The organism is Methylophilus sp. (assembly GCF_035460085.1).
Classification (GTDB): domain Bacteria; phylum Pseudomonadota; class Gammaproteobacteria; order Burkholderiales; family Methylophilaceae; genus Methylophilus.
Genome location: NZ_DATHWZ010000082.1, coordinates 1 through 57671, shown reverse-complemented (window position 1 = coordinate 57671; position 57671 = coordinate 1). Strand labels below are relative to the sequence as shown.

62 protein-coding genes (1 of these 62 running past the window's edge) are annotated in these 57671 nt (G+C 49.6%); 19 read left to right on the top strand and 43 right to left on the bottom strand.

Annotated features, from left to right (window positions below; all coding sequences use genetic code 11):
* Positions 1-292, bottom strand: partial view of a ParA family protein gene (locus VK958_RS11655; RefSeq protein WP_325241509.1) — the start only. It extends 329 nt beyond the left edge of the window; only the first 292 of its 621 coding nucleotides appear in the window; the start codon lies at positions 290-292; its stop codon lies beyond the left edge, outside the window.
* A 145-nt stretch (positions 293-437) separates the two neighbouring features.
* On the opposite strand from VK958_RS11655, the gene VK958_RS11650 reads away from it, so the two are divergent.
* Positions 438-935, top strand: coding sequence for a hypothetical protein (locus tag VK958_RS11650; protein ID WP_325241507.1), 498 nt, complete (start codon positions 438-440; stop codon positions 933-935).
* 162 nt (positions 936-1097) lie between these two features.
* Here VK958_RS11650 and VK958_RS11645 read toward each other — a convergent pair whose 3' ends face one another.
* From VK958_RS11645 to rpoE, 20 genes are all read right to left on the bottom strand, one after another.
* Positions 1098-1562, bottom strand: coding sequence for a SixA phosphatase family protein (locus tag VK958_RS11645; protein WP_325241505.1), 465 nt, complete (start codon positions 1560-1562; stop codon positions 1098-1100).
* Positions 1563-1572: 10 nt separating this feature from the next.
* Positions 1573-3615 carry a polyphosphate kinase 1 gene (ppk1, locus tag VK958_RS11640; RefSeq protein WP_325241503.1) on the bottom strand — a complete coding sequence of 681 codons (2043 nt, stop codon included), beginning with the start codon at positions 3613-3615 and terminating at the stop codon, positions 1573-1575.
* A 76-nt stretch (positions 3616-3691) separates the two neighbouring features.
* Positions 3692-5230 (bottom strand): cryptochrome/photolyase family protein, encoded by a 1539-nt coding sequence (locus VK958_RS11635; RefSeq protein ID WP_325241501.1) that lies wholly within the window; start codon positions 5228-5230, stop codon positions 3692-3694.
* Positions 5227-5319 carry a DUF2256 domain-containing protein gene (locus tag VK958_RS11630; protein WP_325241499.1) on the bottom strand — a complete coding sequence of 31 codons (93 nt, stop codon included), beginning with the start codon at positions 5317-5319 and terminating at the stop codon, positions 5227-5229. Before VK958_RS11630 ends, VK958_RS11635 begins: the two co-directional genes overlap by 4 nt.
* A gap of 65 nt (positions 5320-5384) precedes the next feature.
* Entirely contained in the window at positions 5385-6215 is an 831-nt protein-coding gene (gene tpiA / locus VK958_RS11625; protein WP_325241497.1) for a triose-phosphate isomerase, read from the bottom strand.
* A gap of 146 nt (positions 6216-6361) precedes the next feature.
* Positions 6362-7396, bottom strand: a complete 1035-nt coding sequence (gene fba, locus VK958_RS11620; RefSeq protein ID WP_055827484.1) for a class II fructose-bisphosphate aldolase — start codon at positions 7394-7396, stop codon at positions 6362-6364.
* A gap of 11 nt (positions 7397-7407) precedes the next feature.
* Positions 7408-8385, bottom strand: coding sequence for a class 1 fructose-bisphosphatase (locus tag VK958_RS11615; RefSeq protein ID WP_325241494.1), 978 nt, complete (start codon positions 8383-8385; stop codon positions 7408-7410).
* A gap of 266 nt (positions 8386-8651) precedes the next feature.
* Entirely contained in the window at positions 8652-9446 is a 795-nt protein-coding gene (locus VK958_RS11610; protein ID WP_325241492.1) for a tRNA threonylcarbamoyladenosine dehydratase, read from the bottom strand.
* Complete coding sequence (acpS, locus tag VK958_RS11605) at positions 9443-9832, bottom strand: holo-ACP synthase (RefSeq protein ID WP_325241490.1); 390 nt, start codon at positions 9830-9832, stop codon at positions 9443-9445. Before acpS ends, VK958_RS11610 begins: the two co-directional genes overlap by 4 nt.
* A 110-nt stretch (positions 9833-9942) precedes the next feature.
* Entirely contained in the window at positions 9943-10671 is a 729-nt protein-coding gene (pdxJ, locus tag VK958_RS11600; RefSeq protein WP_325241488.1) for a pyridoxine 5'-phosphate synthase, read from the bottom strand.
* Positions 10672-10786: 115 nt separating this feature from the next.
* Positions 10787-11539 carry a DNA repair protein RecO gene (recO, locus tag VK958_RS11595; RefSeq protein ID WP_325241486.1) on the bottom strand — a complete coding sequence of 251 codons (753 nt, stop codon included), beginning with the start codon at positions 11537-11539 and terminating at the stop codon, positions 10787-10789.
* 22 nt (positions 11540-11561) lie between these two features.
* A complete protein-coding gene (era, locus tag VK958_RS11590; protein ID WP_325241484.1) occupies positions 11562-12467 on the bottom strand; it encodes a GTPase Era in 906 nt (301 codons plus the stop codon).
* Positions 12464-13135: a ribonuclease III gene (gene rnc, locus VK958_RS11585; RefSeq protein WP_325241482.1), complete on the bottom strand. Its 672-nt coding sequence runs from the start codon at positions 13133-13135 to the stop codon at positions 12464-12466. Before rnc ends, era begins: the two co-directional genes overlap by 4 nt.
* 5 nt (positions 13136-13140) lie before the next feature.
* Positions 13141-13518: a DUF4845 domain-containing protein gene (locus VK958_RS11580; RefSeq protein ID WP_325241480.1), complete on the bottom strand. Its 378-nt coding sequence runs from the start codon at positions 13516-13518 to the stop codon at positions 13141-13143.
* A gap of 49 nt (positions 13519-13567) precedes the next feature.
* Positions 13568-14383, bottom strand: coding sequence for a signal peptidase I (lepB, locus tag VK958_RS11575; RefSeq protein ID WP_325241478.1), 816 nt, complete (start codon positions 14381-14383; stop codon positions 13568-13570).
* Between the two features lie 32 nt (positions 14384-14415).
* The gene (lepA, locus tag VK958_RS11570; protein ID WP_325241476.1) at positions 14416-16209 is read right to left on the bottom strand and encodes a translation elongation factor 4; all 1794 of its coding nucleotides are present in this window, start codon (positions 16207-16209) and stop codon (positions 14416-14418) included.
* Between the two features lie 138 nt (positions 16210-16347).
* Positions 16348-17772: a DegQ family serine endoprotease gene (locus tag VK958_RS11565; RefSeq protein ID WP_325241474.1), complete on the bottom strand. Its 1425-nt coding sequence runs from the start codon at positions 17770-17772 to the stop codon at positions 16348-16350.
* A gap of 284 nt (positions 17773-18056) precedes the next feature.
* The gene (locus VK958_RS11560) at positions 18057-19010 is read right to left on the bottom strand and encodes a MucB/RseB C-terminal domain-containing protein (protein WP_325241472.1); all 954 of its coding nucleotides are present in this window, start codon (positions 19008-19010) and stop codon (positions 18057-18059) included.
* 19 nt (positions 19011-19029) lie between these two features.
* Positions 19030-19485, bottom strand: a complete 456-nt coding sequence (locus tag VK958_RS11555) for a sigma-E factor negative regulatory protein (RefSeq protein ID WP_325241470.1) — start codon at positions 19483-19485, stop codon at positions 19030-19032.
* A gap of 114 nt (positions 19486-19599) precedes the next feature.
* Entirely contained in the window at positions 19600-20229 is a 630-nt protein-coding gene (gene rpoE / locus VK958_RS11550; protein WP_325241527.1) for an RNA polymerase sigma factor RpoE, read from the bottom strand.
* A 209-nt stretch (positions 20230-20438) separates the two neighbouring features.
* Here rpoE and nadB point away from each other — a divergent pair, with 209 nt between their 5' ends.
* The 3 genes from nadB (at position 20439) to VK958_RS11535 (ending at position 23066) form a co-directional block, all read left to right on the top strand.
* Positions 20439-22049, top strand: coding sequence for an L-aspartate oxidase (nadB, locus tag VK958_RS11545; protein WP_325241468.1), 1611 nt, complete (start codon positions 20439-20441; stop codon positions 22047-22049).
* Between the two features lies 1 nt (position 22050).
* Entirely contained in the window at positions 22051-22524 is a 474-nt protein-coding gene (locus tag VK958_RS11540; protein WP_325241466.1) for a thermonuclease family protein, read from the top strand.
* 62 nt (positions 22525-22586) lie between these two features.
* A complete protein-coding gene (locus VK958_RS11535) occupies positions 22587-23066 on the top strand; it encodes an FKBP-type peptidyl-prolyl cis-trans isomerase (protein WP_325241464.1) in 480 nt (159 codons plus the stop codon).
* A gap of 11 nt (positions 23067-23077) precedes the next feature.
* Here VK958_RS11535 and VK958_RS11530 read toward each other — a convergent pair whose 3' ends face one another.
* The 7 genes from VK958_RS11530 to ybeY form a co-directional block, all read right to left on the bottom strand.
* On the bottom strand, positions 23078-23740 hold the full coding sequence (locus tag VK958_RS11530) for an ATP-binding cassette domain-containing protein (RefSeq protein ID WP_325241462.1): 663 nt from the start codon (positions 23738-23740) through the stop codon (positions 23078-23080).
* Positions 23740-24429 carry a molybdate ABC transporter permease subunit gene (gene modB / locus VK958_RS11525; RefSeq protein ID WP_325241460.1) on the bottom strand — a complete coding sequence of 230 codons (690 nt, stop codon included), beginning with the start codon at positions 24427-24429 and terminating at the stop codon, positions 23740-23742. The genes VK958_RS11530 and modB overlap by 1 nt, the downstream gene beginning before the upstream one ends.
* A gap of 21 nt (positions 24430-24450) precedes the next feature.
* A complete protein-coding gene (gene modA, locus VK958_RS11520; protein ID WP_325241458.1) occupies positions 24451-25245 on the bottom strand; it encodes a molybdate ABC transporter substrate-binding protein in 795 nt (264 codons plus the stop codon).
* 113 nt (positions 25246-25358) lie between these two features.
* A complete protein-coding gene (locus VK958_RS11515) occupies positions 25359-25706 on the bottom strand; it encodes a winged helix-turn-helix domain-containing protein (RefSeq protein WP_325241456.1) in 348 nt (115 codons plus the stop codon).
* A 6-nt stretch (positions 25707-25712) separates the two neighbouring features.
* Positions 25713-26261 (bottom strand): SMC-Scp complex subunit ScpB, encoded by a 549-nt coding sequence (gene scpB, locus VK958_RS11510; RefSeq protein WP_325241454.1) that lies wholly within the window; start codon positions 26259-26261, stop codon positions 25713-25715.
* A gap of 11 nt (positions 26262-26272) precedes the next feature.
* Positions 26273-27058, bottom strand: coding sequence for a segregation and condensation protein A (locus tag VK958_RS11505; RefSeq protein ID WP_325241452.1), 786 nt, complete (start codon positions 27056-27058; stop codon positions 26273-26275).
* Between the two features lie 37 nt (positions 27059-27095).
* Complete coding sequence (gene ybeY / locus VK958_RS11500) at positions 27096-27530, bottom strand: rRNA maturation RNase YbeY (RefSeq protein ID WP_325241450.1); 435 nt, start codon at positions 27528-27530, stop codon at positions 27096-27098.
* Between the two features lie 64 nt (positions 27531-27594).
* On the opposite strand from ybeY, the gene tpiA (VK958_RS11495) reads away from it, so the two are divergent.
* Positions 27595-28377, top strand: coding sequence for a triose-phosphate isomerase (tpiA, locus tag VK958_RS11495; RefSeq protein WP_325241448.1), 783 nt, complete (start codon positions 27595-27597; stop codon positions 28375-28377).
* Between the two features lie 100 nt (positions 28378-28477).
* Here the strand turns inward: tpiA (VK958_RS11495) and VK958_RS11490 are convergent, their stop codons facing one another.
* The 5 genes from VK958_RS11490 to VK958_RS11470 form a co-directional block, all read right to left on the bottom strand.
* On the bottom strand, positions 28478-28693 hold the full coding sequence (locus tag VK958_RS11490) for a hypothetical protein (RefSeq protein WP_325241446.1): 216 nt from the start codon (positions 28691-28693) through the stop codon (positions 28478-28480).
* Between the two features lie 210 nt (positions 28694-28903).
* Positions 28904-30058 carry a cupin domain-containing protein gene (locus VK958_RS11485; protein ID WP_325241444.1) on the bottom strand — a complete coding sequence of 385 codons (1155 nt, stop codon included), beginning with the start codon at positions 30056-30058 and terminating at the stop codon, positions 28904-28906.
* 14 nt (positions 30059-30072) lie between these two features.
* On the bottom strand, positions 30073-30813 hold the full coding sequence (locus tag VK958_RS11480) for a hypothetical protein (RefSeq protein ID WP_325241442.1): 741 nt from the start codon (positions 30811-30813) through the stop codon (positions 30073-30075).
* Positions 30810-32108 (bottom strand): phosphate regulon sensor histidine kinase PhoR, encoded by a 1299-nt coding sequence (gene phoR, locus VK958_RS11475; protein WP_325241441.1) that lies wholly within the window; start codon positions 32106-32108, stop codon positions 30810-30812. Before phoR ends, VK958_RS11480 begins: the two co-directional genes overlap by 4 nt.
* A gap of 92 nt (positions 32109-32200) precedes the next feature.
* A complete protein-coding gene (locus VK958_RS11470) occupies positions 32201-33286 on the bottom strand; it encodes a TIGR03790 family protein (protein WP_325241439.1) in 1086 nt (361 codons plus the stop codon).
* Between the two features lie 105 nt (positions 33287-33391).
* Between VK958_RS11470 and VK958_RS11465 the strand changes: the two genes are divergently transcribed.
* The gene (locus VK958_RS11465; RefSeq protein WP_325241437.1) at positions 33392-34087 is read left to right on the top strand and encodes an SDR family oxidoreductase; all 696 of its coding nucleotides are present in this window, start codon (positions 33392-33394) and stop codon (positions 34085-34087) included.
* 28 nt (positions 34088-34115) lie between these two features.
* On the opposite strand, the gene VK958_RS11460 is transcribed toward VK958_RS11465, so the two are convergent.
* Together VK958_RS11460 and VK958_RS11455 are read right to left on the bottom strand one after the other, a co-directional pair.
* On the bottom strand, positions 34116-35276 hold the full coding sequence (locus VK958_RS11460) for a GNAT family N-acetyltransferase (RefSeq protein WP_325241435.1): 1161 nt from the start codon (positions 35274-35276) through the stop codon (positions 34116-34118).
* A 77-nt stretch (positions 35277-35353) separates the two neighbouring features.
* Positions 35354-35920, bottom strand: a complete 567-nt coding sequence (locus tag VK958_RS11455) for an EF-hand domain-containing protein (protein WP_325241433.1) — start codon at positions 35918-35920, stop codon at positions 35354-35356.
* A gap of 467 nt (positions 35921-36387) precedes the next feature.
* Here VK958_RS11455 and ompR point away from each other — a divergent pair, with 467 nt between their 5' ends.
* On the top strand, positions 36388-37113 hold the full coding sequence (gene ompR / locus VK958_RS11450) for an osmolarity response regulator transcription factor OmpR (RefSeq protein ID WP_325241431.1): 726 nt from the start codon (positions 36388-36390) through the stop codon (positions 37111-37113).
* A 27-nt stretch (positions 37114-37140) separates the two neighbouring features.
* Positions 37141-38454, top strand: coding sequence for an ATP-binding protein (locus VK958_RS11445; protein ID WP_325241422.1), 1314 nt, complete (start codon positions 37141-37143; stop codon positions 38452-38454).
* Between the two features lie 89 nt (positions 38455-38543).
* Here VK958_RS11445 and cysG read toward each other — a convergent pair whose 3' ends face one another.
* Positions 38544-39935, bottom strand: coding sequence for a siroheme synthase CysG (gene cysG / locus VK958_RS11440; RefSeq protein ID WP_325241420.1), 1392 nt, complete (start codon positions 39933-39935; stop codon positions 38544-38546).
* Between the two features lie 120 nt (positions 39936-40055).
* On the opposite strand from cysG, the gene miaB reads away from it, so the two are divergent.
* Both miaB and VK958_RS11430 read left to right on the top strand, forming a co-directional pair.
* Complete coding sequence (gene miaB / locus VK958_RS11435) at positions 40056-41393, top strand: tRNA (N6-isopentenyl adenosine(37)-C2)-methylthiotransferase MiaB (RefSeq protein WP_325241418.1); 1338 nt, start codon at positions 40056-40058, stop codon at positions 41391-41393.
* A 2-nt stretch (positions 41394-41395) separates the two neighbouring features.
* The gene (locus tag VK958_RS11430; protein ID WP_325241416.1) at positions 41396-42346 is read left to right on the top strand and encodes a PhoH family protein; all 951 of its coding nucleotides are present in this window, start codon (positions 41396-41398) and stop codon (positions 42344-42346) included.
* A gap of 858 nt (positions 42347-43204) precedes the next feature.
* On the opposite strand, the gene VK958_RS11425 is transcribed toward VK958_RS11430, so the two are convergent.
* Together VK958_RS11425 and VK958_RS11420 are read right to left on the bottom strand one after the other, a co-directional pair.
* The gene (locus tag VK958_RS11425; RefSeq protein WP_325241414.1) at positions 43205-43819 is read right to left on the bottom strand and encodes a glutathione S-transferase; all 615 of its coding nucleotides are present in this window, start codon (positions 43817-43819) and stop codon (positions 43205-43207) included.
* A complete protein-coding gene (locus VK958_RS11420; RefSeq protein ID WP_325241412.1) occupies positions 43819-44835 on the bottom strand; it encodes a quinone-dependent dihydroorotate dehydrogenase in 1017 nt (338 codons plus the stop codon). Before VK958_RS11420 ends, VK958_RS11425 begins: the two co-directional genes overlap by 1 nt.
* Before the next feature lie 154 nt (positions 44836-44989).
* Between VK958_RS11420 and VK958_RS11415 the strand changes: the two genes are divergently transcribed.
* Positions 44990-45112, top strand: a complete 123-nt coding sequence (locus VK958_RS11415; RefSeq protein WP_325241410.1) for a DUF3149 domain-containing protein — start codon at positions 44990-44992, stop codon at positions 45110-45112.
* Between the two features lie 106 nt (positions 45113-45218).
* Here VK958_RS11415 and VK958_RS11410 read toward each other — a convergent pair whose 3' ends face one another.
* Positions 45219-49088 (bottom strand): DUF3683 domain-containing protein, encoded by a 3870-nt coding sequence (locus VK958_RS11410; protein ID WP_325241408.1) that lies wholly within the window; start codon positions 49086-49088, stop codon positions 45219-45221.
* 92 nt (positions 49089-49180) lie between these two features.
* Here VK958_RS11410 and VK958_RS11405 point away from each other — a divergent pair, with 92 nt between their 5' ends.
* The 3 genes from VK958_RS11405 to VK958_RS11395 are packed head-to-tail and all read left to right on the top strand — an operon-like array spanning position 49181 to position 50848.
* Positions 49181-49687, top strand: coding sequence for a TlpA disulfide reductase family protein (locus VK958_RS11405; protein ID WP_325241406.1), 507 nt, complete (start codon positions 49181-49183; stop codon positions 49685-49687).
* 3 nt (positions 49688-49690) lie between these two features.
* Entirely contained in the window at positions 49691-50101 is a 411-nt protein-coding gene (locus VK958_RS11400) for a CopD family protein (RefSeq protein ID WP_325241404.1), read from the top strand.
* 3 nt (positions 50102-50104) lie between these two features.
* Positions 50105-50848 (top strand): hypothetical protein, encoded by a 744-nt coding sequence (locus VK958_RS11395; protein WP_325241402.1) that lies wholly within the window; start codon positions 50105-50107, stop codon positions 50846-50848.
* Positions 50849-50943: 95 nt separating this feature from the next.
* Here VK958_RS11395 and VK958_RS11390 read toward each other — a convergent pair whose 3' ends face one another.
* Positions 50944-51444 carry an SRPBCC family protein gene (locus tag VK958_RS11390; RefSeq protein WP_325241400.1) on the bottom strand — a complete coding sequence of 167 codons (501 nt, stop codon included), beginning with the start codon at positions 51442-51444 and terminating at the stop codon, positions 50944-50946.
* A gap of 146 nt (positions 51445-51590) precedes the next feature.
* On the opposite strand from VK958_RS11390, the gene VK958_RS11385 reads away from it, so the two are divergent.
* The 5 genes from VK958_RS11385 (at position 51591) to VK958_RS11365 (ending at position 55506) form a co-directional block, all read left to right on the top strand.
* Positions 51591-52157, top strand: a complete 567-nt coding sequence (locus VK958_RS11385; protein ID WP_325241398.1) for a TetR/AcrR family transcriptional regulator — start codon at positions 51591-51593, stop codon at positions 52155-52157.
* Between the two features lie 124 nt (positions 52158-52281).
* Complete coding sequence (locus tag VK958_RS11380; protein WP_325241396.1) at positions 52282-53253, top strand: carbohydrate kinase family protein; 972 nt, start codon at positions 52282-52284, stop codon at positions 53251-53253.
* Between the two features lie 28 nt (positions 53254-53281).
* Entirely contained in the window at positions 53282-53740 is a 459-nt protein-coding gene (locus VK958_RS11375; RefSeq protein WP_325241394.1) for an outer membrane lipoprotein, read from the top strand.
* Positions 53741-53891: 151 nt separating this feature from the next.
* A complete protein-coding gene (locus tag VK958_RS11370; protein WP_325241392.1) occupies positions 53892-54695 on the top strand; it encodes a GNAT family N-acetyltransferase in 804 nt (267 codons plus the stop codon).
* 1 nt (position 54696) lies between these two features.
* A complete protein-coding gene (locus VK958_RS11365; RefSeq protein WP_325241390.1) occupies positions 54697-55506 on the top strand; it encodes a lysophospholipid acyltransferase family protein in 810 nt (269 codons plus the stop codon).
* On the opposite strand, the gene VK958_RS11360 is transcribed toward VK958_RS11365, so the two are convergent.
* The 3 genes from VK958_RS11360 to VK958_RS11350 form a co-directional block, all read right to left on the bottom strand.
* Complete coding sequence (locus tag VK958_RS11360; RefSeq protein WP_325241388.1) at positions 55507-56271, bottom strand: sulfite exporter TauE/SafE family protein; 765 nt, start codon at positions 56269-56271, stop codon at positions 55507-55509.
* Between the two features lie 27 nt (positions 56272-56298).
* Positions 56299-57135, bottom strand: a complete 837-nt coding sequence (locus VK958_RS11355; protein ID WP_325241386.1) for a symmetrical bis(5'-nucleosyl)-tetraphosphatase — start codon at positions 57133-57135, stop codon at positions 56299-56301.
* A 128-nt stretch (positions 57136-57263) separates the two neighbouring features.
* A partial coding sequence (locus VK958_RS11350) for a c-type cytochrome (protein ID WP_325241384.1) occupies positions 57264-57671 on the bottom strand: 408 nt, incomplete at its 5' end.

The following is a 57671-nucleotide window of genomic DNA, read 5'->3' as shown; positions in this document are numbered from 1 at the left end:
TTAAATCGGTCTCGGTCACCGCATCAGAAATTTTCTTGTCGCGCAAACCACCGGGAGAATCGGTAATCACCCAGCCTGCTTTTTGCAAAGCGGATTTGCCGAGGTCTTCGGCATTGAAAACAGTCGCTACATGCTTTGGACGGCGTGCCAGCCAGGAAGCTGACGATTGCTGGCGATCAATATCTTCCAGCACAACCTTGTGCCCCAATTGCGCCAGATATCCAGCAAGATTGGTGGCGAGCGTTGTTTTACCACTGCCGCCTTTGGTATTTGCCACCAATACCCTGCGCATCTCAATGCTCCCCGTTTGAAGGTGTTGAATTTTGTCATGAAATACAGACTCTATGACACCACAACAATATGAAATTTTTATGACAATTGACGCAAAATGAAAACGGTATAAACTGTTTTTACGCAAAAATAAACAGGAGATCAACATGGCCACTAAACCGGCAGCCAAACCTACGGCGACAAGCAAGCCAGTCGCAGCGAAAACCCCTGCATCAGGCAACACGATCAAACCAGCAATTGCCAAATCTGCAACGGCTGTTTCTGCAGCTAAACCAGCTTCCAAACCGACCGCTAAAGTGGCTACAAAACCGGCAGCAACAGCTCCTAAAAAAGCAGCGCCAGCCGCTCAAAAACCACTGGCAAAAGTGGCAAGCAACCCAGCATCAGCGGGCAGTAAAACTGTAGCAGCTGAGAAACCTAAAGCGCCTAAAGTCAAAATGGAACGCGATAGCTTTACCATGCCTAAAGACGAATATGCTCAAATTGCGGCATTGAAGAAACGTCTGGAAGGCGCTGGCAAAGCAGTGAAGAAAAGTGAGCTATTACGCGCTGGTCTGAAACTGCTGTCTGGCCTTGATGACACAAAACTGAAAGCAGCATTGGCGACAGTTCCTACCATTAAAACTGGCAGGCCAAAGAAATAACTTCTTAATGATTTGATTTTTAAAAATCGAATCAAGTTTGGATTGAAGAGGTAGCTCAACAGATATATTGAGCTACCTCTTTCAGTTTTACGTTTACGAAAAAACAATCACCTTGAGCCAAGTCGACGTGCACCAACCATAAACCTGGTAGACAACGACTGGTTATTCCACCAAGTCTGGCGACTGCACACTGTAGAGTTTGTAAGGCGGGCCGGACTTCGGCAACCGTAACCACCAGATAGCGCCTTTTTTAATACTCAGTTGTGTATCTTCCATACCCAGACATTGGGCGGCTAACTCACCTATCCAAGGCTGATGCCCGACCAGCATGATATGCTCAAACGGGCTCTGCTCAAGCAATTGCACAATAGGCTGCAAAGGCCGCTCAGGAGCGAGGCGGTTTTCCTCTTGCCAACCCTCACCCCAATAAGCGACGGTTTCCTGTGTCCGCAATGCCGGACTGACCAAGGCATAGGTTTGTTTAGGCAGGTATTTCTTCAGCCAAGCCGCCATTTGTTTTGCCTGCTTGTGGCCTTTTTTTGTCAGGGCACGCTCAAGGTCAGAATGACCATGGAGCAAGTCTTCCGCTTCTGCATGACGCCATAAAATCAGGTTACGTACCGCCATCTCGCAGATCCTATAATGAATGATATTGTTTTAACAATATCTGCTGGCAGGACTGCAATGGCACATCGCCTGCTGATTCGCGCACGGCTTTATACACACCCTGCTCAGTCAACTCCCAAGCATCGAGATTGTCATCGAGGTATAACTGCAACCCTTCCTGCATAATGCGCAGCTGCATTTTAGGGTCAGTGATAGGCCACGCCAGCTCGACACGGCGTATCATATTGCGGCTCATCCAATCGGCGCTAGAAAGCCACATGTGCACCTGCCCGTCCAGGTTGAAATAAAACACACGGGAATGCTCCAGCAGGCGCCCGACGATAGACCTGACACGGATGCGGCCTTTGATCGCTGGCAAATCTACCGGCAGTATGCAGGCGCCACGGATAATCAGGTCAATTTCCACACCAGCAGCAGCGGCTTTGATCAGGGCTTCGGTCAATGGAATATCGGTCAGCGCATTCATTTTGGCGATGACGCGTGCCGGCTTGCCTTGCTTTGCCAGGCGTTGCGCTTTACCCAATTGTTTGATCATGCCTGAGTGCAAAGTAAATGGCGCCACCAGCAAATGTCGCATGCGAGGTAATGGCAACTCGCTAGTCAAATGACGGAACAGGGCTTCCATTTCTTTGGTCAAGTCAGGGTTTGCGGTCAGCATGCTCCAGTCGGTATACAAACGTGTGGTTTTGGGATTGTAGTTTCCGGTCGACAAATGCCCGTAGCGATGGATGCTTTTCCCTTCGCGACGCATGATCAATAACATCTTGGCATGGGTTTTAAGGCCGACCACGCCATACACCACCTGCGCGCCTACGGCTTCCAGCGCTTCTGCCCAGTTGATATTGGCTTCTTCATCGAAACGGGCTTTGAGCTCAACCACTACCAGCACTTCTTTACCGCGACGTACCGCTTCCTGCAACAATGACAGCATGCGGGGATCCGCGCCGGTGCGGTAAATAGTCATGCGGATAGCCAGCACATGCTCATCTTTGACCGCTTCTTCCAGCAGCTGGATCACTACATCAAAACTTTCGTAAGGCTGGTGTATCAGTAAATCGCGCTCGCGCATTTGCGCCAGCAATAAAATATTCTTATTGATGTGTTTAGGCCATTGCGGCTGGAAAGAAGTGAATTTGAGATGGTCGCCTTTTGCCATGTCCGGCAACTGTATCAGGCGGCCCAAATTGACCGGCCCATTCACGCGATAGAGCGCAAGTGCCGGCAAGTTAAACTGTTTGAGCAGGAACTCAGCCAGCGCATCGTCACACTCATGCGTGACTTCCAGGCGCACTGCTTTACCGTATTGGCGATGTGCAAGCTCTTCACGCAAAGCCATGCGCAAATTGCTAACATCATCCTCATCGACTTCAAGGTCACTGTTGCGGGTGACACGGAACTGCGAGAAGTGCAGGATTTTTGCCCCGGCAAACAGCACATGCAAGTTCGAGCGAATAATACTGGTCAGCGACACAAAACACTGCTGGCCTTTACTAATGTTATTAGGCAGTTGCAGCAGGCGCGGCACTACGCGGGGCACGCGCACGATGGCAATTTTTTCTTCTTTATCTATCTCAATGCGGACAATGAAATTAAGTGATTTATTAGCGACCTGGGGGAAAGGATGCGACGGATCGAGAGACACCGGCATCAGGAATGGCAACACTTCACGTTTGAAGTAATTGGTCACCCAACTCATTTGCTCGGGGGTGCGCACGTTGCCGGAAACCAGGTGTATCGCTTGCTCAGCCAGCGCTGGCATCAATGCATCGTTAAATAACTCATATTGTTTTGCTACCAGCGCATGTGCCATGCTGGCAATTTGTTCGCAACCACTGGCGGTGACCGGGCCATGCGTCACGCCTTGCTGGTGCGCTTCCATTTGCAAAGGCATGCGCACTTCAAAAAATTCATCCAGGTTATTGGAGACGATGCATAAAAAGCGTAGTCGTTCCAACAGGGGGTAATCTTCGCGTTGCGCCAGGGATAGTACGCGCGCATTAAAACTGAGGATACTGAGGTCTCGGTCTAGTAGAACAGAGGGGTTATTTTTCATGTCGACTATTGTAGCGCTTGGCGGTCAGCCATTTATGACAGTTTTATGAAATCATATGAATCGAAAAAAGAGGCAGTTACAACTGCTCTGTCTGCTTCAACCGTTGCCCGGCAAATGCCTTGATTGCAGATTGTTCGCTGGCCGTCATTTTTCCTAGATGTTGCACCATCAGGCGGGTGCGTTGATTACCGGCCAGCAATGTTTCATGCTTGATTAAAAATGCCCAATACAAAGTAGTGAACGGGCACGCAGCCTCACCGGTTTTCAGTTTCGGATCATAGCGGCAGTTTTGGCAATAATTGCTCATGCGCTGGATATACGCGCCACTGGCGACATAAGGCTTGCTGGTGAATCTGCCACCGTTGGCATACAACGCCATGCCCGCCACATTCGGCAGCTCCACCCACTCCACAGCATCTACATAGACAGCCAAAAACCAGTCTGCGACCTGCTGTGGTGACAATTCAGCCAAAGTTGAAAACAAGCCTATCACCATCAAGCGCTGGATATGGTGCGCATATCCGGTTTCCAGGGTTTGGCCTATACATTGCGACAGGCATTGCATCTGGGTTTGCCCGGTCCAAAACCATGCTGGCAAATCACGTTCATGCTTGAAATAGTTGGCTGACTTTAATGCCGGCATTTCCAGCCAATAGACACCACGGACAAATTCTCGCCAACCCAGTATCTGCCTGACAAAGCCCTCAACGCTGGCAAGGGACGCAAGACCTTGCTGATAAGCCAGCTGGGCAGCAGCGATGACTTCTCGCGGATTCAATAACTTAAGATTCAGCGCCGAGGCCAGCAGTGAATGCCATAAGTAAGGGCTGTCTTGCCACATGGCGTCTTGGTAAGTGCCAAACTGCGGTAATTTTTCTGCTATAAAATGCGAGAGCAGTTTAAGTGCCTGCGCACGTTTCACCGGCCATGGAAACTCATCAAGTTTGCCGGGATGTTCGGGAAAACGTTTTTTGACTAGTGCGATGACCGATTGAGTGAGCGCGTCGGGTGCAAACCTTGGCGATGGCTTTAAATCTTGCGGACCTTCTTTACCTAAATGTTCCCGGTTTTGCTTGTCATAGTTCCAATCACCGCCGGCTGGTGCGTCACCTTTCATCAACACGTTATATTTCTTGCGCATGCCACGGTAAAAATTTTCCATACGCAAAGAATTGCCTTTTTGCCCCTCTGCCCAGCGCTGGAACTGCGGAATACTGCACATATAATGCGTGTCCTGAAGAACGTCCAGCGCTATATCATGTTTCTTGGCTGTGGTCTGTAATGCCTCAAATACACGCCAATCGCCCGGCTCGCACACTCGCAAACCAGCCGGCTGATGCTGCTTCAACATGGCTCGCCACACCGCAGCCAGGTCCGGGTAATCGTGTGATTCGAGCTTGAAATAGGTAAGCGGGAAATGCTTTGCTTGCAAAGCTTCGGCAAAGTGGCGCATGGCGGACAAAAACAAAGTTATCCGTTGCCGATGCGACCACACGTGCGTACTTTCCTGCATGACTTCTGCCATCACAATATGATCCTGGGATGGATCAAATTCTTGCAGGGCGGGATTATCCAGTGTGAGCTGGTCCCCCAAGATGATGACAAGGTTTCTCATGCCGCTGTCAATTTTGCTTGCCGACGGCAACGCTCGGAACAGAATTTAACGGAGTTCCAGTTATTTAACCAGGATTTACGCCAGGTCATTTCCCTGCCGCATTGCTGGCAGGGTTTACTGGGTAAGTGACTTTTGTTGCCTTTGAACGTGGAGGTCATGCCACATAGACTGGCGCAGACCTGCTTGATTCCTGTAACGCTTGTTTTTGCTGGTAACAACGACTGGCGGTTTTGCAGATATCCACAAAATCTTCTGCGACCAAGGCCGCACGTCCCAGCAGGCCCCCATCGATATCCGGCATCAGCAACAGGCTCTCGGCATTTTTAGGCCCCATACTGCCACCGTACAAAATACGTATCTGTTCAGCAAACTCCCGGTCACGTTCGGCAATCATCATGCGGATGAAGGCGTGCATGCGCTGTGCCTGTTCCGGCGTGGCATGTTCGCCGGTACCGATCGCCCACACCGGCTCATAGGCAATCACCATATTCAATTTTTTTGCCAGCGCAAATGCATTGTCGTCCAGGCCATACACGACATTCAGCATCTGGTTACGCACAATTAACTCGGCCATGCCGCCGTCGCGCTCATCAAGCGTTTCACCGACACAGAAAATAGGGGTAAGTCCAGCATGCAAAGCATTAAGCAGGCGTTTGGTGGCTACCTGATTACTTTCCAGCTTTAACGCGCGACGTTCAGAATGACCGACGATGGTATAAGTGCAACCAAATTCGGCGACCATTTTTGCCGAGATGCAGGAGGTAAAAGCGCCTTCAGTAAATTGGCTGACATTTTGTGCGCCCCAGGCAATCGCGGAGCCTTGTAAAGCAGACTGCGCCTGATATAAGTAAACATAGGGCAGGCACACAGCCGCATCAACACCTTCAAGATGATGCAGTTCTTGTTTAAGCCTGTTGAGCAGGCCTTGATTTTCCAGCAAGCTGCCGTGCAGCTTCCAGTTACCGACAACTAATTTTTTGCGCATGATGACAACCTTTCTATCATGCCCCCTTGATTAGGATTATATTTTTTCTTTAAGAGCAAGCGGGTAAGTTGGATGATGTTTTCGGGTGCCAGTTAGGTGGCAACGTTATCATCTATGGCAGCTTTACCCAACAACCGTTCAATCATTTAATAAATGGCGGCCATTTTTTCCAGGGAAACCACTTTGATTTTACCTGCCTGGCCTGCACTGCCAAAGGCTTCAAAGCGCTCCTTACACAGCTGTTGTGCTGCGTTGGTTGCCTCCTTAAAATACCCTCTTGGATCAAACTCTTCCGGATGTTCGACAAAATATTCGCGAATGGCTGCTGTCATTGCGAGGCGGATATCCGTATCAATATTGACTTTGCGCACCCCGCTCTTGATGCCTTCCACGATTTGTGAAACCGGCACCCCATAGGTTTCCTTGATGTTACCGCCATAGTGCCGTATCCGTTCAAGAAACTCTTGCGGCACACTTGAAGAACCATGCATGACCAGATGCGTATTAGGAATTTTGGCGTGAATTTCCTGGATACGTTTAATGGATAAAGTGTCGGCTGATGGTGGACGAGTGAATTTGTAAGCGCCGTGGCTGGTACCAATCGCAATTGCCAGTGCATCGACCTTGGTCGCTTCAACAAACGCGGCTGCTTCATCCGGGTCGGTCAACAGCTGGGATTCATCCAGTTTTCCTTCGGCGCCCACACCATCCTCTTCGCCCGCCATGCCGGTTTCAAGTGATCCCAGTACACCTAATTCGCCTTCTACCGAGACACCCACTGCATGGGCAAACTCTACCACGCGCCGCGTCACATCCATGTTGTATTCATAACTGGCCGGCGTTTTATGATCTTCTTTTAACGATCCATCCATCATCACGCTGGAGAAGCCACTACGGATCGCCATCTGGCAAATTTTGGGAGAAGTACCGTGGTCCTGGTGCATACATACTGGAATATGCGGGAATTGTTCGATGGCTGCTTCGACCATCTTGCGCAAGAATGACTCGCCAGCATAGCCACGTGCCCCAGCCGAAGCCTGCAAAATCACCGCACTGTTTACTTCGTCAGCGGCTTTCATAATGGAGATAATCTGCTCCATGTTATTAATATTGAAAGCGGGATAGCCGTAACTATTTTCGGCAGCGTGATCGAGTAACTGCCTGAGGGAAATCAATGCCATGCAAAACTCCTTTATTCAGTGGCTTGCTGGTGATATTCACGCAAGCGCTGGATTTCTTTTTTGGACCCCAGTAAAACCGGGACCCGTTGGTGGCAGGACGTGGGTTGTATGGCGAGGACATCTTCCAGGCCAGCGATGCTTTCACCGCCCGCCTGTGCCACTAGCAGGCTCATCGGGTTGGCTTCATACAATAATCTTAAACGCCCGGCCTTGATCGGCTGTTTGTTATCGCTTGGATATAAGAACACACCACCACGCGCCAGGATGCGATGCACATCCATCACCATACTGGCGCACCAGCGCATATTGAAATCACGGCCGCGTTCGCCATCTGCGCCTTGTAAACATTCATCTATATAACGCTTCACTGCTGGCTGCCAGTAACGTTGATTGCTGGCGTTGATGGCGAATTCGGAAGTCTCAGCCGGAATTTCGACCGTTTGCTGGGTAAGCACAAAGTTGTCATTTTCATGATCAAGCGTAAACACGTGTGTGCCCTGGCCTAGCGTCAATACCATTAAAGTCGCTGGCCCATACATAATGTACAGCGCAGCCCGTTGTGCCTGTCCTGGTTGTAGAAAAGCCTGCTCGCCCTGGGTTGCGACGCCGGTATTCGGTAATATGGAGAAAATACTGCCAACCACGCCATTGATAGATAAGTTGGAAGAACCATCCAGCGGGTCCATGCAGACCAGAAACGGTGCATCCACGGTTTCAAAAACAATCGCTTCTTCTGTTTCTTCAGAGACGACACCGGCTACCACAGCAGACGCACGAAATTGTTCAAGAGCGACTTCATGACTACGGATATCCAGCTGCATCTGGGTTTCACCCTGAACATTGGTGGTGGTGGTTTTCTCCGTCACCCCTTGTAATGCGCCCTGCTTGACCAGCGCAGCAATCTCAATGCCTGCCTGGGCTGCATGCCATATCAGCATGTTCAATGCATGGTTCAGTGAAACCTGTTTCAGAAATACGTCCAATTGCATGGCAGAACCCTTTATTATGGTTTTAGCGATACTTTCACCGAAACTGTAACCGACATTCAGTCGATCTTAAATCCTGATGACAGGCTGTAAACCCCTGCACTAACCCCAATCAGAAGTTTAACTATGCAATGTCTGTGCCTGTTTGCTATTTGCTGTTTTCTATTGGGTAGACGTTACATCTTAAAGATTGTTCAACAATCTTATAACAGTAGTGTGTCAATTTACGCCAAACTAACGGTGAAGCGCAAAATGAATTGAAAAGCGGATTAATGCGAAAACACTAATCGTTGCAGGGCATGCTGTGCAGCGATAAAGCCGAAACTGGCAGTGACACAAATGCTGGAACCATACCCGGCGCAATTCAGGCCGGTCAGTCCTGCCTGGGTATCACAGGCTTGGGCAGGTTTTTCCACCGGCTCATCAGAATACACCGCAGTGATTCCGAATTTGGCAGATTTTTTGTTATCGCTGGCTTTGGGGAAATGATGATCCCGCCTTAACTGGTTACGGATTTTTGCCAGCATACGGTCGCCATGCACATGCGCCAGATCTATCAACCGGATGCGTGTTGCATCCAGCTTGCCGCCAGCGCTGCCCACCACAATCAGTGGCAAATGCTGTTGATGACAATAAGCCGCAAGCGCGATTTTCGCTTTGGTATCATCCATGCAATCGACGATGATGTCCGGGCGTGCTGCAAGCATAGCCGCCATATTTTCTGCTGAAATAAAGTCTTCGATCTCAACCACCTCACAGGCCGGATTGATCTGTGTGATTCGCTCATGCATGGCTGTGACTTTGGCTTTACCTATATTCTCATCCAGCGCATGGATTTGTCGGTTGATGTTCGACTCTGCAATATTATCCAGATCGATCAGGGTCAGCTTACCGACTGCATTGCGCGCCAGGGCTTCCACCGTCCAGGAACCAACTCCGCCCAGCCCTATCACCACTATGTGTGCAGCCTGCAATTGCTGTAAACCTTGTTCACCATACAAACGACGCACGCCGGAAAAACGGCGTTCATCTTCTTTAGTAGCAAGCGTACGGGTAGACGTCACTTCCCGCTCACGGTTTCCAGCACGACATAAGCCAGCGCCAGGTTTTTCTCGTCGCTGATACTGATGTGTGACTGATGGATATGATGTTGCTTGAGGAAGCCTTGCAAAGTCGGTGCCAACTGCAGCAAAGGTCTCCCCAGCGCGTCGTGAGTAACGGCAATATTATGAAAGCTGACGTCGCCGCGAATGCCGGTTCCAATCGCTTTGGCAAAGGCTTCCTTGGCGGCAAACCGTTTGGCAAGAAAGCGCGCTTTCAACTGGCTGGCCTGGTAATCTGCCCATTCAGACTCGGCCAGAATGCGTCTGGCGAATGGCTCGCCAAACTGATCCAGCGAGGCTTGTATACGCTCAACCTCAACAATATCAGTCCCTATTCCAAAAATCATTGGTCTACCTCGCAAAACAATTTTGCATTGATATCAGGCATCGCCAAATACTTTCACAGACGCATTTGTATTATTTACTAACTGCATTTTGTAGACATGACTGGACTACATTACCTGGCTGAAAATTCTTTCATCAAGGCTTTCATCTCGCGCACTGCATTATCCCAGCCGACAAACAAGGCATGCGCGACGATGGCGTGGCCGATGTTCAGTTCTTCAAATCCCGGCAAACGCGCGATGCGATGCACATTGTGATAATGCAGGCCATGCCCGGCATTGACTACCAGGCCACCGGCTTTAGCATGATGCAGGGCAGCCTCTACTCTGCGTAATTCTTCAGTTTGCGTTTTTTCGGTTTCCGCATCGGCAAAGGTGCCAGTGTGGATTTCGATCACTGGCGCACCGACTTTCACCGCCGCATCGATCTGCGCCAGATCTGGGGCGATAAATAATGACACGCGTATCCCCTGGTCAGATAGTTTCTTGACCGCATGATCGACCTTGGCGTAGTGCGTGAGCACGTCTAAACCGCCCTCGGTGGTACGCTCTTCGCGACGTTCCGGCACCAGGCAGACATCCTGCGGTTTGACCTGGATCGCGATATCCAGCATTTCGTCAGTCACCGCACATTCAAGATTCATCTTGGTCTGGAGCAAAGGCCGCAAAGCAAAAATATCGGCATCCTGCATATGGCGTCTATCTTCACGCAAATGCAAAGTAATACTGTCCGCACCAGACTGTTCAGCACGTAACGCTGCCTGCACTACACTCGGGTACCTGGTGCCACGTGCCTGACGAATTGTGGCGACATGGTCAATATTCACACCTAATTTCAACATATGTTCTTTCGATTGCTTTGGCTGACTGCCACATTTTTTGAATTATAAACTTAGCCAGTGCATGCTCTAAACAATCCGGCTATTTAACACTTTTTTATTTCACATTAGATTAAGCTTAAAACCCTTGCAGATCCACCAACAACTGGCGGGTATGCAAAGGTTTTTCACCCAGATAATGCTGTAACAAATAGCGCATCAATTGCTTGCTTTGCGCTTGTGTCGTCGTGTTGCTGTAGGTTCCGCGTGCCATATCGAGCAATGACCGGCCTTGAATCAGCACACCATTCTTAGTGACGTTTAAGGCACAAGCGCCATAGTCAGCTTCAAAGCGATAAGTTTCTTCGGCATGAATAATTTCGCCATTTTCATCATGCGTTAGTGGCACGGCATAACCCAGCTCTTGCAACATTTTCAGTTCAAACCGGCGCATGATTTCTGCCAGTTGGCCGCTGCCGGTTTCGTGTGTAAGCGTAGAAAGTATTTGTACGGTTTCGGCGTAATACTCAAACAGTTGCGCATGCGCATCATCACGTGGCAACAAGCGTAACAATAATTCATTCATATAAAACCCGCACATGAGGGCATCGCCTTTGAGCAGTGTCAGCCCGGTCAGCCATTCCAGGCTGTGCAGAGTTTTCAGTTCATTTTTACCAGACCAGGTACCTGCCAATTGCTGGAAAGATTGCAGCATACCGCGCATTGCTGAAAGCGGCCTGCGCGCACCTTTTGCCACCGCGGCAATCCGACCGAAGTCGCGGCTGAACATTTCAACCACCAGACTGGTTTCCTTGAACGGATAGGTGTGAAGAATAAAAACAGGCTGTTGCGATTGCTTGTGCGCGCCAACCGTAGGGATGCTCACAGCCATGTGCTAACTGCCATAAAGGCGACTAAAAACCCAGGCTTTTTAATGCCCGCTCATCATCCGCCCAGCCACCTTTTACTTTTACCCAGGTTTCCAGATAAACTTTGGAGCCAAACAGCTTTTCCATATCCTGCCGAGCTTCGGTGGAGATTTGCTTGAGTTTCTCACCTCCCTTGCCAATGATCATTGGTTTCTGACTGTCTTTATCGACAATAATCACGGCAAAAATGCGACGAAGTTTTTTGACGGTTTCAAACTTTTCGATTTCTACCGTCATTGAGTAAGGCAATTCATCGCCAACCAACCTAAAGATTTTCTCGCGGATCAGTTCAGCAGCTAAGAAACGCTCATTTTTATCGGTCAGTTCATCTTCACCGTATATCGCTGGTTGTTCTGGCAAATGCTCACGCACTGCATCCAGCAAGCCATCCAGATTCTGATTCTTTTTGGCACTGACCGGGATAATGCCGGCAAAATCAAACAGCAAATCAAAATCCTGGATCAACGGCAATAAATTACCTTTATCACCCATCAAATCTGCCTTGTTCACCACCAGCAATACAGGTTTATTTTCAGGCAACAGTTTCAGGACCAGCTCATCTGCTTCACCCAGCTTCATTGGCTCAATGACAAACAACACGACATCCACCTCAGACAACACTTGTGTCACGGTTTTATTCAATGTTTTATTCAAGGCATTGATATGTTTTTGCTGGAAGCCCGGTGTATCCACAAACAGGAACTGCGTATCTTCAGTGGTATGGATGCCTAGCAGGCGATGACGCGTGGTTTGCGCCTTGCGGGAAGTAATGGCTAACTTCAGTCCGAGAATATGATTGAGTAATGTCGACTTGCCAACGTTAGGACGACCAACGATCGCGACGGTGCCGCAACGGAAATCTTCAGTAGGGTCTATGTGTTGTTCTGTCATGATTGAATTCTTTCCATGGCGAGTTTGGCCGCCTGCTGTTCTGCCACGCGGCGGCTAGTGCCTGCCCCCATGGTAGTGATGTTTAGTTTTTTGATAAAGCATTGCACGGTAAATGTCTGGGCATGCGCCTCCCCTTCGATAGCCGATACCTGATACTCAGGCAAGTCCATCTTTTTACTTTGCAGGTATTCCTGCAATTGCGATTTGGCGTCTTTATCAATCGCTTTAGGATTGATAGTGGTCAGTGTTTCCCTGTATAAAAATGCCACCACTTGCTCGGCAGCGGCAAAACCACCATCCAGGTAGACCGCACCGACGATCGCTTCCAGCGCATCTGCCAGAATAGAAGGTCTGCGCCAGCCTGCGCTTTTCAACTCACCTTCACCCAGTTTAAGCGCGTCGCCAAGATTAAGCGAGATCGCGATTTCTGCAAGGCTGGCTTCTTTGACCAGTTTCGCCCGTAAACGGCTGAGATCTCCCTCGGGTAAGTCCGGGAATAAATTGAATAGCTGGTGAGCAATAATAAAGTTTAGTACGCTATCGCCTAAAAACTCCAGGCGCTCGTTGTTGCTGGCCGAAAAACTGCGATGTGTGAGTGCTTGTTGCAGCAACTCAGGCTGCGTGAAGCTATAACCAATGCGGGTCTGTAGAACTGGAAGCGCGCTCATCTCACCTACTGTGATGCTTTGCTGGCCGCATCAAAATCGATCAGTAAACTGATGGTATCTGTCAGGGGAATTGTTTTTTGGTAACGCACCCCCACCACGCCACTGGCAATATTCAAGTCGCGGCCTTGCACAGTTTTGATCATATCGACATGCATCTGGCGGTCAAACGCAGCACGGATATCCGCGTCGTTTTGCAGCATGGGGTCATGCGCTATGCGGTTGACGGTCGATTGAATCGAGAAATATTCCAAATAAGATGGCAACGCTTTTAACGCTACCATGCCGAGGATGCCAACTGCAGTGAGTACCAGCAGGAAGCCAAGCAATCCTAAGCCATGTTGCCCGCGTGCTGAAGTCCATGCTGAAATCTTGGAACGTTTCATGTGCCATCTCCCCACAAATTGCGTTTGCCTAAACGATGACTAACAGGCATTAACCTATACTTTGCCCGATACGACGCCACTGGTCAAAGTTAAACCAGATAAAAAACGCCCTGCCCACCAGATATTTCTCAGAAACAAAGCCCCAGACACGGCTATCAGAACTATTGTCGCGGTTATCACCCATGGCATAGTACTGGCCTTCAGGCACAGTGATCGCTTCGCCTTGCATTAATCGGTCACCCAGGCTGCCCGGGTTGTATTGGTTCATGATGTCATGGATCAATACATCATGTTTGACATCCCCCAGCTGTTCCGTCAGGCGTGAAGCAGTGACATCCACAGCGCGGGCACTGCCGCTTTCGTCGTTGACATTCAATGCATACTTGTACGGCTCAATGAAATCCAGGTTAATCACTTTGTCATTGATAGTAAGCTGTTTGTCACGGTATTGAATCTTGTCGCCAGGCAAACCAACTACGCGCTTGATATAGTCAATTGAAGGGTCAGGCGGATAGTGGAATACGAATACATCGCCACGTTTAGGCTTGTCTACCGGGTAAAAAACATTATTCAGAATAGGTACACGCAAACCATAAGTGAATTTATTGACCAAGATGTAATCCCCAGCCAGCAAGGTAGGCATCATGGAGCCGGAAGGAATTTTAAACGGCTCTACAATAAATGAACGGACGGTAAACACCAGCAGGATGACCGGGAAAAAGCTTTTGCTGTATTCCACATACCAAGGGTCAGCTACCTCACCTAGCGCACCAGCCAGGCGTTTTTTGCGCAAGATCAGGATATCCAGCAACCAGATGACGCCGGATACCAGCAAAATCACTAACATAAAAATTGCAAAATACATGCTCGTTCCCTGTAGAAAGCGGGGTTTCCCGTTTATTTATCTTCAACGCGCAGAATCGCCAGGAAGGCTTCTTGTGGAATCTCCACATTGCCGACCTGCTTCATGCGCTTTTTACCTTCTTTTTGTTTATCCAGCAACTTGCGCTTACGCGTAATATCACCGCCATAGCACTTGGCAATCACGTTTTTACGCATGGCCTTCACTGTTTCACGTGCAATGATATTCGCACCAATAGAGGCTTGAATAGCGATATCAAACATCTGGCGCGGAATCAACTCACGCATCTTAGAGACCAACTCACGCCCGCGATAAATACTATTGGCCCTATGCACAATCAGGCTGAGTGCATCGACACGCTCACCATTCACCATAATATCCAGTTTCACCAGATCGGCAGCGCGGAATTCAAGGAACTCATAATCCATAGAGGCATAGCCCCGGGAAACCGATTTCAGTTTATCAAAGAAGTCGAGCACCACTTCATTGAGTGGCATTTCGTAACTCAGCATCACCTGGCGACCCATATATTGCATATTGCGCTGGATGCCACGCTTGTTATTACACAAGGTCATCACCGGCCCGACATAGTCTTGCGGCATCAGCAGATTGACCACAATCATGGGCTCACGGATTTCTTCAATGCGTGAAGGTTCAGGCAAGCGGGAGGGATTTTCAATCTGCACCACTTCACCGGTTTTAAGCAACAGCTCGTAAATCACGGTAGGTGCGGTGGTGATCAGGTCCATATCGTACTCGCGCTCTAAACGCTCTTGTACGATCTCCATATGCAGCAACCCTAAAAAGCCACAACGGAAGCCGAAGCCTAGCGCTGTCGAATTTTCCGGCTCAAATTGTAAGCTGGAGTCATTCAGGCTGAGTTTTTCCAGCGCAGTACGCAGGCCTTCAAACTGGTTGGATTCCACAGGATACAATCCGGCGAATACCTGTGGCTTCACTTCTTTGAAACCAGGCAAAGGTGCTGCTGCCTGCCTGCCAGCGATCGTCACGGTATCGCCTACTTTTGCAGCTGCCAGCTCTTTAATCCCGGCGATGATAAAGCCTACTTCACCAGCGCTCAACTGAGGGCGCGGCAGTGACTTGGGGGTAAACACACCCACTTGCTCACACAAATACTCTGCGCCAGTGGCCATCAGGCGGATTTTCTCTTTGGCACGCAATGAGCCATCTACCACCCGCACCAGCATCACCACACCGACATAGTTATCGAACCAGGCATCAATCACCAAGGCCTTTAACGGCGCATCAACATCACCCACCGGAGGTGGCACCTTAGCGACAACTTCTTCCAGCACATCGCGCACACCTTCACCAGTTTTGGCGGAACAACGGACGGCATCGGTGGCATCCACGCCAATCACATCCTCAATCTCCTGTGAAACGCGTACAGGGTCAGCAGAAGGCAGGTCAATCTTATTCAGGACAGGCGTCACTTCCACCCCCAAATCAAGGGCGGTATAACAATTGGCCACGCTTTGTGCTTCAACGCCTTGCGAGGCATCTACCACCAGCAATGCGCCTTCACAGGCGGACAGTGATCGGCTGACCTCATAGCTGAAGTCCACATGACCCGGCGTATCGATCAGGTTAAGGAAATAGGTTTCGCCGTTATTGGCTTTGTATTGCAAGGCGGCTGTTTGCGCTTTGATTGTAATACCGCGCTCACGCTCGATGTCCATGCTATCCAGGACCTGCGCTTCCATTTCGCGCGCTTCCAGGCCACCGCACAACTGAATGATACGATCAGCCAGGGTCGATTTGCCATGGTCAATGTGGGCAATAATCGAGAAATTACGAATATTCTTCATGTTCTGCTATACGTTGATTACAAGCAAGAAAGGCGCTTTACGCGCCTTTCCGAATTTGCTGGCATTTTACAGCAAACGCCTATTTATCAGGGATTTATTTTAAATCGCTCAATGTTTGCTGCGCTTTAAAATCTACTTTTATTTGCTTACCTTGATAGGGACATACAAAGTATTTTCACCTCTTAGCACCAGCACTGCCACCGTTTTTCCGGAAGCTACGGCGTTGATCTGCTTATTGAACAGATCCACGCTTTGACTTTCATTGTTATTCAGGCCAAGAATCACATCACCACGACGAATACCCGCCTGTGCAGATGCACCGACGCTTTCAATGACCAGCAAGCCATTTTTGCCATTCAGCTTTTTCTTTTGCTGTGGTGTCAACTCACGCAAGGTCAAGCCGATTTTATTGGCTTCTGGCTTGGATGGCTCCTTGCTTGAAGCAGGCGCTTCGGCTTGCTCGTTTGGCATTTCACCAACCCCCAGCTGCAGGGTCTTGCCAGCACCTTTGCGCACGATTTCTACCGGCACCACTTTACCCGGCTTGATTGAAGCCACAACACGCGGCAAATCACCTGACGTCACAATTGGCTTACCGTCAAATTTGAGGATAATATCGCCAACTTCCAGGCCGCCTTTGTCTGCCGGGCTGTTTTTTTCCACGCCAGCAATCAGGGCACCACTGGTTTGTTTAAGGCCGAAGGAATCCGCCAGGTCTTTAGTGACTTCCTGGATACCAATGCCTAACCAGCCGCGTGAAATACGGCCAGTCGTTTTTAACTGGTTGGAGATATCAATAGCGACATCAATCGGGATACTGAATGACAGCCCCATGGAGCCACCACTTTTACTGTAGATCTGTGAGTTTACACCGACCACTTCACCGCGCAGGTTGAATAGCGGACCACCTGAATTACCAGGATTAATCGCAACATCGGTCTGGATAAATGGAACATAATTTTCTTGTGGCAAAGCACGACCTTTAGCACTGACAATACCGGCTGTCATCGTGTTTTCAAGGCCGAAAGGAGAGCCAATCGCTGCCACCCATTCGCCGACTTTCAATGCACTTGGGTCACCCACCACTACTTTAGGCAGGCCAGTGGCTTCAATTTTAATCAGGGCAACATCGGTACGTTTGTCGGCACCAATGATCTTTGCCTTGAATTCGCGCTTGTCAGACAATTTCACAAGTACTTCATCAGCTTCACTCACCACATGCGCATTGGTCAAAATGTAACCGTCGCTGCTGATAATAAACCCTGAACCCAATGACTGGCTTTTATAATCCTGCCCACCCTCTTGCCCTGGCATGCCAGGCATCCCCGGAATACCGAACCGGCGCAGCAACTCTTGCAGATTTTCATCATTTGGCATGCCTGGGAAACCCATGCCACCGCCCCCGTGAACCACTGAGGTAATGCTGATATTCACCACCGTAGGTCCTTGTTTTTCTGCCAGCTCAGTGAAATCAGGCAAATCCTTGGCGTGGGCCGGCATGACAAACATACTCAATGACATGCTGCATGTCAGCAACACTCCAGAAATCCATTGTTTCATCATGATTTTTCCTATTATTTAATCAATTTAAATTTCAATATGTTCAGAGACAGAATGTAAAGCAGACAAAACCTGTCCACCGTTAAAACACTTTCTACATATAGTGACTACATCTATAAAAACAAAGGGGTTTCATTGCATAATCCCCAAAAATCCTTTACACCAGACACAACTAGCTCATCCAAATTGATTGATTAAAAAAATTTGTCATACAGTTTAGTGAAATATCAGGAATAAGTGATTCTGGGAGGGCACGCAGCAGTAAAGGCAAAAATCATCAAGGTCGATTACTTCTTAAAAGTCACCTGCTGTGCGATTTGCTCAACTGTTTGTGCCGGGACTTCACCCACCACTACCAGTTGATAACCATTCAAAACATGAGCATATACATTTGTCGACCCCATGGTTTTCTTACCAATGCGGGGTTGTGTGCCTTTAATGACCGGTTCGACAAACAGAGATACGGAAGCGAGACCATCAGAAAAAATCAACTGCTGCACCGGCACCGTACGGCCAGGCACGCGTAAGCTGATCTGGTCTACTTTTTTATATCCGGCAGGCAAATTAGCAATCACCAGATTATTTTCCACATGGGTCAGGTCGGTGGTGTCATCCATCACATATGGCTTGGAAGCGTCAATCTTGGGTTGAAACCAATCCAGGTCTTTGGTTTGCAGCATCGATACCTGGTTGAAACCGATTTGTTCCAGGGTGTGGCCCTGCACATCCAGCATACTCATCTTTAGCAACAAACCGTATTCACTATCTGACCAGACCCGGTATTGATAACGCAGGTTATCATTAGGAATCATGTCGATGACTTGTGCCAAACGGCCGGCGATGCGCTCCTGTCCGACAAATTTCAACTTATAGTTTTGCTTGAGAGGTTGAAGCTGGGTCGGCAGCATAGCTGGGAAGAGGTTTTGACCACGGCGCTTTTCAATCACGACCTTGTCATTTTTTGCATTGAAGATGACAATATCATCACCTTCGCTAAACACTTCCCGCGGGCGACCATCAAGGACTACATTGCGGGTGAATTCCCTACCGGCTTCATTGATATGCGTAATTTGAACGGAGCGAATGATCGCTCCGTTATGGTAAATAAACAACCCTTGGTAGTTAAGTTCTCTGGCTGCAGAAGCTGTTTTCTGCATAGTTGCCCATAAATCCTCATCTGCAAATGCCTGTTGCCAGATCACTAACGCAAATACGGCACGAAATACAAACTGCACAGACATACCAATCACAATAAAAAAGCTATTCGCCAGCGTAAGTTACATTGTGGATATAGTAAGTGGCACTATTAGGTGAGTAATTGTGATGCGCCATGACATATTGATCAGTTTCGCTGTCAGCGATCTGCACCGATTCGACAGCTGTAGGCTGGTTGAGTACAAACATACCAACAAAAAAAGCAGCTGCCACAGACGCTGCAATAGACCAAATGTATTTACTGGGTCGCGGTTTTATTTCAACCACTGGCTGTGGAACGGCTCTTGGTGCCAACACCACAGGCTCATCGCTTAATGCTGCCATGATGCGGCTCGTGATATCAGGCTGCACCCAATTCTCCTCACGCATCACATCGCGAATGACATGATAATCCTGCCAGGCTTGAGCGACTTCACCGGTAGATTTGGCCGCGAGAAAGATGTGCTCGCAACGTTCAATATCGGCCTCGCCGTCGATTAAAGCGGATAATTGCTGCTTCATAATAACCCCAAGTCAATCAATGTTTTTATGTTAGCATTTAACAAATTGTTTGTCATAACACCCATTATTTAAAAAAAGTTTGCATTCAATGGCTGCATTACTAGTGTAGCTGGCTTACCAACGTTTGTTATTCGGGGTATCCAGCAGTGGCCTTAGTTTTGCTGCAATAGTCTCACGTGCACGGAAAATACGTGAGCGGACCGTGCCAATCGGACATTGCATCACTGTCGCAATATCTTCATAGCTTAAGCCTTCAAGTTCACGCAATGTAATCGCTGTGCGCAACTCTTCTGGCAACGCAGCAATCGCATCATTCACGGTTTGCGCGATTTCTTTAGTCATGAGAGAAGTTTCAGGCGTCTCCATAGTACGCATGTCCTGACCCTCATCGAAATTTTCTACGTCTTCAATTTCAACGTCCTGCATCACCTGTGGCTTACGCCCCATGGATACCAGGTAATTTTTAGCAGTGTTAATGCCAATACGGTATAACCACGTGTAAAAGGCACTATCCCCACGAAAGCTATGCAATGCGCGATACGCTTTGATAAAGGATTCCTGTACCACATCCTCTACTTCTGCCTGGTCGCGGATCATGCGCGATAAAAGTCTTCCAAGCTTACGATTATACTTTTCAACCAGTAGGCCGAACGCCCGTTTATCGCCCTGCTGGGCACGTTCGACCAACAACTGGTCGAACTCTCTATTCTCAATCTGTTTGGCGTTTGCCGCCTGAACAGTCATATCGCGATGACTCCCTTGGGTAATTTTATGATTGGGAGTAGTATACGCTTTTGTATTGCTTTCGACGAACCCGGTGCGCGTTAACGCCTCTAATTTTGTTGTGTGTAACATCGTCTCATCCCTTATTTTTGCCTGCAATCGCAACATGCAATACAGACAAATTTCTGACACGGCTTTTTCTACAAAAGTTCCTCTGACTTCACGAGAATATGAATAAAGTATTTGATGTCCTGATCATAGGCAGCGGATTAGCCGGTCAATCTCTTGCCCTGCGCTTGGCAGATAATTACCGTATTTGCATATTGAGTAAACGCGAGCTCTCGATGAGCGCCAGCAACTGGGCGCAAGGTGGTATTGCGGCGGTCCACAATAATGAAGATTCTATAGAAGCCCACATTCAGGATACTTTAGATGCCGGTGCTGGACTATGCGATAGCGAAGTCACCCGCATGGTGGTCAACAATGGCCGGGCCAGCATTGAATGGTTATTGCAGCAAGGGGTTAACTTCACCCGTGAAGCCGAAGACGACCGCCTGCACCTGACACGCGAAGGCGGACATAGCTATCGCCGGGTCGTGCATGTCGCAGATGCTACCGGCCAGGCAGTACAAACCACATTGACCGACCGCGTCCGCGAACACCCAAACATCACCGTTCTTGAGCACCATATTGCGGTTGACCTTATCACCACACACAAACTGTTTCAGCAAACCACCAATGACGGCCCTAATCGTTGTCTGGGTGCGTATGTACTCAATAGCCAGACCGGGCATGTGACGACACTCTCGGCGCAATATACCGTAACGGCGACTGGCGGTGCCGGCAAGGCATATCTGTATACCACCAACCCTGACATCAGTACCGGCGATGGTATTGCGATGGCGTGGCGGGCTGGTTGCCGTGTCGCAAATATGGAGTTTATACAATTTCATCCCACCTGCTTGTACCATCCGCATGCCAAATCATTCCTTATTTCGGAAGTGCTGCGTGGCGAAGGTGGTTTGCTCACCTTGCCGGATGGCACAAGGTTTATGCACCTACATGATGAAAGGGCAGAGTTGGCGCCTCGTGATGTGGTCGCCCGCGCCATTGACTTTGAAATGAAAAAACGCGGGCTGGACTGTGTCTATCTGGATATCAGCCATAAACCACTCGCGTTTATCCAGTCACACTTCCCCAATATTTACAAACGCTGTTTGCAACTTGGTATAGATATCAGCAAACAGCCGATTCCGGTCGTTCCCGCTGCACACTACACCTGTGGTGGCGTGATGACAGATATGCATGGTCGCACCGATATTGATTGCCTGTATGCGATTGGCGAAACCGCTTGTACCGGCTTGCATGGCGCCAACCGCTTGGCCAGCAACTCACTGCTGGAATGTCTGGCGTTTAGTGAAAGTTGCGCGCAGGATATTCAGGCCTCTGGTCAACAACCAACCATTTCACTGCCCGATTGGGATGAAAGCCGTGTGACCGATGCCGATGAAGAAGTGCTCATTACGCATACCTGGGATGAATTGCGTCGATTCATGTGGAATTACGTCGGCATTGTGCGCACCAACAAAAGATTAAGCCGGGCATTACATCGCATTCATATGTTGCGCGACGAAGTACATGAGTTTTACAGCAACTTTAAAGTCAGTCACGACCTGATTGAACTACGTAATTTGTTACAGGTAGCAGAACTGATCGTACGTTGCGCAATTGAGCGCGAAGAGAGCCGTGGCCTGCATTACAGCAAAGATTACCCGGACCTATTGCCAGAGGCGATCCCAACCGTCTTAACGCCGGAAAACTATACTAGCCTGCTGGATTAACATGCCAAACATCTGGCTGCTATTAATGCTTTTTGCTACAGGCATTCACGCGCAAGCCGACCCCGTGTTAAAAAAAGTCATTGATGGCGACACTGTCATTATTCTAGACCAAGGAAGAACTTACCGCCTGCGGCTGCTGGATATTGATGCGCCAGAATCCCAACAGACCTATGGCAAACAATCGAAACGTCACCTGATGGCACTCTGTAATGGAAACATAACCGTGCAATCCACCGGCACTGACCCTTACGGACGTACCCTAGGCCATTTATACTGTAATCACACAGATGCCAGCCAATATCAGGTTGCACAAGGGATGGCCTGGTTTAACCGCCGCTACTCATCGCGCACAGAATTAGCGTCACTGCAGCAACAGGCACAACAACAAGCTTTGGGTCTTTGGCAACAAGCCAACCCGATACCTCCCTGGGTCTGGCGCAAGCATTTCGGGCAATATTATCAATCGCCAGAATGACACCATCCCGGCAATATCCTTTAGAATAATGTTTTATTACCGAATAACTTAGGACATTTCACATGCAAGTAGCAATGAACACCGTAGTCAGCATGACTTACAAACTACAAAACACTGATGGCGAAACACTGGAAGAAAGCCAGCAACCGGTGGCTTACCTCCACGGTGGTTACGACAATATTTTCCCTAAAGTTGAAGAAGCCATGCACGGCAAAAATGTTGGCGATGTGATTGAAGTGAGTCTGGACCCTGAAGATGGTTTTGGTGAGTACGATGACGGCCTGGTACAAATCGAGCAAGCCAGCGCTTTCCCGGCTGAAGAGTTAAAAGTCGGTATGCAGTTTGAAGGTGAAGATGAAACCGGCGACGTGATTTTGTATACAATTACCGATATCGCCGATGGCAAAGTCGTGGTTGACGGCAACCATCCTTGGGCTGGTCAACGTCTGCTGTTTACAGCAACGATTAAAGATGTGCGTACAGCAAATAAAGAAGAAATCGAGCACCAGCATGTACATGGTGCGGGTGGTCATCATCACTAAGCTTTAAAGTTTCAAGCCAGCTGGCGCAATTGCCCTTGCGCCAGCACTAGTACTTCGTTGGCAATCTCTGTCACTTCCTCCCGCACATGGCTGACATACACGGTCGGCAATCCAAAAGTAGTGATTACTTTTCTGATGTAAGGCAGCACTTGCTGTTTCAATGCATCATCCAGGCCACTTAACGGTTCATCCATTAGCAATACCGCAGGCTGGCTCAGCAAAGCGCGGCCAATCGCAACCCGCTGTTTTTCACCGCCAGATAACTGGCCAGGTTTGCGTTTGATCAGCGTGCCTATATCCAGCACTGCAATCACGTCTTCGAGTGAAATGGAAACTTTTTCTTTAGGCAAACCATACATCAAGTTTTGCTGCACATTCAGATGCGGAAATAAGCGTCCGTCCTGAAATACAACACCCGCTCGTCGCTGCCATGCCGGCAGCTGGATATGTTTTACTGAATCAAACCATATCTGCTGGTTACTTTTAATGACACCCGCTGCAGGCATCAGCAGACCGGAGAGTGTATGCAACAAGGTAGTTTTCCCGGAGCCAGAGGCCCCCATGATGCCCAGGCAATCACCGGGCTTCAAATCAAACTTGGCACCTAAGGCAAACTCTGACTTAGAAGCATCAGTGCTGTAAGGTTGTTTGATTTGAATATCCACGTGCAGCATCAGTATTGGCTCCTGATCAGCCGTCTTTCCAGCCATTGACTGGCAAGCAACGCGAAAATTGAGACTAATACGCTCAGAATCACCAACCTGAGCGCCGCAGCATCTCCTTCGGGTGTTTGCGTCAAACTGTAAATAGCCAGCGGCAAGGTGCGGGTTTCTCCTTCAAGATTGCCTGCAAAGGTAATCGTTGCGCCAAACTCGCCCAGGCTTCGGCTAAATGCCAGGATGCTCCCCGTCAACAAGCCATGGTAAGACAAGGGCAAAGTGATTGTAAGGAAAACCTTGATCGGAGATGCACCCAGTGTTTGGGCGGCCTGCTCCAGAAGCGGATTTACCTGGACCAAGGCTTGCCGGATTGAGCGCACCATTAATGGAAATGCCATCACTGCCGAGGCAATCACGGCACCCCACCAATGAAAAGTGAATTGAATATGAAACTGCTCATATAGCCAGGCACCGATCCAGCCTCTTCGCCCAAGCAGCACGAGCAACATATAGCCCAGTACTACCGGCGGCAATACCATGGGTAAATGCACCAGCGCATCCAACAGAGACTGCCCCAGGTAATTTTTTTTCGCTAACAGCCATGCCATTGCCATTGCCGGTAAAAGTAAAATAACCACACACCAGAACGCGACTTTCAACGAAAGCAGCACAATGGAAAGTTCGGCAGGCGACAACGTCCACATAATTACACTCAAAACAAAAGTTTACTCAGCCAGTGGTTTGAAGCCATAGGAAATCAGTACTTTTCTGGCTTCGGCTGATTGCAGATACTGATAAAAAGCTGTGGTCGAGGAGGAAGCGCGAGGCAATAACGCCATTGGATATACAATCGGCACATGACTAGCCTCAGGTAATTCACCAGCCAACTTCACCTTGTTTGAAGACTGCGCATCGCTGGCATACACGATACCCACATCGCACTCATCTCGCTCGACCAGGTTCAATGTAGCACGTACATCCTGGGTACTGACCAACCTGTTTTTTAGTTTTTCCCACCAACCCAGACTGGTCAGTGACTGCTTGGCATACATCCCTACCGGCACGGACAGTGTATCACCGGTGCACCAATAGCCAGGCGCCTGCTGGTTCACATCTACAGAAGCCTCGGCCCTGATGTTCAATGGCTTGGCTAGTGGCGTGATCAGCACCAGGCGATTGCTCAGCCATGGCTTGATAGTCGTATTCTGTAGCAATTGCTTGTCTTTCAGGTATTGCATCCATTTTTCATCGGCAGATATAAACAGATCGCCGGGTGCCCCCTGTTCCAGTTGCTTGGCAAGCGTGCCCGATCCACCATAGACTGGCACGATTTGCACACCAGCTTGCTGGCTGTATTGCTTGGCCAGCACATTCATTACATCGGTCAGGCTGGCTGCGGCAAATACCTTGATCTTCCCGTCTTCTGCGTGCGCGAACCCAATGGCCAGGCAAAGACTGACCAACATGCCCACATAAAAAATGCGCACATCAGGCAAGTGCAGCCAACTGTGTCTTTTCATGTTTTTCTATTCCCTTAAATGATTCAGAGCAGACGCTTGAGCAACTTCTGCATCAAAACGCAACCATGCTACCATCGTTATATTCACACATGCATTACGACACTCAAAAAAAATTACGCTTTTTTCAAGTGCTCTGTAATCAGGTCAAGTTCATCCGCAGCTGCCTGCGCCGATTTTTGCAAAAGCTTTTGATATGCACCAATAAGCGATTTTCCAAATTCCGTGACTTGCGCACCACCACCATGGGTACCTCCCGTAGAGCTCAACACTACCACCTGGTCAAAACAGCTATTCATGACATCCACCAGCTCCCAGGCCCTGCGGTAAGACATCTGCATTTGCTTGGCCGCTGCGGAGATGGAGCCATGTTGTTCTATCATCTGCAACAAAGCGATTTTTCCTGGCCCTAGCGCTGTTTTGCCTTCATGACTGATACGAATTTTAAGTAATGAGTCCCGCATCACACTTTATTCCAATGGGATTTCCGCTTGCGCAAACGCCTCAAAAGGCGGCAACTCTGCCAACGAGCGCAAATTCAGGTCGTCAAGAAAATGCTTGGTCGTCGCGTATAACGAAGGCCTGCCGGGTACTTCACGTTGCCCGACTACATCGATCCAGTCGCGCTCCTGCAACTGGCGAATCACATTCGGGTTTACCGCCACGCCGCGGATCTGCTCAATATCACCGCGTGTCACTGGCTGGCGATAAGCAATAATCGCCAGGGTCTCCATGACGGCACGAGAGTATTTCGGTTGCCGTTCCGGATTCAGGCGCGAGATATACTCGCTGTATTCCGGCTTGGCCTGAAAGCGGTAGCCGCTGGCAACTTGCACTAAATCGAGTGTTTTATCCAGCCAATCTGCTTTCAGTTCATCTAGCAGCATGCGCAAAGTTGCCCGCTCCATACGCCCGGCAAACAATTTAAGCAAATCATCCAATGCTAATGGTTGCGGCGATGTCAACAAGGCAGCTTCAAGAATCTGCTTCATCTGCTGGATATTATCCGGCTCACGCATGGCGACTTTCCTTAATCATGCGTATTCGCCCGTACATAAATTGTGCCGAATGCTTCTTGTTGTGTGATACGGATCAGGCCTTCTTTAGCCAGTTCCAGCATCGCCAGGAAACTCACTACCAATTTTGGAATGCCTTCTGTTTCAATATCAAACAACTCATCGAACCGCAATACTTTTGCCATACTCAAACGGCGCAGTAACAAGCTCATGTGCTCGCGCACAGACAGTTCCGCCCGGCCTAGTTTATGGTGCTGGTTCAATTTGGCGCGTTTAAGTACATTGCGCCATGCTTCAACCAGGTCGTCCAGGCTGACTTCAGGCGGCTTTACCTGGCTGATGTGCTGGTAATATGCGGTGGCAACGTCTATCTCTTCACCCACTTTAGGAAGCGTATCCAGCCGTTGTGCAGCGAGCTTGATCGCTTCATACTCCATCAAGCGCCTGACCAGCTCTGCGCGTGGATCATCTTCCTCTTCCACTTCAACTGGTTTGGGCAACAGCATGCGTGACTTGATTTCAATCAGCATGGCGGCCATCAATAAGTAATCAGCGGCCAATTCAAGTTTTACGGCTTTCATTTTTTCGACGTAAACCATGTATTGCGCCGTCAGCTTCGCCATCTGGATATCCAGTATATCCAGGTTGTGCTTTCGAATCAGGTACAAGAGCAAATCCAGCGGGCCTTCAAACGTGTCCAGGAACACTTCCAGCGCATCCGGCGGAATATATAAATCCTGTGGCAATTCGGAGAGCGTTTCACCCTTGATTTTGACCTGGCTGTTTTCCAAGATGTCCATGAGAAGATTGTAACGATTTGCGTGCGCGGATTAAAGGTTATTCAGCATACGGATTCGCAAAACCCAATTTCTGCATGGTGGCCATTTCCATAGACTCCATCAGTTCAGCCTGCGCATCCACTTCATGGTCATAGCCATGCAGATGTAATACGCCATGTACGGTCATGTGTGCATAATGCGCCAGCAATGTTTTACCTTGCTCGATGGCTTCTCTCGCAACCACCGGCGCACAGATCACGATATCGCCCATCAGACGTGGGTATTCGGTCAATGGAAACGTCAGCACATTGGTCGCATAATCCTTGCCGCGGTAAGTCGCATTTAATAAACGTCCTTCTTCCGCATCCACAATCCGGATGGTCACGCTGGTATCCACACGTAAAGCCGCACGCACCCAGCGCCTGAACTCTGCCTCCGTGGGCAGTTTTTTTTCCTGCGAGGCGAGTTGCAAAGAAAAATCAAGTTGCGGCATAGGGTTAAGTTTTCTGAAAAATATCCGTCATTATAAGAAGAAAACCCGTATAGGAAACCGTGTGATGTCGAATCGCCCGAAACTGGTGGTTGCCAATCGCAAAATGCACGGCAGCTTGCCCGATAATCAACAATTCATGCAGAGCTTGCTGCTGCATACCCAGCACCATCAAGCCCGCTATGCAGTTTGCCCACCGCACCCGTATCTGTATCAGGCACAACACATCCTGCAAAACAGCCATATTGCCTGGGGTGGTCAAAATATGAGCCGCTTTGAAAAAGGCGCTTATACAGGCTCGGTTTCTCCGGTAATGCTCAAAGAATTCGGTTGTAGTTATGTCATCATCGGCCATTCGGAACGCAGACAGCGCGGCCATGATAGTGATGAAAGTTGCGGTGAACGTTTCGAGGCAGCCCTCAAAGCCGGGCTGACACCCATTTTGTGTATTGGTGAAACGTTAGAGGAATATGAACAAGGTGAAACCGACCTGGTGGTTGTTCGCCAATTAAATCCGGTGATTGCACATGTCGGTATCCAAGCGTTATCCCAGGGCGTAGTTGCTTATGAGCCGGTGTGGGCGATTGGGTCTGGCAAAGCCGCTACGCCACAACACGTGCAAGCTATCCTGTCATTTATCCGTGGTCACATAGGCCTGCTGGACGAGCAGGTAGCAGAAAAGATCGATCTGCTTTATGGCGGCAGTGTAAACCCGGGTAACGCAGCACAATTATTGAGTATGCCAGATGTGGATGGCGGCCTGATTGGCGGGGCTTCATTGATAACAGACGATTTTATCCGTATCTGCCAGATCGCTAACGAGCTAACCGATTTGAAAACCGCGGCTTAAATGCATGACTGACTTAAATGCATGGCTGATGTTACAGGCAATAAAAAAGCCGACTTGCGTCGGCTTCTCTATCATCAGGTAATCCAGATTACTGTCTGAATTACTTAGCTTCTTCAGCAGGAGCAGCTTCAGCAGGAGCAGCTTCAGCTGGAACTTCAGCAGGAGCGGCTTCAACTGGTGTTTCAGCAGCTGGTGTTTCAGCAGCTGGTGCTTCAACAGCAGGAGCCTCAACAGCAGGAGCCTCTTCAGCTGGTTTTTCACCACAAGCGGTCAAAGCCAAAGCCAACAATGCAGCCAACAATGCAGAACGTGTCATCTTTATTTCCTTAGTATGTATGAGCAAAATTTTGTGTACGGCACAATCCTCATATGCAAGAACCCGCCGAGTAGAAAAATTGTATCAGTAATTTATTAAAAAAAGAATGTAAGTGTAATCAAAAACACAGGATTTTTTTGCATAAGAACAACAACTCTGCATTTTTTGACAAAATTATGTCGAAATTGGTTCAAATTAGCCTTACCAGGCTCATATTTCATTCAAATGCAAATAACCCAGCAGGTACATATCACGCAGCCACGGGAGCAAATGCTTGGCATTCTCGGACTCAAAAAGTGGTGCGCTTAGTTGTCGTTGATTAGCCAGTGCATTTAAATGACCACCTAGATCAGTCACCTCAATCACTTCACCATTGATAAAATACTGCCCCTGCCAATGCAACATTTGTGTTTGCAGGTCCAGTGTAACGCCTGACTTGCGCATTTGGTCAGTAAATTTCGTCAGGCTGAGCTTGCGGTTTGGCGTAAAAACCACATACGCTTTCGGCTCAGTGAAATAGCGGGCCAGAAAGGGTCCTAATTCATCAGGGTGCCAGGCTAAGCGCTGCAGCATGGCGCTCACCCGGGTAACCATGGCCTGGTCAATCGCGGCTGCATCAGAGACTGGTTCTAGTTCAGGATCCTGGTACAACTCATCCGATAATCCTTCCTGCCTGCAGGCATCCAGGAATTCCACTGCGAGCTCTCTTGCTGCCGGTGCGCGAAACCCTATGGAATAAGTCATGCAATCATCATCTTCTGCCACGCCCCAATGCGCCACATTAGGCGGCAAATAAAGCATATCGCCAGGCTCCAGCACCCACTCCTGTTCGCTGACAAAATGTGAAAGGATACGTAAGGGCGCATCAGGAATCAGGCGTAGATCATCCTGCTGGCTGATAGACCATCGCCGCTTGCCCGCCCCTTGCAACAGAAAAACATCATAGCTGTCGATATGCGGCCCGACGCCACCACCTGTCGGGGCATAGCTGACCATGACGTCATCCAGCCTGGCTGTCGGAATAAAATTAAAATGCGCCAGCAAAGCTTGCGCATCCGGCAGGATGTGATTCACACCCTGGACCAATAATGTCCAGTAGCGGGTGGGCAGTGCCGAAAAATCATCTTCATCAAACGGACCTTGTGTCACTTGCCAACCCTGCCCTTCATGCACATGCTCAGGATCAAACCTGATCAGCCGTGAAGGCACTTCTGTTTCGCAAGCCAGACCGGCCAGTTCATCGGGTGTCAGGATACCTTTAAAACCCGGCAATGCGCCACGGATCAGCAACGGTTTCTTTTGCCAATACTCCGCCATAAATTGTGTCGGGGTCAAACCGTTGAGTAGGGTCAGTGCTTGTTGCATGGCAGTATCTAGATTTACCTGAAAGGGAGGAAAGGTGTCGTGGTAATGCTTTGGGTTAATCGTGAAATAAAACGCTGCGATTTCTCGGCCAGCATTAACGCCAGTAAATCGGTGCGCGCAATCAGCTTGCTGAACTCACGCTCAAAACTCAGGTTCTGCCCATCCGTTTGCATGCTGTTGGTCAGCAATAATAGTTCGCCGCGCGCATTTTTGGCGGTGCCTACTTTCCAGACTGCGATTTCAACATTTCGCGCAGCATTGTACAAGTTTTGCGGGTCAATACTATCCATCAGGAAAAAGGCCGATTTATTGCCGTGCGCCCGGTATAACATGGATTGAATACCAACGACCAAAGCCAGCACGCGGTCACCACTGAATTGTGGATTCAACGCCAGCTTGATAGCCGCGGTATCCTGCGCGCCGCCTAGCGCGTCAAAGCGCCATTGATGCGTACTCACCTGGTCAAATACCTGGCTAGCAATCTGGTCTGGCGTGCCCAGGCCAGATTTGTGCGCTTCGGCTGGATTGCGTTTATAGAGTTTAAGCATCAACAAGCGCATACTGACGACGTTTTCGGTATATTCAATATCCGCCAGCCGGTCGGTATCTGTCTTTACCAACTGATGCAGTGCGTTGCGATCCTGGCGGATAGGTAGCGGTTTACCATTCGGAGAGTCGACATAGCCCCCACTCGGGTTGGTGCTGCAAGCGGCAAGCAACAATATGCTTATCCAATTGCAGCCTGTCCACTTCATGCAGCAAGTATCCTGTCGGCCGGGAATACAATACTGAAGCGACTGCCCTGCCCTGGTTCACTCTCGACTTTTAATATCGCCTGGTGATGATGCAGGATATGCTTCACAATCGACAAGCCTAGCCCTGTGCCACCGGTATCACGGCTGCGCCCGCTATCCACGCGGTAAAAACGCTCGGTCAACCTCGGTAAATGCTGGGATTCAATGCCGATGCCGGTATCCTGCACACTGAATACCACCTGCTCATTCTGCATCTGCCAGAAAATATCAATCTTGCCGTGCTCCGGCGTGTAGCGCACCGCATTACTGGTCAGGTTACTCATGGCGCTGAATAACTCACTGTAGCTGCCGCGAATATTGACGTTGGCATCCTTATGCAACGTCACCTTATGCTGGCCGTGACTTAATGCTTTAGCATCTTTCAGAAGCTGATTAAGCATGGGCTCCATGGCGATATCGATTTCATCTTTGAGCGTGACATTATTCTCCAGGCTGGATAATGTCAGCAAGTCTTCAATGATGCGCCGCATACGGGTAGTTTGCGCCTGCATCATTTCGAAATAAGGCTGGATATCGGGTGAAATCTCGCCTTGCATATCGCCGATTGTCTCGAGGAACCCACCCACCACAGTCAAAGGTGTGCGTAACTCATGCGATACATTCGCAACAAAATCGCGGCGCATGATCTCGGTTCTTTCCAGGGCCGAGATATCACGGCAAATCAGTAGCCGCTGTTTGCTGGCAAAAGGAATAATCTGTAATTCCAACGACACATCCGGGCTACGCCAGGACTTGAGTTTAAGTGGCTCGCTGTAATCTTCACTCTGCAGATACTGGACGAATTCTGCCTGGCGCAATAAATAATAGATAGGCTGATTTTCATCATGCTGGCGCTTCAGGCCCAAGCGCTGTACTGCGGGTTCATTGAACCACTCGATCTCGTTACGATGATTAAGCACCACTACACCATCCGGCAATGCGCTGGTCGCGTGACGTAACCTCTCTAATGTGCTGCTGAGCTGGCTCTGGCTACGCGAATGACGGCGCATTTCCTGGTAGAGGTTGGCAAAGATATCTTCCCATACGCCTTTGCCATTGGGCATAAAATTGAGACTGGGTTTTAGTGACCATTGATATAGCCTGTGCATCCAGTAAAGATGTCCAGCCAGGTAGGCAATAATGCCCGCTGCATACACCATCCAGGCGGTCTCGGCACTGGTCGCCCAGCCTACGATCAGGCAGCAGAAAGACCAGGAAAAAAGCAGCCAGAACGCTTTCCAACGAATATCTTGCACAGGCAACACCCAAAAGTCAGATGGCTAGGATTATACGATACATCCGCGACAGGATTGTGAAGCGCGTCATTGGCTTAAATGATGCCCGTCTATTACTCTATGGTCATTGGCGCAACTTTGGCATACGGTTTGGCTAATGGCTCGCCTACGAACACGCCTTGCATAGGCCATTTAACGCTTTTCCAGTAAGCCTCTATCAATGTTTCACCTGCCAGGTAATGCGCCATCACTACTTGTGGATTTGGAAACTTTTGCCAATAGTTACATGGCTCTGAAACCGTACCATAACTACCAGTCACACCAGCATCCAGCCAGCGGGTGGCAGGCATCTGATAAGTGCTGGTCAGTATGCCGCCGGTCGAGGTCAAATGATCAGCGATCGCACCAGGCAAATAACTGTTGGTAAGCATGTAATCGACATTGGCCTGGCCGGTAAAATAGAACATGACGTCTTTTTCTTTTTCCAGCGCCTCCTGGCTGACGGTGTGCAACGTGAGCCGTTTGGACTTGATTGTCATCCCATCCGGCGGGAAAAACGGTTCCCGCGGTTTTGAACGTGCTGCATCTTTGGTTTTGAGGAAATAGCCGTTCGCCTCATTCAAACTGAATTCACTCAAGGTGCCGCGGTCAATCAATGCTTTTGCTGCATCCACACTGGTAATCGGCAGCAACATAGATAAACGGATATGATGATCTGCCCATGGACGTAATGATGCACTGTTGAAGTAAGGACTGTCGCGTCCTGGGTCGCAGGTTTTCTTACATTGCTCCAAATCCAGGCCTAGGGTCAGCGCACCGGTCAGGCTGTTGCATTGCACGGCAAAGGGGGTTTTCCAGACCAATAAAAGCACCTGTTGATCGTGCAGCTTGGCTTCAATCTGGCTTTTTAAAGACTCAAATTCCGCGACAGTCAAGGCATCCTTGGAATGCCGTGGCAGGTCTATACCTATCAGGTTCGCGACTGGTACCTGTCGTGCCTGCATGTAGTATCTTGCCACCTCTTCACTTTGCGCATCATTGATATTGTAGATAACTGCCACATCTTCCGGCTTTAACAAGGAGGGCCGTGAGCGCAATTGCCGACTGATATCTGCGGCACCTGCCACAGCGTCTATGATTATCATGCCTAACAGGCATAAGCCTAAAGCATAAGCACCCATTTTTAAGCTGAAACGCACAATACTACTCACTCCATGATGGTTATAAATATACAACTCTGGCAAAACTAACCGCGTAAAATTCAATCATATCCCAGATTACCTTAATTTCAGGAGATGCATGCCATGACTACTTCGCCAACTGTATTGATTACGGGCGCTAACCGCGGTATCGGGCTTGAGTACGTCAGGCAATATGCCCAAGAAGGCAATACTGTGTACGCCGCCGTTCGCGATATTGCCCAGGCTGTCGAATTGCAGGCACTCGCCGCCAAGCATTCCCACATTCATGTGTTGGCATTGGATATCGCCGATCTCACCGCCATTCAGGCGCTTGCTCGCCAGCTATCAGAGATATCTATCGATATCCTGATCAGCAATGCAGGTGTTTATCCGCCAAGCAGGCTTGGTCAAACTGACCCGCAGGCTTGGTTACAGGCATTTCAGGTAAACACACTGACCACTTATTATCTGGCGGAAGCTTTTCTGCCGCATATGCAACGCTCGAGGCAAGCAAAACTCATTGCCATGACCAGCAAAATGGGCAGCATGTCAGACAATGGCAGCGGTGGCGAATACATTTACCGCAGCACAAAAACAGCGCTTAACATGGTAGTGAAAAGCCTTTCGCTGGATTTACAGCCATTCAATATCGCGGTTGCCGCATTGCATCCGGGGTGGGTACGTACGGATATGGGCGGCCCGAATGGTTTGATTGATACTAAAACAAGTGTGGCAGGCTTAAGAAAAGTGATTGCCGGACTGGACCAGGCGCAATCCGGCGAATTTATTGCTTACGATGGCAAACAAGTACCCTGGTAATAAGATAGCGCCGAAGCGCTCATTGGCATTAGATTGATTCAGGCACCGCTTTATAAGGGCTGCGCTCTTCAAGCTCATCCACATAATGCTGCATGGCCGTTTCTTCCCTGGATAAAAAGCGCGCCACACTCTGGTGAAACTCATCGTGTGCCAGCCAGTGATAAGAGTAGGTGGTATAAGGTACAAAACCTCGTGCTAATTTATGCACGCCCTGTGCACCACCTTCAAAATAATGTATCCCTTGCGTGATGCAAAAAGCTTGTGGCTGGTAATAGCACAACTCAAAATGCAGGCACGAAATATCTCGCAGACTGCCCCAATAACGGCCATACAGCGTGTCATCGCCCTGTATACACAGGCTAACGGCGAAATCCTCATCTGATTGCATCGCAATAAATAGCAACACATTGTCAGGCATATCGCGCGTGATTTCTTCAAAAAAAGCAAAGGTAAGGTATGGCTGGCTGCCATGTCGATGATAAGTGTTGCTATAACATTGATAAAACAATACTAAATCCGCATGGGTCAATTGATGCCCGTTGACCACACGGCAACTCACGCCCTGTTGGGTGACTTTATTACGTTCCTGTCGTATTTTTTTACGCTTGTCATGGCTGAGCACTGCCAAAAAGGCTTCCCAGTCTGCATAGCCGTGGTTTTCCCAGCGAAACTGCACACCTTCGCGGCGTAACAAGCCTTGTGCTGCACAATGCGTAGCCGATAATGCATCCGGAAAAAGAATATGCGTTCCAGATAATCCATACTCTTCACACAGTTTGCGCATGTACTGCAACATCTCTTCTGCCAGCTGCTCAGGCTCTGTAAAATCAGGATGTACCAGCAAGCGTGGACCAGTGACAGGTGAAAAGGGAATGGCAGAGATCAACTTGGGATAATAAGTCCCACCGGCTTGCTGATAGGCATCTGCCCACGACCAGTCAAATACATATTCGCCATAAGAGTGGGTTTTAATGTAACACGGTGCGGCTGCCACCAGTTGTGCGCCCTCATACACGGTTAAGTGGTAAGGAATCCATCCGCTCTCATGGTCGACTGATGCAGAAGATTCAAATGCATGCAGAAACCTGTAGTCAAGCATCGGGTGCTGTCCCGCCAATGCCTGCCATGCAGCAGGTGAAATATGCTGCAGTCCGCGAGACCAGGTAAAAGATAAAGCGCTGAGAGACATGAGGATAGTTAAGTGATTTCCAGTCAAGGAAAGTATACCCTCAGAACCTGGGCATGACAGAGCATGCTGGATAAGAGTTAGCTGGGCCGTTTGCGCAGACCAGAACTGTCTTTGCCTGAGGAGTTAACAGAACTACTTGCGGGAATCACCGCAGAATTGGATTTTGACTTGTTTTTGACTTTGCTATCAAGATCAGCATCGGTCGCCGCTGACTGCTGCGCTTCAGTTTTTGATTCAGCTTCACGTTGACGCTCGACCATTTTGGCGTAAGCATTTTCTAGCTCATCTAGCGTAATCACGCCATCACCATCCAAATCTACATACGAGAAATGCCGTGCTACCTGAGGCAGACATAAGGTAGCTTCTTCGCGATCCAGTGTTTCATCATTATCGCGGTTACATTCATTAAAACGCTGGGAAATGCTGTCATGCATGGCCTTACGCTTTTGCAACATCAATTGATGGTCGGGGTCGGTATTACGTGCGTACTCAGTCAATGCTCTGCGCAGGCGTGCACGGTCTTCTGGGCTGAAATTGTGTTCTAAAGTTTGGGTGAGTCCGGCATCCTCATTGTCCATTATCCGGTTATCACTTAAGCGGATAGGCAATTTAAGATCGGCAAAGGCAGGCAGTGCTAGCAACATGGCCGTTGTTAGCAAAAAAACCTCATTTAAATGTTTTATCGCTCTAAACATCCACACCTATACATTAAGATCATCTCTTTAATCTGCTCAAGTCGCCAAAGCCAGGCCTGGATTCACCTGAAAAGATTAAGTTGGAAAAATGCTGTATGACTAAAAAAGTCAGGCTGCATACCATAACGCAACTAAAGTCCGTTCATCAACAGATTTAACACAAAATAGCGCTTTTCAAGCAACTATTGTGAATAAACGGGCACTTATCATGCATCAGGATTGTAAATGCAATATTTCATTGCAACCGCTATTTGTAACCAATTTGTAACTGCCCCATTTCATGCTCGATGCAGCTTGGAGTATAATAACGGTCGATAAGTTTAATCACTTCAGCCGTTTTATCATCCAGTCTCCTATAACCGTTATTTCGGCTTAACGTGTTAATAAAGACGCCAGTTTTTGTGTAAAAGGTTCGTATGGCAGAACAGTTTAAAAAAATATTGATGGTCGATGACGACTTGCGCATGCGCGAACTTTTGCAGCGTTACCTGACTGAGCAAGGGTTCAATATCAAGTCCGTGTCTGATGGTAAAGAGCTGGATAAAGCCATGGCAGCCGAGAGTTTCGACCTACTGATACTAGACTTGATGTTGCCTGGCGAAGACGGGCTGGCGATATGTCGCCGCTTGCGCGGGGCCAACCATGCCACGCCGATTATCATGCTGACCGCGCGCGGAGATGAAGTAGACCGTATTGTCGGCCTGGAAATGGGTGCCGATGATTACCTGCCTAAACCGTTTAATCCACGTGAGTTGCTGGCGAGGATCAATGCGGTACTGCGCCGCCATGAAATCACGCCAAAGCTGGCTACTGAAGATAAAAGTTCGTCCTTCCAGTTCGGCGAGTTTGTATTTGATGTCAACACCCGCAGCCTGAGCAAGAACGGCACCGCTATCACTATTACCAGCGGAGAGTTCACCTTACTGAAGGTGTTCACCGAGCACCCGCGCCAGCCGCTTTCGCGTGACCGGTTGATGCAGCTTGCACGTGGCCGTGAACTGGATGTATTTGACCGCAGCATAGATGTGCAAGTCTCCCGGCTGCGTCGTATCATAGAACCGGATCCTGCACATCCACGTTACCTGCAAACCATGTGGGGTTTTGGTTATGTGTTTATTCCCGATGGCGAATCACCGCAGTAATTTCCTGCAGATACTGTCTTAGCCCTCGTGCGCTTACTGCCTCGCAGACTACTCTCCCGCATCATGTTGCTGATTGCCATTTTATTGGCAGTCAGCATCTATGCGTCGCTTAAGATTTTCGATTATTTTGATCGCGAACCCCGCGCCACGGCCGCCGCCTTGCAAGCCGTCACCATTGTCAACTACACGCGCGCCTCGCTGATTGCTTCTCATGAAAACCGCCGCCTGGCATTGCTTTCGGAGTTATCGGGCCGTGAAGGCGTACGTGTTTACGCAGCAGATTTCCTGGAAGATATTGAGCCGCTGCCGGCTGATCCGTTCATCGGCCTGATGGCGCAAAAAATTCGCGATAAATTAGGCGAAGAAACCATCATTACCGTCAATCACTACGACATTCCGGGGTTATGGATCAGTTTCAATGTCGGCCAGGATGACTTCTGGGTAGTGATCCCTAAAATCCAGGTAGACCGCCCTTTCCCGTGGCATTGGCTTGGGTGGGCAGCGGTGGTTGGCTTGCTATCACTAGTCGGTGGTTACTTGCTGACCGCCAGGATTAACCGTCCGCTGACCATGCTGGTGCATGCGGCAGAACGCCTGCGTAATGGCGAGCCTGCTCCCAAACTGCCTGAGGACAGTGTAGAAGAGTTGCGCGAAGTGACCCATACCTTTAACGAAATGGCCGAGTCGCTGGCAAGACTGGATGCAGAGCGCACCCTATTGCTGGCCGGGGTATCGCATGATATCCGTACGCCATTAGCAAGATTGCGGCTGGCGGTGGAAATGCTGCCGCAAGAAGCGGATTACATGAAACATGGCATGATTGAAGATATCTCCGATATGGATAATATCATTCACCAGTTCCTGGATTTTGTACGCGGCGTCGAAGGCGAGCCAACACGCATGATGGATATCAATGACTTGCTCCGCGCCTTGTCTGAAAGGCAATTACGTGCAGGCCGTGAATTGAAAATATCGCTGGGGCCAAAATACTTTATCCCAATCCGTCCATTGGCCATGCAACGTTTGCTGGACAACCTGGTTGGCAATGCCTATAACTATGGCAAAGGCAAAGTAGAAGTGCGCAGCCAGGTCATGGCAGATAAAATTGTCGTCAGCGTGCTGGATAATGGCCCTGGCATCCCCTCTGAACATGCACAGCGGCTATTGCGCCCGTTTGAGCGCATGGATAGTGCTCGCAACAAATATGAAGGTGGCAGCGGCCTGGGGCTTGCCATCTGCAACCGGATTTCAAAATTACACGGCGGCGAGCTTTTCTTGCTCAATCGTCCTGAAGGCGGGCTCGAAGCCAGGTTGTCATTGCCTATTTTGCCCAATACTTAAGTGCATTGACTCTAGAACTTTCATTAAGCTAATCATTGAAAGCGCACCATACAACGCACACCGGACTTGCCAACTCAAAGTTGGTAGAGCTACTCTGCTGATGTCTTGAACCAGTTCAACCTTGACCTGAGTTTCACGACTTCGCCGATAATCGTCAGGCTTGGTGGCTTCAAACCTGCTGCCGCAACATCATTCGCCAACTCCGACAACGTTGATTCCACCACGCGTTGCTTTTGAGTGGTTCCCTGTTGTATGACAGCAGCAGGCATTTGCGGCGACACGCCATGCGCGATCAGCTTTGCACAGATTTGCTCCAGCCCGACCAGTCCCATATAAATGACCACCGTCTGTTTCGGGCGCGCCATCGCTTGCCAATCCAGATCTACCGTGCCATCTTTCAAGTGCCCGGTAATAAACAGGCAAGCTTGCGCATAATCCCTATGTGTTAACGGAATACCTGCATAACTGGATACGCCGTTGGCTGCGGTAATGCCTGGGACTACCTGAAAAGGCACGCCATGCTGCATCAGTGTTTCAATCTCTTCACCACCGCGGCCAAAAATAAACGGATCACCCCCTTTTAAGCGCAACACGCGTTTACCTTCAAGCGCCAGCCTGGCAAGCAGGGCATTAATTTCTTCCTGCGGCAATGTATGCTGATCACGCGATTTGCCGACATAAATCAGTTCGGCATCACGTCGCACCAGCTCCATGACTTCTTTGCTGACCAGTTTGTCGTACACGCAGACATCGCATTGCTGCATCAGACGTAACGCACGAAAAGTCAGTAGGTCCGGGTCACCCGGCCCGCCGCCTACCAAGTACACTTCACCACGTGCTGGGGCATCGTCACTTTGCGTTAACAATTCTCCGAGTAATTCCCGCGCAGCTTGTTCCTGGCCGGACAATACACGTTCGACCAGCGGACCATTCAACACATCCTCCCAAAAACGTCGCCGCGCCTGCGTGGTTGAAAACCTGGCTTTTACCTGCTCGCGGAATTCACCGGCCAGGCTCGCAATGCGTCCATAGGCCGCAGGCAGCATGGTTTCAATTTTGCTTCGGATATGCCGCGCCAGCACAGGCGCATTGCCCTCACTCGAGATCGCAATGACCACCGGGCTACGATCAATAATCGACCCCATTGTGAAGGTACACAATGCAGGTGCATCCACCACGTTGACTGGAATATTTAACCGTTTCGCCGCCACGGACACGGCTTCATTCACAGCCTCATCATTGGTCGCCGCAATCACCAGGCAGGCGCTCGTCAGCTGTTCTGCCGAAAAAGAATCTCGCACATATTCAATCTCGTTTTTCGCCAGCATTTGCTGTAACTCAGCAGTCAACTCTGGAGAGATCACCACGACATTGCCTTGTGCCTTTAATAGCATGATCACTTTGCGCGTTGCCACGTCACCGCCGCCAATCACCAGGCAACGACGTTGTGCGATATTGAAAAAAATGGGTAAGGCTTGCATGCAATACAGCTTTTTTAAAAGATATGCCATTTTACCGCAGTCTGTGAATCGCACTGCCGATTATCATGCCAGCCACAGTCAAATACGCTAAAATACTGTTTTGATTTGAAAAAATGCTAGATGAAGCAGGACAGCGGTAAAAAAATATTCATTAAATCGTTTGGTTGCCAGATGAACGAATACGATGCTTCACGCATGGTAGACCTGATGCGTGAACACGACGGCATGACCCAGACCGACAATATGGAAGAGGCCGATGTTATCCTGCTGAACACTTGCTCGGTGCGCGAAAAAGCCGAAGAAAAAGTTTTCAGCCACCTTGGCCGCATGATTCCGCTCAAGGAAAAAAATCCGAACCTGGTGATTGGCGTCGGCGGTTGCGTAGCCAGCCAGGAAGGCGACGCGATTATCAAGCGCGCGCCGTATGTGGATGTCGTATTTGGCCCGCAAACCTTGCACCGCTTGCCTGAGCTGATTAAAGCCAAACGGGCAGAAAATAAACCGCAGGTCGACATTACTTTCCCCGAAATAGAAAAGTTTGACCACTTGCCACCACCCAGGATCGAAGATGCCACGGCATTTTTAAGCATTATGGAAGGCTGCAGCAAATATTGCAGTTTCTGCGTCGTGCCTTATACCCGCGGCGAAGAGTTCTCCCGCCCGTTTGAAGATGTCCTCACCGAAGCCATTCAACTGGCCGAACAAGGGGTCAAGGAAATCACCTTGCTCGGGCAAAACGTGAATGCCTACCGCGTCCAATATGCGGGGATAGAAGCGGACCTGGCCATGCTGATTGAAACCGTGGCAGAGATTCCACAGATTGAACGTATCCGCTATACCACCAGCCATCCGAATGAAATGAACGATCGACTGATTGCTTGCCATGCCAATGTGCCAAAGCTGGCGAACCAGTTGCACTTACCGGTGCAAGCCGGCAGCGACCGCATACTCATGGCGATGAAACGCAATTACACTGTGCTGCAATATAAAGGCCTGATCCGCAAACTTAAAGCGGCGAATCCGGCTCTGACGATTACCAGCGACATCATCGTCGGCTTCCCTGGGGAAACCGAAAAAGAGTTCCAAGCCACCCTGAAACTGATGCGCGATGTGGGCTTTGATTACAGCTTTAGCTTCTTATATAGCCCACGCCCCGGCACACCAGCCAGCTACTTGCCAGACGAAACACCGCAAGAGACCAAGGCTGCCTGGCTGAAGCAATTGCAAACCGAAAACGAAACCAATGGCGACGCCATCAGCCGCGCGATGCTCGGCACCGTGCAACGTGTCCTGATTGATGGCCCGTCATGGAAAGACCCCAGCCTGCTGGCTGGTAAAACCGATAATGGCCGCGTGGTAGATATTGCCGCCGATGCACGTTTTATCCACCAAATGGTCCAAGTAAAAATTACCGATGTCTACAACCCGCATCGCCTCGTCGGCGAAATAGTGAATTAAGCATGGAAATCACCCTAACACCTGAAGACAACCTGATGCTGGCCAATCTATGCGGCCCGCTGGATGAAAATATCCGCCAACTGGCGAACGGACTCGATATCGATATTAACCGTCGCGGCAGCACCTTTCATTTGACCGGTACGGATACCAATACCCGACTGGGTGCGCAAATGCTGGAGAATTTCTATGCGCGCGCAAAAAAACCGATCGAGCTGGAAGATATTCAATTAGGCCTGGTCGAAATAGACAAACTGAAACCTGAAGAAGTAAGCTCCACTGCCATGCCGACCCTGATGACCCGTCGTGGTGATCTTCATGGCCGTACGCCTAGGCAGGTGAGCTACCTGCAACAGATACAGGATCATGACATCACCTTTGGTATAGGTCCGGCGGGTACTGGTAAGACCTACCTGGCAGTTGCCAGCGCCGTCGATGCGATGACGCGTGATCGTGTCAAACGTATTGTGCTCGTGCGTCCGGCGGTAGAGGCAGGTGAGCGCTTAGGCTTTCTGCCTGGGGACTTGAACCAGAAAGTTGACCCGTATTTACGCCCGCTGTATGACGCTTTATATGACCTTGCGGGTTACGACACAGTTAACAAAATGTTTGAACGCGGTGCGATTGAAGTGGCGCCACTGGCTTATATGCGAGGTCGTACATTGAACCAGAGTTTTATTATTCTGGATGAAGCGCAGAATACGACGCCTGAGCAAATGAAGATGTTTTTGACCAGGATAGGCTTTGGCACCAAGGCTGTGATCACGGGTGATGTGACGCAGATCGATTTACAACGTCACCAGAAAAGTGGCCTGGTGGAAGCACAGAAAATTCTCAAGGATGTGAAAGGCATTGCCTTTACTCACTTTCTGTCACAGGATGTTGTGCGCCATCCTCTGGTTCAGAAAATTATTAATGCTTATGAAAGATATGAGCAGGCTAGCGAAAAAAATTAACTTCCGACTTGCGTCCATAGGCTGTTTTTCGCCTTTAGGCGACCGTTCTTTCTTATGATTGTCCATAAGAAAAAATGTAAAGAACAAGACACCCTAGCTTCCGCTTATTTCCTGCGTTGCTCGAATTAGGACTTTCGTCCGTTGCTTTGCAGGACTCAGGCATAAGCGGTCACGAAACTCAACCGAGCGGCCTTCAAAGACCGGAGGCCACCGGGGGATTCGGACAGTCGCTCCCTTGTTTCTTATTTTGCCTGCGCTACTCGGCGCGTCAGATAGGGTCCCGTTAAAACCCACCACGATGTTACTTAGGTGAAACGCATTTCATTTCATCTCGCTAGGGAGCGCGGTTGGGATAGAAAGGGATGAAGTGTTGCATTGGCTAAAATATTAAGTATTTGCTGAGTGGTTAAGCGCGCGCAATATATCAATTTTCAGGAGCCTTAAAACGTGGTGGTTTTAAATGGCCCCTATCTGACGCGCCGAGTAGCGCAATCAGCGTGGGAGGTGTCGGCCAGCGTCTGTTCGAGTTCCGCAACAAGCCACGGTGTGTGTGGCTTGTCAGGGCGAGTTTCGTTGGCCGCCCACGTTGATGAGCAACACAGGGAACAAGCGGAAGCTAGGGTGCCCTTTCTTTTGGTTACTTATTCTTTGGGCAAGCAAAGAAAAGTAACTCGCCTATAGGCGAAAAAGAACGCTTAAAGAACCAAAAAAATACCTATTAGGACTTCCAGCAAGTGCAATTCTCGCTCTTTTATTGTTACCGAGCTATGCATTAACGTTGCCTGGATTCTGGCCTACGCCAGAATGACGATAGGTAAGCGCTAGGCCAGGCGAAAAAATTCACACCGACAACCAACCCTAACGCTCAACATACGTCGGAAACTTCTGCATCACCTCAGCAAATAACCCCCCTTCCAGCCACCCCTGCAACCAACCCCGCAATGCCGGATAAGGACTCTGCGCAAACCACTCAGCATCCACCGCCGCAAACTGCCGGATAAACGGAAAAATCGCTACATCGGCCATGCTGGCAGAATCACCCAAAATGTATGCATGTTTCTGCAAAGCAATTTCCAGCCTTTGCAAAAACTGCTCCCCTTGCTGGCGATAATACAACTGTGTTTGCTCAGGATAACGTTCGGGATATTTATAGCGGTCAAGGGCTTTTTTAAAGTCACCATCATTGATGCCAATAAAGTGATTCACTGCATCGCGGTCTGCATGTAGCCAACCTTGCGGATCATGCCGGGCCAAAGCCCACTGCATGATATCCAGACTTTGCTCAAGCACGGTACCATCTTCTAGCTGTAATACCGGCACTGTGCCTTTAGGGGAAAGCTGCAACAAATGTAGCGGCTTTTCACGCAAAGAAACTTCGCGTAATTCGACTTGCACTTTTGCAGACCATAACGCCATACGGGCACGCATGGCGTAGGGGCAGCGGCGGTAGGAATAAAGGATAGGCAACGCCATTACAACAGGGCTTTGCGACAGTCCTTGATAAGTTGAGGACCCTTATAGATGAGTCCGCTATACAACTGCACCAGACTAGCACCTGCCGCCATTTTCTCTTTGGCATCCTCACCATTCAAAATACCGCCCACGCCGATAATAGGTAAACTCCCTTGCAGTGAAGCCGCCAGTGTTTGAATCACACGGGTTGAACCTAGCCTGACTGGCGCGCCAGAGAGGCCGCCGGCCTCTTCCGCATTTGGCAACCCAGCTACAGCATCCCGCGCTAACGTGGTATTCGTCGCAATCACGCCATCGATTCGATGCTGCATCAGTAAGCCTGCGATTTCCTGTACCTGCTCAGTGGTTAAATCAGGCGCAATTTTCAAAGTGATAGGCACATATTTGCCATGTACTTGCGCTAGGATATTTTGCTCAGACTTCAGCGTTGCCAATAACTGGCTAAGCGTATCTTTTTCCTGCAACGCACGCAGGTTCTTGGTATTGGGCGATGAAATATTTACCGTGATATAACTGGCATGTGCATATACTTTACGCATGCAGGTCAGGTAATCTTCTGCAGCACGCTCATTTGGCGTATCAAAATTCTTGCCGATATTGATGCCCAGAACGCCTTTGAATTTTGCTGCCTTCACATTCTGGATCAGGTGGTCTACGCCCAGGTTATTAAAACCGAAGCGGTTAATAATGGCATTGGCTTCCGGCAAACGGAATAAACGGGGTTGGGGGTTGCCGGGTTGTGCGCGCGGCGTGACCGTTCCTACTTCCAGGAATCCAAAACCCAGCGCCGCCATGCCATCGATCACCATGGCATTTTTATCCAGCCCGGCAGCCAACCCTACCGGGTTAGGAAAATTGAGCCCCATTACCTGCCTGGATTGATCAGGCAGGTGACCTTTCGCCCATCTCAATAAACCCAAATCCTCAGCGCGTTTAAGCGATGTTAGCGTCAGGTCATGCACTCTTTCAGCATCCAGCTTGAACAGTAGCGGTTTTAATAAGGGATAAACATTCATCAACTATTTCCTGTTATGGGTGCGTGAAATGTGATTTCACAGGATGCAGCATGCATCAGGTTTGCGTTATATCAAAAACCATCTCGGTGTAAAGGCTCAAAATAATCATCAGTGACTTTGTTTGCAAGTGTTGACACCCACAGGAGGACATACAATGAAAATTCTGATTGATTTACTCTCTACTGACTATGGTTTGATGAGCTTGATCGTCATTGCCATCATCGCCATCGTCATGACATGGGCGGGCATATACGTTTACGTCAAATCGCAAAAATAAATATGCTTTGTGTGATGGAACCCACTCGCTGCATCAATGTACAAAACCCTATTTGTCAGTCATTGATTTGATAAAAACCCCGCATGTGCGGGGTTTTTATCAGCAATTACAGGAGTACTTTCTCAATACCGCCGTTATTGGCTTTATGGATATAGTCCTCCATCCAGTTTTCACCCAGGATGTGCTTGGCCATTTCAACCACGATGTAATCCGCTTCAATCCCGGTGTCATCACCGTAGCGTGACAAGCCTTGCAGGCAGCTTGGGCAAGACGTGAGAATTTTCACCTGTTGCTCGGGTGCACCGACCGTCAGGCCCATTTTCTCCATGCCTTTTTCCAGTTCTTCCTGCTTGCGGAATTTCACCTGTGTGGCAATGTCAGGACGCGCAGCTGCGAAGGTGCCTGACTCACCACAACAACGGTCATTCAGTGCCACATCCGTTCCCATCAGCTTGTTGGTCACTTCCAGCGGCTTATAGGTCTTCATCGGTGAGTGACATGGGTCGTGATACATGTAACGCGTCCCCGTGACGACTTGCAGGCGCATGTCTTTTTCCATCAGGTACTCGTGAATATCCAGCAGGCGGCAGCCCGGGAAAATCTTCTCGAACTCGTATTTCTGCAACTGATCCATACACGTACCGCAAGACACAATGACGGTCTTGATATCCAGGTAATTCAACGTGTTGGCCACACGGTGGAACAGCACACGGTTATCCGCCGTGATTTCCTGGCCTTTGTCGTGGTTACCCGCTGACGTTTGTGGGTAGCCGCAGCACAGATAGCCTGGTGGCAATACAGTGATCGCGCCAACCTCATACAGCATGGCCTGTGTCGCCAAACCGACATTCGAGAACAACCGTTCTGAACCGCAGCCCGGGAAATAGAACACCGCTTCCGACTCTTCACTCACCTTTTGCGGGTTGCGAATCACCGGGATCATGGTGTCATCTTCCACACCCAGCATGGCGCGTGAGGTTTTGGATTGCATTTTCTTCGGCATCGGGCGATTGATGAAATGAATCACCTGCGCCTTGATATCTGCTTTACCAACGGTAGCTGGCGGTGCCTTTTTGTCTTTCAGCAGGCCAAACTTCTTCGCCAGGCTATTGGCGATATTAATCGCCTTGTAACCCATCTGTATCATGCCGGCTCGAACCAGTTTGATGGTGGCCGGATCCTTGGCATTCAGGAACAGCATCCCCGCTGCAGTGCCAGGGTTAAAGTTCTTCTTACCCTGTTCACGCAGGAAATTGCGCATTTTGATTGATACGTCACCAAAGTCGATATTGACCGGGCATGGCTTTTCGCAACGATGGCATACCGTACAATGGTCAGCCACGTCGTTAAACTCATCAAAATGCTTGAGCGAGATGCCGCGACGCGTTTGCTCTTCGTAGAGGAAAGCTTCAATCAGCAGTGACGTACCAAGGATCTTGTTACGCGGTGAATACAGCAGGTTGGCGCGTGGCACATGGGTAGAACACACCGGCTTACACTTGCCGCAACGCAGGCAGTCAGAAATATCATCGGCAATCTCGCCAATGGCAGATTGCTCCATGATGATGGATTCCTGTTCCAGCAAGCCAAAGCTAGGCGTATAAGCATTTTCCAGGCCTGAGCCCATCAACAGCTTGCCTTTGTTGAAGTGGCCGTTCGGGTCTACCTTGTTTTTATACACAGTAAAGGTATCAATGGTCGCCTGGTCCAGGAATTCCATTTTAGTGATGCCAATGCCGTGCTCGCCGGAGATCACCCCATTGAGTCCACGGGCCAGCGCCATCACGCGCGCGACAGCGGCATGCGCATCCTGCATCATGCCGTAATTATCGGAATTCACCGGGATATTGGTATGCACGTTCCCGTCACCGGCGTGCATGTGCAGCGCGATAAATACGCGGCTCTTCAATACGGTTTTCTGGATTTCGTCGAGTTTTTCAAGGATACGCTGGAACTCGCGGCCGCCAAAAATATCCGCCATCGGGCGTTTGAGCTCACGCTTCCATGACACGCGCAAATCATAGGACTGCACGGCACGGAACACATTCTCATACTGGGTAAATGGTTTACCCATTTCGCCGAGCACAGTCACAGGCTCATCCAGCGTATTTAAAATCAAGCGCCACTTTGCCCGCAGGTCGCGCAGCAATTGCAGTGCAATATCACGCTTGGAATTCACCCCTTCCGGATCAGCATTGCCCTCTTCATCCGGTTGCAGTGGAAGATCGCCCTGCATAAAGGTTTCCAGCGCATCGACCAGGCGCAACTTATTCTGGATCGACAACTCGATATTGATGCGCTCGATGCCATCAGAGTATTCGCCCAGGCGCGGCAAAGGAATCACCACATCTTCGTTGATCTTGAAGGCATTGGTATGCCGCGCAATGGCCGCTGTACGTGAACGGTCCAGCCAGAATTTCTTGCGGGCTTCTGCCGATACTGCAATAAAGCCTTCACCATTGCGCGCGTTGCACATGCGCACCACCGCTGAAGCGACTTCACCAACCGCATTTTCATCGTCAGAGGCGATATCGCACAACAACACCATTTTCGGGCGTTGCTGACGCGCGGCCTTGGTGGCATAGCCGACCGCTTTGACATAGCGTTCATCCATATGCTCCAGACCCGCCATAATCACAGCAGGATCTTGCTTGGCGGTAGCATCCAGGTAGTCTTTGATTTCAACAATCGCCGGAACGGCATGTGAAACATTGCCAAAAAATTCCAGCGCAATGGTCCGCACATGCTTGGGCATGCGATGCAAAATAAAGGTGGCTGAAGTAATCAGACCATCACAACCCTCTTTTTGCACGCCGGGCAAACCAGACAGGAATTTATCAGTGACGTCTTTACCCAGGCCAACTTTACGGAAGCTAGGGCCAGGAATTTCCAGGATTTCCGGTTCTGACAGCAGGTTTTTAAACCCAATGTCGTAACGGCTGATCTTGAAACGCGCCAGTTCGATATCGTGGATTTTTCCCAGGTTATGGTCGAGACGTTCGACTTCCAACCATGTCGCATCCGGCGTCACCATCCTCCATGAAGCGAGGTTATCCAGCGCGGTGCCCCATAACACGGCTTTTTTACCGCCGGCGTTCATGGCGACATTACCGCCGATACAACATGCATCAGCTGAGGTCGGGTCACACGCAAACTCTAAACCGGCTTCAGTGGCGGCATCCATGGCGCGACGTGTGACGACACCGGCGCCACATTCAATAGTGGCCACCTGGCGTGCTACACCTGGCAAGGTGCGCATTTGCACGCCGGTATGTTTATCCAGTTTTTCAGTATTAATCACGGCTGATAAAGGTGTCAGCGGAATGGCACCACCGGTGTAACCGGTACCGCCGCCGCGTGGAATCACAGTCAACCCAAGCTCAATACAGGTACGTACCAGGTAAGAGATTTCGGCTTCAGTATCCGGATTAATCACCACAAACGGATACTCGACACGCCAGTCAGTGGCGTCGGTCACATGGGAGACACGCGCCAGTCCGTCAAACTGGACATTATCCTTACGGGTGAATTTGGTGAGTTTAGCCAGTGCTTTTTTGCGCAGGTCGGCTGTTTGCTTGAAATCATCGGCAAACTTTTCAACCGCTTTAGTCGCGGCCGCAATCAGCTTTTCAACCTTGTCGTTGCTGCCGCTACGCTCACGAATCGCGGAGATGCGATGATACAAGGCGTCAATCAGCGCTTTGCGGCGCTTGGGGTTTTCCAGTAAATCATCTTGCAGGTAGGGATTACGGGAGACTACCCATAAATCGCCCAACACTTCGAACAGCATGCGCGCACTACGTCCGGTTTTGCGTTCGTTACGCAAGACATTCAGGATCTCCCAGATTTCTTCACCGAGAAACCTAATGACGATTTCGCGGTCAGAAAAGGAGGTATAGTTGTACGGAATTTCGCGCAAACGCGTAAGAGGAGTAGAATCCGAATTGAGCAATTCTGCGGTCACTGGTGCGTTCATTGATAATTCATCAAAAGCAAAAGTGAATTATAACATGCTGAGGTCTGCTCAAACACGTAGGCGCTTTAGGGTTTTTAATCTCAAGAAACATTATGTCGAAGTATTCTTTTTCCTATAAAAAATGGGCCATGCCTGTGGTGGCGCTGGCTTTATTTATCGGCCTGGCCATGGCAGTGATGCAAAAACCGCAAGCGCCTGAAGTCACTTTCACCACCCTGGACGGCAAAAAAATCAGTATGGCATCGCTACGTGGTAAAACGGTGCTGGTCAATTTCTGGGCCACCGATTGTCCTGGCTGTATCAAAGAGATGCCGACACTGATCGAAACTTACAAGAGATACAAGGATAAAAACTTTGAAGTGATTGCGGTAGCCATGCCTTATGACCCGCCAGCCCAGGTATTGAACTACAGCCAGGAAAAAGCATTACCCTTTGCCGTGATGCACGATGGTTTTGGTGAAATGGTAAAGGCGTTTGGCAACGTCAACCTCACGCCCACTGCGTTTGTTTATGATCCGCAAGGTCGTCGCCTGCAAAAAGTGATAGGCGAACTGGACTTCCCCAAACTGCACGCTTTAATAGAACAGCAGGCACACTAAATCATGCTGTGGATTAAAGCACTACACATCCTGTTTGTGACCAGCTGGTTTGCCGGACTGTTTTACTTACCCCGAATTTACGTCAACCTGGCCATGGAACCAGATCAGCAAGCATATGCGCGCCTTGTGCTAATGGCACAAAAACTTTATCGATTCATGCAGCCGCTCTCCATACTGGCACTGGGCTTTGGCCTCTGGTTGTGGCTAGGCTATGGTATTACCGGTGGCTGGCTGCATGCCAAACTGACCCTGGTGTTTTTACTGCTGGGCTATCATCATTATTGTGGCAAATTGCTAAAACAGTTTGCTGCAAAAAGCAATCGACGGACCCATACCTGGTTTCGCTGGTTTAATGAAATTCCGGTCATGCTCTTGTTTGCCATTGTGATTTTAGTGGTGGTCAAACCGTTTTAGATCATGCTGGAAACGTTACTGCATTCAGACTGGTTGATCCGCATGCTGGATAAATCCGGCAAGAGTCCATCACAGAAATTGCTTGGATTATTTTCAATTCTGGATGATTTCCTGTCCAGTCCGCTGGCTACGCAAAAGTCATTAGAGCACAGCGCCTCACAAACCGACCAACTGCAAAAATACTTGACTTTACAGGCAAAAAAAGCCGGTGCGCGACTGCCAGAAATGCTGGCTAGCCAGTTGTACTTCATGGCCATCAGCGCCAGCCAGGAAAAAATAGCCCATTCGGATTCGACTGCTTTGCAACATGCTCAACGTGCAGCAAAAGCATTAATTGACGAGCAAACAAGCAGGGAAATTAGTTGGCTGGTTGTGCGTAATTACGGCATTGTCGCGGTTGCATTATTGAGTGGTGTCCTTGCAGGTCATTATTGGCAAACCGCCACAACGCTGGAAATGGGTAATGCCATTGCTGCAGAGCAAACCGAACCGATAGCCATACCGCTTTCGTCTGAAGCCAGCCCTTCTGAAACTGCTGCCATCTATGGGCGTTTGGAAACCATGCGGCACGGGAATTGCCGCTGGATTGAAGCATTACAGTTACCGGAAAGACTGAAAAGTGTTTACATAGAAAACGTCATCAATGGCCATGTCAGCATCAATCGCGATGAGCAAGTGCTTGTAAATCAGTTACTGGACCAGGTGCAATGCAACTACACACCAAAGTTAATGGCGAATTCTAAATAAAAAAGCCACCCAAGCTATTCCACCGGGTGGCTTTGCCGAGGTGGCGTTTACTCAGATAGTTTTCACGTTGATGAAGCCCATCACCTGAACTTTAATTACTGAAATAATTTTTTCAGTTGATCCAACCCACCGTCGTAAACACCCTTGATCGTATCGGAAGCCGTTTTTTCATCGGCTGGGGATTTTGGCAGGAAATGACTCTCCCATACTACGACAGATTTACCCACACCATTCGTATGGACTGTGATCGTCGATGCATATCCGGACACTGGTAACACCCCATCAGTAATTTTGTATGAGTAAGCTTTAACGTTGGGATTATAAGCGGTTAAAGTTTCATTGATTTTGCCACCATCTTGCAAGGTCAGCACGCGTTTCGCACCTATGTGATTACTTTTACCTGACACAATTTCAGTTTTAGCCACTGCCGGATGCCATGCCCCCAAATCGCTAAAATCAGCAACTTTTTTCCATACCACATCAGCAGGTTGATTCAATTCAACTGATTTCACCACATATAACGGCTCTGCCGCTGACACCATAGTGCTAACACTGCTTAATACCATAGCCAACAACACTGACTTCATTTTAGTCATACTTTTCTCCTTGATTAAGTGACCACTGCAAAATATATACTATACTGTATAGTATATATACTACAAAAATCAATTAAAACATATAGGGAATCTTCCCGCCTTGGCCGAAAAGTATACAAATAGGTATAGGGTGTTATACTTAACATATGAGTGCACTCAAGCAAAAGATCCTGCAAGTATCAACGGACTTGTTCCAGACGCGTGGCATTAACTCCACTGGCGTGGACACGATTGTTGCTGTGGCTGGCACCACCAAAATGACGTTATACAAGTACTTTGAAACCAAGGAAGAGCTGATCCTGGCGGTATTGCAGCAAAGCCATCAGGATTTTCAAACCTGGATGAATGAGAAACTGTTGGGGTTAAGCGACAAGCCTGACGCCAAAATTCAGCAGTTATTTGATTTTATCGAGGAATGGGTAACGTCTCCTTCTTTTGTCGGTGTTGCTTTCATCAAAGCCTCTGCTGAATTCCCCAACGAAGAAAACCGCATTCACCAACTTTCTTCCCAGCAATCGCGTGAATTCCGTCAATTTATCCATCAGTTGGCGCAAGAAGCACAGATTAAAGATGCAGAAGGCCTGGCCTTGCAACTTTCAATCCTGTTTGAAGGCGCGGTGCAGGCAGAACAAATCAAGCGCGGATCCGGCGCCATAAAGTCAGCCAAAAAAGCCGCTAAAACCTTGATTGATATGGCGATCAAGCAATCCTGAACGCACCTAGAACTTGTCGCTCCAAAGTCTCCCAGACTTAAGTAAGGCTTGCCAGCTTATGGACTGGCGGCAATAATAACCGCTTATACTTAACTTCTCATTTAATCCCGAACTCAAACGACCCATGAAGATTTTAATTTGCGGCTCTTTAGCCTACGACACCATCATGGTGTTCCCCGACCAGTTTAAAAACCATATCCTGGCGGACAAGATTCACAAACTGAGCGTGGCTTTCCTGGTACCGGAGATGCGCCGCGAGTTTGGCGGCACAGCCGGTAACATCGGTTACAACCTGCAACTGCTGGATGGCCAGCCGCAAATCATGGCGACTGTAGGCGATGATTTTGCGCCCTACCAGAGCTGGCTTGAACAACATCACATTGATCGTGAGCATATTAAAACAATCAATGGGGCTTTCACTGCTCAGGCATTTATCACTACTGATATAGATGATAACCAGATTACCGCCTTCCACCCTGGTGCCATGCAGCAAGCACATGCCAATAGTGTGAAGGATGCAAAAGAGATTGTGCTGGCAATCATCGCGCCGGATGGACGTGATGCCATGTTCCAGCATGCCAAAGAGTGCCATGAAGCCGGTATTCCGTTTATGTTTGACCCTGGCCAAGGTCTGCCGATGTTCAATGGCGAAGAATTGCTTTATTTTATTGAGCTGGCAGACTACCTGGCAGTGAACGATTATGAGTCTCAGGTTATCCAAGATAAAACAGGACTGACCCTGGAGCAACTCGCCGCAAAAGTGAAGGCGCTCATCGTCACTCTGGGGGCTGAAGGATCACATATTTATGCCGATGGTCAACGCCATGTGATTCCAAGCGTTAAAGCAACAGCAGTGGTAGACCCGACCGGCTGTGGTGATGCTTACCGCGCAGGGTTGCTGTATGGGATCGCACGCGGATGGGACTGGAAAACGTGTGGTCGGTTGGCAGCCACTTTGGGCGCCATCAAAATTGCCCATCGCGGTGGTCAGAACCACAAGGCCACACGAGAAGAAATTGAAAGTATTTACAGCCATGCGCTGGTACAGGATGCAATCAAGGAAGACCCCTCGCTGAGTCTTCCGGCATCCAGCTGAACAAAGAGAAAATAACAGGAGAAAACAAATGAAACTGCGTACATTAAAGTGGGTTGCTTTAGTTGTCATGGTAGGTTTTTTAGGCGCTTGTGCCAGCTCTAATTCAGGCAGTGTGTATTCACGTGACGAAGCACGTAAAACACAAACCGTGAAAACCGGTGTCGTAGAAAGCGTGCGTAGCGTAAAACTGGAAGGCACCAAGTCTCCGGTGGGGACTGTCGCTGGCGGTGCTGTGGGTGGTATTGCCGGTAGCACTATCGGTGGTGGCAGAGGCAGCATTATCGCCGCAGTGATTGGCGCCGTTGCCGGTGGCTTGGCCGGGTCCGCGATTGAAGAAGGTGTGACTCGCAAGAATGCCTATGAAATCACCGTCAAGCTGGATGGCGGCAACCTGGTATCTATCGTGCAGGAAGCTGATGAACAATTTGCACCGGGTGACCGTGTACGTATTGTGGAAAATGGTAGCACTTCGCGTGTAAGCCACTAATTAAGTACCCTTTAGTATCAAAAAGAGCGACCTGGTCGCTCTTTTTTATTGCCTGAATATTGCCATTTTCGTCACAGAACTGTCACGACTTCGTCACCAATCATTCACATCGCAATCCTATCATCTCGCTAAATCACTAAGGAGAAGCGTGATGTTTGAACAAGATTTGCAGCAGTCTAGGATTGATCATTCTGGCATTCCTCAGTCCGACATTCAAAACAGTATCCAACCTTCGCGTAAACAGGCCGCTACACTCAGCGTGGCCCTCGCGACCAGTGCAGAAGAAATTGCCGAAGCGCAACGCCTGCGCTTCCAGGTATTTTCAGAAGAAATGGGCGCACATATTAAAGGCCAGAACGGACTGGATGTGGATGGATTTGATGCCTTTTGTGACCACCTGTTAGTTCGTGATGATGCAACACAGCAAGTGGTTGGTACTTACCGCATTCTCAACCCGATGCAAGCCATGCTGGCTGGTGGTTATTACTCAGCCGGTGAGTTTGATCTAAGCAGATTGTCGCCTTTGAGTGACCGCACCGTTGAAGTGGGCCGCGCCTGCGTACACGCAGATTACCGCACGGGTGGCACGATTACTTTGCTGTGGGCTGGACTGGCCAAATACATGATGGCGCGCCAATATGAATACATGATCGGTTGCGCCAGCATTTCCATGCACGATGGTGGCCATATGGCTGCTTCATTATTCAGCAGCCTGCGTGAAGAATATCTTTCACCCGCTGAATACCGCGTGTTCCCGCACAACCCATTGCCGATTGAAGCACTGGACCAATCTTTGCCTGTCACTTGCCCACCATTGATCAGAGGTTACCTGCGCCTGGGCGCCTATATTTGTGGTGAACCGGCCTGGGACCCGGCTTTTAATACCGCGGATATGCTGGTATTGTTACCGCTATCCCGCATCAACCCCAGATATGCAGCGCATTTCTTAAAATAACTTGCCCACTACACCTTTTACCCCAAAATATTTAAGGCAGACACCCTTTTTAATTCGCGGATGGCGCATCACTTGCATCTGCCTGCATACGCTTACCGGACTGGCGCTGGCAGCATTCGTGTTGCCAGTAGCGAGCCGTAAGGTCAGACGCACCTTGATTCAATGGTGGTGCAGATGGTTACTGGGCTGCTTTAACATTTCCACCACGGTCAGTGGCACATTGCCCGGCAAAGAAACGCATGGCGTGTTATTTGTCGCCAACCATATTTCATGGGCAGACATCCATGCCATCAATGCCTTGTTTCCTGTTCGTTTTGTCGCCAAACTTGAAGTGAGAAGTTGGCCAATATTCGGTTACCTGGTGAAAAAATCCGGCACCATTTTTATTAACCGCACGCGCCAGCGCGATGCTGCCCGGGTGGTGCAGATAGCCAGCAATGCCTTGAAACTGAAAGATAATCTATGCGTTTTCCCGGAAGGGACCACCACCGAAGGCGACCAGGTATTACCGTTTAAAAGCAGCCTGATACAAGCAGCGATTGATGCCGATACTCTGGTGATTCCCGTGGCTATCCGTTATCCGCAGCCAGATGGCAGCCTCAATAAGGCGGCCGCCTATGCCGGGGAAACCACCATGCCGGAATCCATGCTGGCGTTTATCCATATGCACAGACCAACAGTGCATCTGCATTTTTGCGAACCGATTTTGGCCAGGGAGTTGGGCCGCCAGGCACTGGCCGAATTAGCCCATGCCGACATCACAAATGTGCTCTATCCTTCAACAGCGCCAAGTCATCAAGCCGTTGCCTGATCATGCTGGTACATAAGCTTGCCAGCCAGCTTTAAGAATCAACAGTATCACCATCACAATAAATACACGACGCACCAGCACCGCGCCATGCTTGAGTGCCAATGCAGTGCCTAGCAAACTACCCGCCACATTGGCTGCTGCCATTGCCAGCCCCACCTGCCACCAGACATGACCGGTCGCCGCCAGCAATAGCAACGCAGCCAGGTTAGAGGCGGCATTCAACACTTTTGAAGAGGCTGATGCGTGCAGGAAATCTAGCCCGAGCAAGCGTATCAGCAGGAAAATAAAGAAACTGCCGGTGCCAGGGCCAAAGAATCCGTCATACCAGCCGATCAGGCCGCCTATACCCATGGCGGATAAAAGCCGGGTACGCGGTGTGCGCAGTGGACTATACAACAGGCCAAACTGGCGATGCTTCAGGGTATATAGCAATACAAACAGCAAAATCAGCGGCAGTAATTTGCGCAGGAAGTCAGGATCTACCCTGGTCAACGTCCATGCACCCAGCCAAGACCCGGCAAAAGCCACCAACGCCGCCGGGAGCAACCAGGCCCAATCCAGCCTTACCCGCTGGGCATAACGTATTGCCGCCACCGCGGTACCAAACACGCTGGAACATTTGTTAGTGCCCAGCAGCAATGCAGGCGGTAATGATGGGTAAGTAGATAATAGTGCGGGCACCGTGACCAGGCCGCCCCCACCGACCATCGCATCCATCACGCCGGCCAGAAAAGCAGCCACGACGACCAGCCACACATCCATCATCTCTGGCACCATCATGCCGATAGCGTGTTAGTCGCTGCCGCCCGCAGCGGGACGATCGCGCGCATCCAACCCGACCTGAGTCACATGGCCATCATCAAGATTGTAGGCCGTGAGCTGGCGCCCCCACAAACAACCGGTATCCAAAGCGACAACGCCATCGCCTCTATGCAGGCCCAAGGCCGACCAATGGCCAAACAGCACAGGTTGTGCGCCGGCTGAACGCCGGTTGGGTGCCTGGAACCACGGATAATAATCTGCGGGCATATCCGGCACTTCGCCTTTAAAAGTGAATTCCATTTCGCCCTGTGCATCGCACAAGCGCATCCGGGTGAACGCATTGACGATCGCGCGCAACCTGTCCATGCCCACCAGCGCATCATGCCATTGCGCCGGGCTATTGCCATACATGGCAAATAAAAAGGTGGCGTAATCTGCATCGCTCAAAACAGCCTCTACCTCTTCAGCCAGGCGCTTGGCTTTAGTCAGCGTCCACTGCGGATATAAACCCGCATGGACCATGGCATAGTCATCTTCCAGCACCATGAGTGGCTGCTGGCGTAACCAATGGAATAGCTGGCCGCCATCCGGGGCTGAGAAAATACCGGCCAAGGTATCAAACCGATGTGGCGGGCGCACGCCATGCGCCACGGCTATCGCATGCAGTTCGTGGTTACCCAGCACCAGCCTGATCTGTTCACGATGTGCATAAGCCCAACGCAAAACCTCCAGCGAGCCGTTGCCACGATTGATAATATCGCCCACCAGCCACAGCTGGTCGCGTGCAGGCTGAAATTTGATTTCAGCCAATAACTGCATCAGTGAGTGATAGCAGCCCTGGATATCACCAATTGCAAATCTTGCCATGCGTGTCACCTATATTTGTCACTATGCCTGCACCAGAAAGTACACAGACTCTATTCTGCACTATAAACAAACAATCGCTTGAAACAAAAAAGCCGCTTGAAACAAGCGGCTTTTACATTGCATTATATTTACTGTTTCAAACTGGCTGCATCAAATTTTGCACCGGCCTGGTTCGCCATGTAGGCCACAGCATCGGCTACTTCGTGATCAGTCAGGTCAGCGCCGCCTCCACGTGGTGGCATGCTGCGGATACCTTCAATCGCATGCTTGACCAGTGTCTCGTACCCTTGTGAAATACGCGGACCCCAGTCACTGGCATTACCGATCTTTGGTGCGCCCAAAGCGCCGGAAGCGTGACACGCTGAGCAAGTCACTTTTACGATTTCTTCGCCACTTTTTTCAACGTGCTCACCAGCGTCCGCTGCCACTTCAACCGTCGCAACTGGCTGGATGTTTGCCGCGATTTTTTGTTCTGCTGCTTCGGTGACTTCTTTTGCTGGCTCAGGTTTTTCACTGCCAATCACGCCAAACAAATA

Coding starts and splice junctions, on each gene's coding strand:
- VK958_RS11650 (WP_325241507.1), top strand. CDS start 438: ATGGCCACTAAACCGGCAGCCAAACCTACGGCGACAAGCAAGCCAGTC.
- VK958_RS11645 (WP_325241505.1), bottom strand. CDS start 1,562: ATGGCGGTACGTAACCTGATTTTATGGCGTCATGCAGAAGCGGAAGAC.
- ppk1 (WP_325241503.1), bottom strand. CDS start 3,615: ATGAAAAATAACCCCTCTGTTCTACTAGACCGAGACCTCAGTATCCTC.
- VK958_RS11635 (WP_325241501.1), bottom strand. CDS start 5,230: ATGAGAAACCTTGTCATCATCTTGGGGGACCAGCTCACACTGGATAAT.
- VK958_RS11630 (WP_325241499.1), bottom strand. CDS start 5,319: ATGACCTGGCGTAAATCCTGGTTAAATAACTGGAACTCCGTTAAATTC.
- tpiA (WP_325241497.1), bottom strand. CDS start 6,215: ATGCGCAAAAAATTAGTTGTCGGTAACTGGAAGCTGCACGGCAGCTTG.
- fba (WP_055827484.1), bottom strand. CDS start 7,396: ATGGCATTGATTTCCCTCAGGCAGTTACTCGATCACGCTGCCGAAAAT.
- VK958_RS11615 (WP_325241494.1), bottom strand. CDS start 8,385: ATGCAATTGGACGTATTTCTGAAACAGGTTTCACTGAACCATGCATTG.
- acpS (WP_325241490.1), bottom strand. CDS start 9,832: ATGATTTTTGGAATAGGGACTGATATTGTTGAGGTTGAGCGTATACAA.
- pdxJ (WP_325241488.1), bottom strand. CDS start 10,671: ATGTTGAAATTAGGTGTGAATATTGACCATGTCGCCACAATTCGTCAG.
- recO (WP_325241486.1), bottom strand. CDS start 11,539: ATGGCTGTGAGCATCCCTACGGTTGGCGCGCACAAGCAATCGCAACAG.
- era (WP_325241484.1), bottom strand. CDS start 12,467: ATGACAGAACAACACATAGACCCTACTGAAGATTTCCGTTGCGGCACC.
- rnc (WP_325241482.1), bottom strand. CDS start 13,135: ATGAGCGCGCTTCCAGTTCTACAGACCCGCATTGGTTATAGCTTCACG.
- VK958_RS11580 (WP_325241480.1), bottom strand. CDS start 13,518: ATGAAACGTTCCAAGATTTCAGCATGGACTTCAGCACGCGGGCAACAT.
- lepB (WP_325241478.1), bottom strand. CDS start 14,383: ATGTATTTTGCAATTTTTATGTTAGTGATTTTGCTGGTATCCGGCGTC.
- lepA (WP_325241476.1), bottom strand. CDS start 16,209: ATGAAGAATATTCGTAATTTCTCGATTATTGCCCACATTGACCATGGC.
- VK958_RS11565 (WP_325241474.1), bottom strand. CDS start 17,772: ATGATGAAACAATGGATTTCTGGAGTGTTGCTGACATGCAGCATGTCA.
- VK958_RS11560 (WP_325241472.1), bottom strand. CDS start 19,010: ATGTCTGTGCAGTTTGTATTTCGTGCCGTATTTGCGTTAGTGATCTGG.
- VK958_RS11555 (WP_325241470.1), bottom strand. CDS start 19,485: ATGAAGCAGCAATTATCCGCTTTAATCGACGGCGAGGCCGATATTGAA.
- rpoE (WP_325241527.1), bottom strand. CDS start 20,229: ATGACTGTTCAGGCGGCAAACGCCAAACAGATTGAGAATAGAGAGTTC.
- nadB (WP_325241468.1), top strand. CDS start 20,439: ATGAATAAAGTATTTGATGTCCTGATCATAGGCAGCGGATTAGCCGGT.
- VK958_RS11540 (WP_325241466.1), top strand. CDS start 22,051: ATGCCAAACATCTGGCTGCTATTAATGCTTTTTGCTACAGGCATTCAC.
- VK958_RS11535 (WP_325241464.1), top strand. CDS start 22,587: ATGCAAGTAGCAATGAACACCGTAGTCAGCATGACTTACAAACTACAA.
- VK958_RS11530 (WP_325241462.1), bottom strand. CDS start 23,740: ATGCTGCACGTGGATATTCAAATCAAACAACCTTACAGCACTGATGCT.
- modB (WP_325241460.1), bottom strand. CDS start 24,429: ATGTGGACGTTGTCGCCTGCCGAACTTTCCATTGTGCTGCTTTCGTTG.
- modA (WP_325241458.1), bottom strand. CDS start 25,245: ATGAAAAGACACAGTTGGCTGCACTTGCCTGATGTGCGCATTTTTTAT.
- VK958_RS11515 (WP_325241456.1), bottom strand. CDS start 25,706: ATGCGGGACTCATTACTTAAAATTCGTATCAGTCATGAAGGCAAAACA.
- scpB (WP_325241454.1), bottom strand. CDS start 26,261: ATGCGTGAGCCGGATAATATCCAGCAGATGAAGCAGATTCTTGAAGCT.
- VK958_RS11505 (WP_325241452.1), bottom strand. CDS start 27,058: ATGGACATCTTGGAAAACAGCCAGGTCAAAATCAAGGGTGAAACGCTC.
- ybeY (WP_325241450.1), bottom strand. CDS start 27,530: ATGCCGCAACTTGATTTTTCTTTGCAACTCGCCTCGCAGGAAAAAAAA.
- tpiA (WP_325241448.1), top strand. CDS start 27,595: ATGTCGAATCGCCCGAAACTGGTGGTTGCCAATCGCAAAATGCACGGC.
- VK958_RS11490 (WP_325241446.1), bottom strand. CDS start 28,693: ATGACACGTTCTGCATTGTTGGCTGCATTGTTGGCTTTGGCTTTGACC.
- VK958_RS11485 (WP_325241444.1), bottom strand. CDS start 30,058: ATGCAACAAGCACTGACCCTACTCAACGGTTTGACCCCGACACAATTT.
- VK958_RS11480 (WP_325241442.1), bottom strand. CDS start 30,813: ATGAAGTGGACAGGCTGCAATTGGATAAGCATATTGTTGCTTGCCGCT.
- VK958_RS11465 (WP_325241437.1), top strand. CDS start 33,392: ATGACTACTTCGCCAACTGTATTGATTACGGGCGCTAACCGCGGTATC.
- VK958_RS11460 (WP_325241435.1), bottom strand. CDS start 35,276: ATGTCTCTCAGCGCTTTATCTTTTACCTGGTCTCGCGGACTGCAGCAT.
- VK958_RS11455 (WP_325241433.1), bottom strand. CDS start 35,920: ATGTTGCTAGCACTGCCTGCCTTTGCCGATCTTAAATTGCCTATCCGC.
- ompR (WP_325241431.1), top strand. CDS start 36,388: ATGGCAGAACAGTTTAAAAAAATATTGATGGTCGATGACGACTTGCGC.
- cysG (WP_325241420.1), bottom strand. CDS start 39,935: ATGCAAGCCTTACCCATTTTTTTCAATATCGCACAACGTCGTTGCCTG.
- miaB (WP_325241418.1), top strand. CDS start 40,056: ATGAAGCAGGACAGCGGTAAAAAAATATTCATTAAATCGTTTGGTTGC.
- VK958_RS11430 (WP_325241416.1), top strand. CDS start 41,396: ATGGAAATCACCCTAACACCTGAAGACAACCTGATGCTGGCCAATCTA.
- VK958_RS11425 (WP_325241414.1), bottom strand. CDS start 43,819: ATGGCGTTGCCTATCCTTTATTCCTACCGCCGCTGCCCCTACGCCATG.
- VK958_RS11420 (WP_325241412.1), bottom strand. CDS start 44,835: ATGAATGTTTATCCCTTATTAAAACCGCTACTGTTCAAGCTGGATGCT.
- VK958_RS11415 (WP_325241410.1), top strand. CDS start 44,990: ATGAAAATTCTGATTGATTTACTCTCTACTGACTATGGTTTGATGAGC.
- VK958_RS11410 (WP_325241408.1), bottom strand. CDS start 49,088: ATGAACGCACCAGTGACCGCAGAATTGCTCAATTCGGATTCTACTCCT.
- VK958_RS11405 (WP_325241406.1), top strand. CDS start 49,181: ATGTCGAAGTATTCTTTTTCCTATAAAAAATGGGCCATGCCTGTGGTG.
- VK958_RS11400 (WP_325241404.1), top strand. CDS start 49,691: ATGCTGTGGATTAAAGCACTACACATCCTGTTTGTGACCAGCTGGTTT.
- VK958_RS11395 (WP_325241402.1), top strand. CDS start 50,105: ATGCTGGAAACGTTACTGCATTCAGACTGGTTGATCCGCATGCTGGAT.
- VK958_RS11390 (WP_325241400.1), bottom strand. CDS start 51,444: ATGACTAAAATGAAGTCAGTGTTGTTGGCTATGGTATTAAGCAGTGTT.
- VK958_RS11385 (WP_325241398.1), top strand. CDS start 51,591: ATGAGTGCACTCAAGCAAAAGATCCTGCAAGTATCAACGGACTTGTTC.
- VK958_RS11380 (WP_325241396.1), top strand. CDS start 52,282: ATGAAGATTTTAATTTGCGGCTCTTTAGCCTACGACACCATCATGGTG.
- VK958_RS11375 (WP_325241394.1), top strand. CDS start 53,282: ATGAAACTGCGTACATTAAAGTGGGTTGCTTTAGTTGTCATGGTAGGT.
- VK958_RS11370 (WP_325241392.1), top strand. CDS start 53,892: ATGTTTGAACAAGATTTGCAGCAGTCTAGGATTGATCATTCTGGCATT.
- VK958_RS11360 (WP_325241388.1), bottom strand. CDS start 56,271: ATGATGGATGTGTGGCTGGTCGTCGTGGCTGCTTTTCTGGCCGGCGTG.
- VK958_RS11355 (WP_325241386.1), bottom strand. CDS start 57,135: ATGGCAAGATTTGCAATTGGTGATATCCAGGGCTGCTATCACTCACTG.